The sequence below is a fragment of the Pseudomonas sp. TE36184 genome, from assembly GCF_054060055.1.
In genome coordinates this window covers 114,219-170,389 of the sequence record NZ_JBSSCU010000001.1, presented here as the reverse complement: position 1 = coordinate 170,389, position 56,171 = coordinate 114,219, and the positions used below count along the sequence as shown (strand labels likewise).

Sequence of the window (56,171 nt, the reverse complement as noted above, 5' to 3'; positions counted from 1 at the left end):
AGATTTTCGAGCGCTTCGTGGCCCAGGCCGCCGCCCTCGACCCTGGGGTGTATCAGCTGGGCGACACGCCGGCCGCCGTGCGCCGTGTGTTCATGGAACTGCTGCCCAGCGTGCGTACCGCGCTGCGTTCCAGCAACCGTTTCTACAGCGACCCCGCCGGCCTGATGGGCGCCCACGTGCTCAGTCGCTGGCTGCGGGACACTCCCGACGGCGACGACCTGGCGCTGGAAACGCGTGCCCGCGCGCACCGCTTCAGCCCCGACCCGGTGATCGAAGAGCGCGCCAAGTCGATGTTCAGCCTGCTACTGCAACGCGTGCGCGAACCCTTGCAGGCCAACGTGCCCAAGCCCGGGCCGTTGCGCATGTCGGCCGCCGACTCGGTCAAAACCGCGATCCTGTGCAATGACTCGACCTACTCCAACGAAGACCTCTGGCAGCAGAAAGAAACCGAATCGCTCGCCAAGTACCCGGTCGCCGGCAGCGCCCTCGAGGCGCGCCAATGCACCACCTGGCCACAAAAACACAGCCGGGGCTTGCCGTACAAGGAACTCGCCCGGCTCGACAGTCTGCTGATGGTCCAGGCCGAGTTCGACGACCAAACCCCGTCCACCGGCGCCGCCTGGGCCTTCGAGCGCACCTTCCCGGCGAGCCGCGTACAACTGAAGAACGCCTATGCCCACGGGGTTTCGTTCAGCGGCGTGAGTGCCTGTGTGAACCAGTGGGTGGGCGATTATCTGATGCATGGGAACAAACCGCCGCGCTCGACGGTGTGTACGGATGCCACTGTGCAATGAGTCTCCGTTTGCGACCTTTCCACACCAGAAACGACACCCTGCGTTGACGCTACGGCCCAATCGTTATTAAGTGCTATTTATCCGCATTAATACGATAAATAGACCCCATGCTCACTCGCCCGCTACGACGCAAACGCCAGAAGCTGTCCGACGTGATTGTCGAGTCGGTCAAGCGCTCCATCGTCACCGACGCCTTGAAGCCCGGCGACCGCCTGCCCACCGAGCGCGAGCTGATGGAAAGCTTCCAGTGCTCCAAGGGCTCGGCACGCGAAGCGCTCAAGGCCCTGGAAGTCGAAGGCCTGGTCAGCACGCGCACCGGCCCGAGTGGCGGAGCCTACCTGAACCAGGCCGGCACCGAACCGGCCAGCCGCGCACTGCGCAACTACCTGCACTTCCAGCACCTGGATGGCGAACAGGTGTACCAGTTGCGCAAGGTCATCGAAGTGGAACTGGCGGTGTCGGTGCTCGGGCGCCTGAGCGAAGACGACTACCAGGCGCTGCAGGCCAACGTGGATTTTTGCAGCGCGCCGGAAGACAGCGAGGCCGGCCAGCGCGAACAACGCCTGGCGGAACTGGAGTTCCACAACCTGCTCGCCAAGGCCTGCCCCAACCCGCTGCTGAGCTTTACGGCGCAATTTCTCAACGACCTGCTGCGCGACCTGGTGGTGCTGAAAAAAGCCTACAAGCCCAAGCGCAAGCAGTTCGACGCGGCCAACCTCGACTATCACAAGCAACTGTTGAGCGCCTTTCGCGCCGGCGATGAAAGCGCGGTGCGCAGCCTGATGCATGAACACATGTGCGACGCCGAACACCATATGACCGCGCTCGAAGGCCAGGTCAGCCCGCATTTTCTACTGGAGTTCGATCACTCTTAAGAACACCCCAGATCCAATGTGGGAGGGAGCTTGCTCCCGATGAGGCCGGCACAGTCACCGTTATATCGACTGACACACCGCTATCGGGAGCAAGTCAAATCGTCGCACCGCCCCTCCCACAGTTGACTGCATTCCAACCCGCACACTGCGTTACCCCAATAAAAAAATGCCTGCCCACAGGCCCTGCTCCACCGTATCGCCCTTGCCGCTCCTGCCAATAACTAAACCAGGGAGTCACCCCATGCAGCGTCGTACGTTATTGAAAGCCAGCCTCACCCTCGCCTCCGCCCTCAGCCTGCCGCTGAGCGTGCGCTCGGCATTCGCCGCCGAGCCTTTTACCTTTTACGGCCTCAAGTCCATGTCTGGCGCCTTTGCCAGTTATGGCAAGTTCGCCGACATGGGTTCGCGCCTGGCGGTGGCGCAGCACCCCGAGATTCTTGGGCGCCCGCTGAACTACAAGGTCATCGACACCGAAGGCAACGCGGGCAAGGCGGTGCGCAAGGTGCAGGAAGCGATTGCGCAGGACGGCGCGCGGTTCTTCCAGGGCTGCACCCTGTCGTCGTCGGCGCTGGCGGTGGCCAAGGAAGTCGACAAGGCCGGCGGCGTGTTCATGACCCCGGTGGGCGCCGATGAAGTCACCGGCAAAGACTGCAACCACGCGACCTTCCGCTGGTCGGTGCCGACCTACGGCGCGATCCGCGAAACCCTGGTGCCGCTGATCAAGCTGCTGCCGGACGCCAAGCGCTGGTACACCATCACCCCGCAATACGTGTTCGGCGAAGCCTTGCTCGAGGGCGCCAAAAACGTGCTCAAGGAACATGGCCTGGAACACGTCGGCAACAGCTACCACTCGCTGCAGGAGCAGGAATTCTCCGGCTACCTGACCAACGCCATCGCCACCAAGCCCGACGTGCTGGTGCTGCTCAACTTCGGCAGCCAGTCGTCCAACACCCTGCGCCAGGCGGTCAACTTCGGCATCAAGGAGCGCATGAAAGTGCTGCTGGTGTGGTCTGCCGGCCTCGACCAGTTCCAGGAACTGGGCAGCGATGTGCTCGAAGGCGTGTACCTCGGCGCGCAGTACTGGCACCAGGTCGACAGCCCGCTCAACCGCGAACTGGTCAAGCTGACCCAGGCCAAGTACGGCATCAACCCCACTTACCCGCTGGCCGCCGACTACATCAGCACCAAGGTCATGCTGGACACCATCATCGCCACCGGCAGCTTCGACGGGCCGACCGTGGCCAAGGCCATGCAGGGCCTGAGTTTCGAGGGCCCCACCGGCAAGGAGTCGATCCGTGCCGGCGACCACCAGGTGATCAAGGATTACTACCTGCTGATCGGCAAGGCCGCCGCCGACATGGCCGACAAGGACGACCTGGCCAAGGTGCTCAGCGCCGGCCAGTCATTCCCGCCGGTCGAGGCCACGGGCTGCACGCTCGGCTGACCCCCTGACTATTTGCACCGCAGGGCCGCGCGAGCGGCTTCCTGCCGAGGGTTCCTGCATGCTCAATCTTTACCTGTTCCAGATACTCAATGGCCTTGGCCTGGGGATGATCTACTTCCTGATCGCGGTCGGGCTGACGATCATTTTCGGCCTGCTCAACTTCGTCAACTTCGCCCACGGCGCGTTCTTCCTGCTGGGCGCCTACATCTGCTACACCGCCGTGAGCCTCACCGGCAGCTTCTGGCTGGCGCTGCTGCTGGCACCGCTGGTGGTGGCCGCGTTGGCGTGGGTGATCGAGCGCTTGCTGATCCAGCGGATTTATCACTTGCCGCACATGTTCCAGATCCTGGTGACGCTGGGGATCGCGCTGATCATCCAGGAAGCCAGCGTGATGATCTGGGGCCCGGTGGGCAAAAGCGTCGCCGTGCCGGAACTGCTGCGCGGGGTGCTGGTGCTGGGCGATTTCGTCTATCCCTATTACCGCCTGTTCCTCATCGTATTTTCCGGGCTGGTGGGCCTGGGCCTGTGGCTGCTACTGGAACGCACGCGCTTCGGCGCACTGGTGCGCGCCGGCAGCGAGAGCACCGAAACCGTGTCGCTGCTGGGCACGAATATCTTCCGCCTGTTCTCCATGACCTTTGCCCTCGGCGTCGGCCTGGCCGGCATGGCCGGCGTACTGTTCGCGCCGTTGCGCGGTGCCCAGCCCTTTGTCGGCCCGGAAATTCTCGGGATCGCCTTCGTGGTTGTCGTCATCGGCGGCATGGGCTCGTTCAGCGGCGCGCTGGTCGGCGGTTTGCTGGTGGGCGTGGTGCAAAGCCTGATGACCACACTCTGGCCCCAGGGTGCGAGCCTGATGATCTACGGCGCGATGGCCGTGGTGATTCTGGTCCGCCCCTACGGCCTGTTCGGGAGAGCCTGACATGAGCGAGAAAAATCCCCTGCCGTTCGCCAAGACCCAATCCAAAGCGATGTTGCTGTGGGTGCTGGCAGTGCTGATCGGCCTGCCGCTGGTCCTGCCCTCGGCGACCCTGGCCAGCGAGATCCTGATCTTTGCCATGGCCGCCCTGGCCTGCAACCTGTTGCTCGGCTACACCGGGCTGTTGTCGTTCGGCCAAGGCATCTTCTTCGGGGCCGGTGCGTACTGCGCGGCGCTGCTGATGATCCACCTGCAACTGGGTCTGTTCAGCGCACTGCTCGGCGCTGCCGTGGCCGGCGGCTTTCTGGCGCTGCTGGTGGGTGCCCTGGCGATCCGCCGCACCGGCATCTACTTCGTCATGCTGACGCTCGCGTTCAGCCAGATGGCGTATTTCGTCGCCTACACCCTGAGCGACTGGACCGGCGGCGACAACGGTCTGCTCAGCGTGCCGCGCCCGGAGATCCGCATCGGCGACAGCGTGTTGCTGTCGTTGGCCGACGCCCGCGCGTTCTACGGTTTTGTCGCGGTGCTGTTCCTGCTGATCTTTATCGGCGCACGCCGCGTCATCGCCTCGCCATTCGGCAGCACGCTGATGGCGATCCGCGAAAACGAAACCCGTGCCTCGGCCATCGGCTATGACACGCGCCACTTCAAGATCCTGGTGTTCGTGCTGTCCGGCGCGGTCACCGGGATTGCCGGGGCGCTGTACGCCATGTTGCTGCACTTTGTGCCGCTGTCGAATATCGACCTGGCGATGTCCGAGAACATCCTGATCATGACCATCGTCGGCGGCACCGGCTCGCTGTTCGGTTCGTTGCTGGGCGCCGGTTCCATCGTGCTGCTGGGGGATTTCCTCTCCGACCTGTGGCCGCGCTGGCTGATGCTGCTGGGGATGATCCTGATCCTGGTGGTGATCTTCATGCGCGGTGGTTTGTGGGGCGGCCTGGCGTCGCTGTTCGAGAAAGTGCGCGGCCGCCGCAAGGCCGTCGTCGTCGCCAAGGAGCAAGGGCTATGAGCATCCTGTTGGAAACCAAGAACCTGGAGCTGGCCTATGGCGCGTTCCATGCGGTCAACGGCGTCAACCTGAAGGTCGCGGCCGGCACCATCCACACCATCATCGGCCCCAACGGCGCGGGCAAGACCAGCCTGTTCCACTGCCTGACCGGCGAACGCCAGGCCACCGCCGGTGCGATCCATTTCGACGGCCAGCCACTGATGCGCAAACCGGCCCACGCCCGCGTCGGCCTCGGTATGGCGCGTTCGTTCCAGCTCACCAGCCTGTTCCAGAACCTCAGCGTGCGCGAAAACCTGCGCCTGGCCGCCCAAGGTCGCGACGGTGCGCGTGCCTTGAATTTCTGGCGTCGGGTCGAGAGCAAGCGCGAACACCTGGAGATGGCCGACCAGGTGCTCGAACGCCTGCAACTCACGGCCCGCGCCGCGACCCTGGCCGGCGAGTTGTCCCATGGCCAGCAACGGGTGCTGGAGGTGGGCATGTCGATCTGTTCCAAGCCGAAACTGTTGATGCTCGACGAGCCCACCTCGGGCATGGGCATCGATGACATCCCGATCATGACTCAACTGATCAGCGACCTGGGCCGCGACCACACGGTGCTGCTGATCGAACACAACATGAGCATCGTCATGTCCATCAGCCAGCGCATCACGGTGATGAGCCACGGCCAGATCCTGGTGGAAGGCACGCCGGAGTTCGTGCGCGCCGATGAACGTGTGCGAACGGCTTATCTTGGGGAGGCTGCCTGATGCTGATCGTCGAGAATATCCATTCCTACTATGACAAGAGCCACGTGCTCGAAGGCGTATCGCTGACCGTCAACCCCGGCGAACTGGTGACCCTGCTCGGCCGCAACGGCGCCGGCAAGACCACCACGCTGCGCAGCATCCTCGGCATCATCTGCCCGCGCCAGGGCCAGATCCACTTCAACGGCCAGGGGCTGGTGGGCCAGAAGATCTTTGAAATCGCACGCCAGGGGTTGGCGTTGGTACCGGAGAACCGCGGGATCTTCCGCCTGCTCACCGTCGAGGAAAACCTGCGCATCGCCGCACGCAAGAGCAGCCGCTGGCAACTCGAAGACGTCTACGGCATGTTCCCGCGCCTCAAGGAGCGACGCAAAAACGCCGGCCACGCGCTCTCCGGCGGTGAGCAACAGATGCTCGCCATCGCCCGCGCCCTGCTCAACGATCCCAAGCTGCTGATCCTCGACGAACCCACCGAAGGCCTGGCCCCGGTGATCGTCGACGAGTTGGTGAAGATCCTGCGCAAGGTCAAGGACGACGGCCTGCCGGTGCTGCTGGTGGAACAGAACCTGATGGTCTGCGACAAGCTCGCCGACCGCCATTACGTGCTCGAACAGGGCCGCGTGGTGTACGAGGGCAGCGCGCAAGCCTTCCGCGCCGACCCGACGATCAAGAACCGCTACCTGGCCCTGAGTGCCTGACCGGAGTTCGAAGATGAATAGCTTTGCACAACCGCTCCAGAGCAACGCCCCGCTGATCAACCGCGACCGCCTGTGGCAATCGCTGATGGACCTGGCCCGACTCGGCGCCACCGTCAAAGGCGGCGTGTGCCGTCTGGCCCTCACCGACCTCGACCGCCAGGCCCGCGACCTGTTCGTGCAGTGGTGCGAGGCGGCCGGGTGCAGCGTCAGCGTCGACGCCATCGGCAATATTTTTGCCCGGCGCCCAGGGCGCAATCCCGCCCTGCCGCCGGTGATGACCGGCAGCCACATCGACACCCAGCCCACCGGCGGCAAGTTCGACGGTTGCTTCGGGGTGATGGCCGGCCTGGAAGTGATCCGCACCCTCAATGATTTGAAGATCGAGACCGAAGCGCCGATCGAGGTGGTGGTATGGACCAATGAAGAAGGCTCGCGCTTCCCGCCGTGCATGATGGGGTCCGGGGTGTTCGCCGGGAAGTTCGACTTGCAGGACACCTTGGACAAGCAGGACGACCAGGGCCTGTCGGTGGGCGCGGAATTGCGGCGCATCGGTTATGCCGGTTCGCGTGCGGTGCTCGGCCATCCAGTCGGTGCGTATTTCGAGGCGCATATCGAACAAGGCCCGGTGCTGGAAGACCGCGCCACCACCATCGGCGTGGTGATGGGCTGCCTGGGCCAGAAGTGGTTCGACCTGACCCTCACCGGCGTCGAAGCCCACGCCGGCCCGACGCCGATGCACCTGCGCAAGGACGCCCTGGTCGGCGCCGCCGAGGTGGTCAGCGCGGTCAACCGCATCGCACATCAACAGCAACCCCACGCCTGCGGCACGGTCGGCTGCCTGAGCCTGCGCCCCGGCTCGCGCAATGTGATTCCGGGCCAGGTCCAGATGACCATCGACCTGCGCCATCTGCATGCCGACAAGCTGCAGGCCATGGTCGATGAAGTGCGCAGCGTGATCGAAGCCAGCGCCGCACGCCACGGCCTGACGTTCGAGTTGACCGCTACCGCCGACTTCCCGCCGCTGGACTTCCACCCGGCCTGCGTCAACGCCGTGCGCGACGCCGCCGACGCCTTGGGCCTGAGTCATATGGACATCGTCAGCGGCGCCGGGCACGACGCGATTTTCGTCGCCGAACTGGGCCCGGCCGGGATGATTTTTGTGCCATGCGAAGGCGGCATCAGCCACAACGAAATCGAGAACGCCGCACCAGATGATCTGGCGGCAGGTTGCGCGGTGTTGCTGCGCGCCATGGTCAATGCGGCACAGGGGGATCAGGCATGAGTGAGATCGGCCAACTGACGGCGGTGCAACTGCTGCAGCATTTTCGTGACAAGAGCTTGTCGCCGGTGGAAGTCACCGAAGACGCGCTGTTGCGCATCGAGCGCTATAACCCGCTGGTCAATGCCTATTGCCATGTCGATGCCGAGGGCGCACTCAACGCCGCACGCGCCTCGCAAGCGCGCTGGTTGAAAGGCGCACCCTGCGGTGCGCTGGATGGCGTACCGGCGTCGATCAAGGACCTCACGCTGACCCTCGGCATGCCCACGCGCAAGGGCTCGCGCACCTCTTCGGCCGAGGGCCCGTGGGACGTGGACGCGCCCTTCCCGGCGTTTATGCGCAAGGCCGGTGCGGTGCTGCTGGGCAAGACCACCACCCCGGAATTCGGCTGGAAAGGCGTCACCGACAACCCGCTGTACGGCATCACCCGCAACCCGTGGGACACGCGCATGACCACCGGCGGTTCCTCCGGCGGCGCGGGCGCGGCGGCTGCGCTGAACCTGGGGGTGTTGCACCAAGGCAGCGATGCCGGCGGCTCGATCCGCATTCCCTGTGCGTTTACCGGCACCTTCGGGATCAAGCCGACCTTCGGCTATGTGCCGCAGTGGCCGGCCAGTTCGATGACGATCCTGTCGCACCTGGGGCCGATGACCCGCACCGTGGAAGACAGCGTCTTGATGCTGCAAACCGTCGCACAACCGGATGCGCGAGACGGCTTGATTGGCGCGCCAAGGACCACGCCCTGGTTGTCGGAGACCGTGGATTTGAAGGGCCTGCGCATTGCCTACAGCCCCACCTTCGGCTACGTCGATGTCGACCCGCAGGTGGCCAAAGTGGTCGCCCGGGCTGTGGCCGACCTGGTGCAGTTGGGCGCCCATGTCGAACAGATCGACCCGGGTTTCAGCGACCCGCAGGAGGTGTTCAACACCTTGTGGGCGGCCGGCGCGGCCCGCCTGACCGGCCCGATGAGCGCGGCGCAAAAACAGCTGCTCGACCCCGGCCTGCTGCGTATCGCGCAACGCGGTGAGGGCCTGAGCCTGGACGATTTCAGCGCGGCCCTGGAAGCACGGGCAGCCCTGGTGGCGCGGATGGCGGCATTCCATGAACACTACGATGTGCTGGTGTCGCCGATGATGCCGATCACCGCGTTCGAGGCCGGACACAACGTGCCGCCAGGCTCCGGGATGCAGGAATGGATGGAGTGGACACCGTTCACCTACCCCTTCAACCTGACCCAGCAACCGGCAGCGTCGGTGCCGTGCGGGTTGGCGGCGAATGGCTTGCCGGTGGGGTTGCACGTGGTGGCGGCGCGGTTTGCCGATGAGACGGTGTTGCGGGTTTGCCAGGCATATGCAAAGGCATTCCCTACCGCCCCCCTGCCAGCCCCGATCACCGGAACAGCGTAGATCCAACCCAACGGTGCGAGGGGCTTGCTCCCGATTGCAGTGTGTCAGTTGACTGATCGGGTTCTGGCACACCCCCATCGGGAGCAAGCCCCCTCCCACAGTTCTTGAGCGCATTCCACTACAATAGGCCCCCAATCATCCCCGGGGGCTTCATGGACATCGAACTGGCACGCACTTTCCTCGAAATCACCCGCTGCGGCAGCCTGGCCGCGGCGGCCGAGAAACTGCACGTCACCCAAACCGCCATCACCGCACGCGTGAAGAACCTCGAAAGCCAGCTGGACAGCACGCTGTTTGTGCGCAACCGCGCCGGTGCGCGGCTGACCGCCGACGGCGAGGCCTTTGTGGTGTACGCCAACCAGTTGCTGCAAACCTGGGAAGCCGCGCGCCGCGACCTGCCATTGCCCGAGGGCTATCGCAATGTGCTGCATATCGGCGGTGAGGTCAGCCTGTGTAACCCGTTGATGCTCGGCTGGGCCCAGGCCTTGCGCGAACATATCCCAGGCTATGCGCTGCGCACGGAAATCCGTGAGGGCGAATACCTGCTGCGCCAATTGGAACTGGGTGTGCTCGACGCCGCGCTGGTGTTCCAGCCGCAGTACTGGCCGGGTTTGCAGGTGGAGCAGGTGCTGGAAGAAAAGCTGATCCTGGTGCAACTGGTGAGCAAGCCGGGCCCGTATGTGTATATCGACTGGGGCCCGGGGTTTCGCCAGCAGCATGACGCCGCGCTGCCCGACAAGGCCCGCGCCGCGCTGAGTTTCAACCTCGGGCCCTTGGCGCTGCAGTACATTCTGGAGAACGGCGGTGCCGGGTATTTCCGTACCCGAGTGGTGCAAAGCTACCTCGACAGCGGCGTGATGCAACGCGCGCCCAAGGCGCCGGAGTTCAGCTTCCCGACGTTCCTGGTGTACTCACGGGCGCGGGATTCGGCCGTGTTGCAGCAGGCGCTGGAGTTGCTGCGCGGTGTGGTCAAGGCGGAAAGCGACTGGTCGCAACGCTGGGACCCGCTGATTTGAATGTTCACGCCTGAGCCCGTCCTAGCGCGGGTTCGCCTATTGGAGCAAAAACTCGCACATTCGCCACCGCCCGAGAGCATGGCACGCGTGCCGTTGAAACTGGCGCTGACGCCATAATGCAAAAAGGGCATACAGGCGCTCGGCCTGTATGCCCTGGGTACTACCGGTTTACTGCATCAGCTCTTGGTGCTGCTGAGCAGCGTCTGTTTGCACAAGTGGCCGAAGCTGACGTACTCGACATTGTCACCACCGACACCGATGCCCGGATACTCCAGTACTTCCATGCGCCACACGCCGTAGTTAAAGTCGCTGCGCCAGGTGTTTTTGTAGCCCTGGGCATAATCGACAAAAGTGGTCTGGAAATCACCGGAGCACGTGCCCACGTTGATCGTGCCGCTGGCTTGACCCGAGCTGTCGGTGGCTGCCGAGTAGGCCTTGTAGACGATATTGCCGGTGTCCGGGTTGATATGCTGATCGAGATACACAATCGGATGCAGCCCTACCAGCGGCGCACCGGTGCTGTCCGACAGGCCCATGGTCCAAGTCAGATCGCGATAGGCTTGGGTGGTCATGTAGCCATAGCCCACATTGGAAGCGGAGAACGGGATGCGCAACACGTTCGCCTCGCCTTTTACATCAGGGCTGTTCACCCGCGGGCTGGAACCCAGCGACAGGTTGTATTTGCCCGTCGCGCTCCACGGTTCGTTCGGGTGCTGGTTCGGACGCACGCGCACCTTGACCACCCCTCCGACGCCAGGGCTCGGGATCGAGGTCGATAGCACATTCGCGCCCACGGTGACCCACTGCGCGCCATCGAAACGCTCCAGTATCCATTTGCCCCGCGCGCTGCCGCTGGCGGCGTCGGCAGTCAATGCGATCCCCACGCTCTGGCCACGTACTGCGGTGAAGTCGAAGTAATCAACGTCATCGAGACTGTCGGCATTGCCACTGATGTAGTTCAGCGTGTCAGGCAGTTTGAAGGCGGTGTCCGGCGTGTCATTGGGTTCGAAGGCGTCGAGGTTGGTATCGACCGCCACACCGAACTGAAAGCCCGACCCCTGGACCGCCGCGTTGGCTTCCATGAACCAGTAGTAATCACCGGCCGGCACCACGCCGCCAAGGCTCTCATCAGCGGTGCCCGGGTTATTGGAGGTGCCCAAGGGCAGCGGATTGCCCTGGCCGTCGTCCTGGAACAAGGTCAACGACATGTCGGTGCCCGCCGTCTGGCTGACCAGCAGAGCGTTGATCCGGGCCTTCTTCGGCAGGTTGAAGTGGTAGCACAGCAGGTCGCCGGTTTGCACGCCGGTGATCGTATAGAGCGCGTTGACATCCAGCGTGGTTTCACAGCCCTGAACCAGCGCCGCCTGCACTGCAGCAGCCTGTTTGGCAGTGGCTTTCTGTACTTGGGTGACGGGGGCCGGCGCGGTGTTGTCTTCCACCACCGAGTCGGCCTTGGCCTTCGCGGCGAATACCGCTTTCTTCGACTGAGCGCCTGCCCGCAGTTGCTGTTTCAGTGCCGTGGGAGCCTTGTTGGCGGCGATTTTTGCACCGGATTTCAACGCCTGTTTGACGTTGGGTTGAAGCGCTTGCGCAGCCAGGTGAGGGTATTGCTCGGCCAGGGCGAAGGCTGAAACGAAGCAGGAGGCCGCCATGGCTGCACCCAGCAGAAGGTTTTTTTTCGATTTCATTTTTTATCCATCCATAGTTAAAAACTGAAGGTCAGGTGACATCCGGTCACCTGGGATGGACTGTAGGATATTACTGTATGTATGCACAGTATTTTTTGAAAGAAATGCAGTGCCTTTCAGATGATGACGTTGCACCACCTGCGCCAAACCGACCAAACGACCGTTGCGATAGCCCAAATGAACGCAAGGTAATAGGGCCACAACACCCAACGTTTGAGCGCTAAAGGAATAGACGCCAGTTCGGCTTCGGTCACAAGACCGGCTTTCACATGGCGTTTAGAGTCTGCAAGGTATTCAAAAATCAGCATCATGCGATATTGTCTGTCGATCCACTGGTTTCGTCGCCAAAAGCGCTTGTTGTTGCGAACTTCTTCGTTTTCACTGAAGTAACTTTCCAACTCGTCGAGTTTTGTATATTCGGCAAATAGCAGCAGTCCCAAGACGACAGACATCCCAACAAACAACACAATGGAATAAACGAGAAAAAAATCCATGGTTAAGCCCCCTCTGGCTGGAATATCAAATCACCAATGAAGTTGGCGTCGAAATATAGGCAAGCGAATACTGTCCGGACACAAGCCCTAGGGGGCTCAATCACATTTAGGAAGTTGCCTACACAGAAGAAGATCGGCGCCTACAGAAAAGTGCTAATACCTGGTCATCTCCAGAGCCCCTTAAACCTCACCGGCCTTTCCAGTACGGAATACTCAGGTTCATCCAGGTGGCGGTGAGGACAGGTGAGCTACCATCGGTACCAAATTCCCCAAACGACTGATGCGATCAGCCAAATAAAAGAAAGACGATACGGCCAAAGTGCCCAACGCTTGAGGGATATCGGGATTGAAGCCAGTTCTGCCTCAGTCACATCGCCCCTCTTTACATGCAGTTTGGGCATTCCTAACAATTGATTGATCAGGAGCATGCGCTGAAACCTGTCGACCCGCATATTTCTTCCCCAAAAACGTTTGTTATCGCAAACCAGCTTGTTTTCACTGAAGTAGCTTTCCAACACTTCGAGCTTTTTGCACTCTGCGTATAACATAAGTCCCACGCCAACCAGAGCGCCTATAAACAGTAAAATACTAAAGACGAGAAAAAGATCCATAGTCAGGCCCCCTCGGGTTGAAAGATAAAAACACCATCGATCTCTATAATCTTGCCGCCCAGAAATGCACCGGTATCCCCCCCTGCATTTCCTCCTATATACCCTCCCCCGGCGCCGCCGATAATTCCACACGTCAGTGCTCCGGGGCCTTTAGTTGCAATACCCAAAAAAATCGTACAGGCGCGACGCGTAGCAACAGCACCCGCCGCAGTGAGCCAGGATGCTCCTGCCACCCCACCCGCCAACCTCCCCATCTCCACATACTTCGCCCGCCGACACTGCGCCTCCCGCCCCACTACACACGCCTCCTTGATCTCCAAACCCGCTGCGCCCACATCCAGCGCCAGCCCAACATAAGTGCCCTTGCCCAACCACTTCGATGTCTGCGAAATCGCCTTCAAGCGCTGTGCATACCCGGCGATCTCGCCTTTATTCAGATAGCTTTTGGTCGAAATCCCCAGCACCTTCTTCAGCGATTGATTGCCGCGCAATCCCGTGCCAAATCGTGCGGCACCGCGCAGTTGCGTGCCCAGCAGCGCCAGCAGCACTTGGCGCTGGCGGATAAACGCCTGGCGATCCAACCCGCCGGCTTTCAGGCGTTGATGCAGACGTTCGATTTCCTCCAACGTATTCACGACTTCATCCAGGTGTCGCGACCACGCCGATGTCGCACTGCCGATACCTATCGAGCCATACGTCAGAAGGCTCTGCAGCAGGTCGTAGTTATCGATCATCGTCTGTGCAGCCGCAGCGTCCAGCGCCAGGTTGCGATCAATTTCCTCGGCATAACGCACCCACCAGGATTCGTTCCAGGAGCAACTGACGCTCTCGGTGTCTGGAACAATCACCATCCGCCCCGGCGTCACCCACCCGCGGCGCAGGTGATGATTCAACACATCAAAATGGTCAGAGTGCTGGCGGCTCATGCCGTGGCCCATCAGCCAGGTTTTCAAACTGCTGTAGCTGATTGGCTTGTCGTTGATGTATCCCCGCGCCATGCCTTACATCCTTGATGCGATGAAGTTGGCGTCGAAATATAAGCAAGCAAACACCGCCCCGGCACAAGTCCGAGGGGGCTAAATCACATTTGGGAAGTCGCCTACGCAGAAGAGGATCAGCACCTACAGAAAAGTGCTAATACCCGGTCATCTCCAGATACCCAACCCCACCCTCAAACTGCACCGGTCCTTCCCAGTACGGAATATTCAGGTTCATCCAGGCCTTCGGGTTGACGGCATCGGTGGTGATATCCAGCTGCTTGCCGGGAATTTTCAGCGACCAGCGTGTGGGGATACGTCGCCCGTCGATGTCAGTGGTGGCCAGTGGCGTAAGCTGGATATCGGCGTTGTGCAGGGTTTGGGTATGGCCCTCGCGGTCGATCCAGGTGCCGGTGAGATAACCCGTGCCGTCCTTTTGCCTTACGCGAAACAGCATCAGCTGCTCGCCACGGTCCAGGTGCAGGGAAAACCAGTCCCAGCCGGTCTGGCCGGCGGCCAGGGGTTGGCTGCTCCACTCGCGGTCGAGCCAGGCCGGGCCCGTGACTTGGTAGACCTTGCCGTCGAGGCTGACGCTGCCGTTGGCGGTGAAAAACGGCTGGCTGTAGTAGTACGAGGCCTGGCCTTGGTCGGACTTGCGGCTGTAGCCGTTGTCACCTTGCAGCACCAACGGGCGACTGGACGTCAGTTGCAAGTCGTAGGCGAATTGCGGACCGCTGGCCTTGAGCTGCATGTCCGCCAAAGGGCCGGCGGCGCCTGGGCGGGTGGCGAAGCTCCAGTCGTCGATCCACGCACTGAACGGCGCGGCCTGGGCCCCGGCCTGGCCGACGCCGCCACGGGCGTAGCGCTCGGCGGCGTAGTGCCGGGTGGCCGAGGTGACGGCGGCGTGGCCGAGCCAGATCGTTGAGTCGTGCCAGCCCGGTTGCGTCGGCCCGGCCTTGAGGGCATTGCGAAACAAGGTCCATTGCACGCCGAACACATGGCCCTGGGCGTCTTGCAGGTTGGCGGTGACGTACCACCACTCGATGCGAAAACCGGCGTGAGGGCCGTGGTCCTCGGGAAAAGCGAAGACCTTGCCGGGCACCACCTGGGCAAAATCCGCCGCATCACTGCCCAGGCCGGCGAAACTTTCCTCGGGCGCGGGGGCTTTGTCACAGCCGCTCACCAGCACCAGAGCGAGGCACAGCAGCGCCTTAATCTTCATGGGCGAACGTCCTCAGCAAATCCGCCGGGCGACTGCGGTACAACTGCCACAGCGGCCATGCCGACGCCAGCAACGTGGCCAGCAACGCCAGCCCCAGCAGTTGCGCCAGCTGCCAGGGAAAAATATGCAACGGCAGGCGCCAGCCAAACGCCTGCACATTGATCACCGCATCCAGGCACCACGCCAACAGCAACCCCAAGGGCAACGCCAGCAGCAGCGTCAGCACCGCGAGCAGCCAGGTCTGTCCCAGGTTGAGCAGCATCAATTGCCGGCGCGTCACGCCCAATGCCCACAGCGGGGCGAGTTGGCCGAGGCGGCTTTGGCTCTGGGTCAGCAGGCTGATGAACAGCGCCACGCCCGCCACGCCCAGCGTCAGGCTGTTCAAGGCGGCGGTGGCGGCAAAGGTGCGTTCGAACACTTGGCTTGACCAGCCCTTGAGGGTCTGTTGGTCAACGATACGGCTGTCGTCCAGGGTGAACTCGCGCTGCACCTCATGCACCAGCGGCGCCACGTTTTGCGGCAGTACGCGCAGGTTGAAGCGCGCCGGCGACAGCGTCGGCCAATGCGCCAACAGGTGCTGTGCATTGACCAGCACGTGGCCCTTGGGGTTGCCATAGTCGGCGTAGATCCCCACCACCTGGGGCGACCACACACCGTCGGGCGTGGGGATGTTGACGGCGTCGCCCACTTGCACATTCAAGCGCCGCGCCAGTTGCTCGCTGAGCATCAGCGTGTCACTGCGCAGCAACTGGTCCCACGGCGCGCTCACGGCTTCGAGCAACGGCCAATGCTGGCGATAGGTCGGCGCGTCGACCACGCCAAACACATCCGCCGGCCAGCCCTGTAATTGCACGGCGACCTGCCAGGTGGGCAGCACCGCCTGCACCAGCGGTTGTTGCGTGAGCCAGGTATTCAACCGGTCGGCCTGGGCCGGGGTGCTTGGGTTGAGGTACAGCTCGGCGGTGAGGCGTTGTTCCAGCCAATTGCTGAAGGTCAGGCGAAAACCCGAGGTCATGGAACCCGCGCCGATGTTGGCCGCCAGCGCCAACAGCAACGCCATCAGCGCCAGGCTCAAGGCCGGCAACTGTTGGCGGCAGTCGGCGAGAAACCACTGCCCGAGCACCGAGCGGCTGCGTCCCAGCAGCGCTTTCAACAGCGCATTGAGCAGCACCGGCAGCCCCAACGCGGCACCGAGCAGCAAGGCCGCCATCAGCACAAATCCGGCAGCCAGACTGTTGCCCCACCATAGCGCCAACAGTGCGATCAGCAACGCCGCACTCGCCACCCGGCCCTGACGCCGCAACCAGCGCGCATGGGCCTCATGCCAGGCCTGGGGGTTGGCCAGCGCCAGCAACGGCAAGCGCGCCGCGCGCCACACACTGCCGGCCCCGGCGAGCAACGCCCCGAGCAGGCTCAGGCCCAACCCGGCGAGCCACCACCACGGGCTGAGGCTCAACTGCCCTGGCACTTCAGCGCCGTACAGGCCGCGCAGGCTGGCGGCCACATCCGGCAGCAAGACACTGGCGAGCACATAGCCGCTGGCGACACCGAGCACACCGCCAAGCAGGGCCAGGGCGCCCAGTTCCATGCCCAGGCCGAGGAGCAACATCCGCCCGCTGACCCCGCAAGCACGCAAGGTGCGCAGCAGTCCGCGCCGCTGTTCCAGGGCGAGGCCGATGGCGGCATGGACGATAAACAGCCCGACCACAAAGGATAAAAAACCCAGCGCATCCAAGTTCAGGTGAAAGCTTTCGGTGAGGCGCGCGAGGTTATTGTCCTGCGCCTGTTTGAGTTGCAGTCCGGCCGGCGGCGTGGGATGGGTGGCGGCGAACGATGTGTCGAGCAACAACCGCGACAGGCGCCCCGGCATGTCCAGCAACGGTTGGGCAAAACCGATGTCGGTCAGCAACAGGCCGGGGGCCATGTCCGCTTGAACCTGCAACGGCGGCAAGGCTTGCCCGCTGGCCGTCAGCGGCCGTTCACCGGCCTGCAACCCCAGTGCCTGCAAGGTGTGCGGGGCGATCCAGGTGCGCCCCGGCGGGTCGAAGAATGCGACCATTTGCGCCTGGCTCAAGCGCTGCCCCGCCACCGCGCCGCTGCCGGGCAGCGACACCGGATCGATGCCCATCAATTGCAGGCGCCGGTCCTCATGCCCCTTGAGCTGCACCCGCCCTTGCACCACCGGCGACACCGGCCAGCCGGCGCGGCGCAACTGGGCAAACAGCGCCTGGGGGAAGCTGGCACCGTCGGGCATGCTGAGGCTGGCCTGGGGTTCGCCGCCGATCAACTGGCTGGCTCGGGCGTAGCTGTCCCGCGCCTGGCTGTTGAGCACTTGCACCCCGGTCAGCAGCGCGGTGGCCAGCCACAGCCCGGTCAGCACACTGAAAAACTGCACGGGGTGGCGCCGCCAGTGGCTGAGCAACGCGCGTAAAGTCCAATAGAGCACCGCCATCTCAGCCGACGTCCGCAGGCAGGACGTGGCCGCGGTGCAACACCACCTGCCGGTCGAGCCGTGCGGCAATGCGCGGGCTGTGAGTGACCATCAACAAGCTGGTGGGGGTGTCGCGCAACAGGTCCAGCAGCAGTTGCAGCACTTCATCGCTGGTGGCCTCATCCAGATTGCCCGTCGGTTCGTCCGCCAGCAGCAAGCCGGGTCGAGACGCCAGCGCCCGCCCCACCGCCACCCGTTGCTGCTGGCCGCCGGAGAGTTGTTCCGGGTAGCGCTTGAGCAGATCCCCCAGGCCCAGACGCTCGACCAACTGCGCTTGCCAGTGCGGATCAAAGCGCCCCGCCAGGCGCGCCTGGAACGCCAGGTTGTCGTCGACGCGCAAGCTGCCGATCAGGTTGAACTGCTGGAACACCAGGCCGATCTCAGTGCGCCGCCAATCGGCCAACTGCCGCTCGCTCATCTGATCCAGACGCTGCTCACCCACGCGGATACTGCCGCCGTCGACACGATCCAAGCCGGCCACCAGGTGCAGCAGCGTGCTTTTCCCGCTGCCGGACTCGCCCATCAGCGCCAGGCTGCCACCCTGCGCCAAGTGCAGATCAACCCCGGCCAATACCGTCAGCGGGCCCTGCGCAGTGACGTAGCATTTATGGACACCTTGCACTTGCAACATGGGAACGCTCGCTCGCCAATGGACTGCAATCGAGGATAACGGCTGACCGCCCTCGCCACGCAAATTTTTCACATACATTTCACCGGTTACCTACCGACCACCGAATAAAGTGCCGAACAAGCGCCAATAACGCTCAACTTATTAGTTGTCGGCACACATAACTTTTAACGCTCCAGTTTTCAGCAAAAAGACAGCAACTGTATGACAGGCTCTTGCTCCACTACGGGCCCAGTCAAACGGTTGTGCCTGACTAATAAAAAGCTGCCTGACATCCCCACGGTGAATAGTGTGGTTAACCTGACCCTGACCAAACCGCGTTCGTATCAAGCTCGGGCAAAACGCCTGAAAAAACTCTGGCTGGGCACGACAGCACTCGCCCTGTTCGGCACATTGCTGACAGGCTTGCTGGCCTGGCCTGTATCGCCACCGGACCTGAGCACGGCCAATCGCCTGCTGACCTCAGGTCTGCTGGCCAATTGGCGCGATGGCAATCTGGTGGTGCTGGTCCGCCATGAAGAACGCTGTGACCGTTCCTCCAATCCTTGCTTCGGCCCCGCCGATGGCCTGACGATCAACGGCACCCAACAGGCCGTCGAAATCGGCAAAGCCTTTAAAATACTAGGCATGGAGGGTACAGACGTGTTCAGCAGCCCGACCACCCGCACCGCCCAGACCTCGCTGTTCATGTTTGGCAAGACCGAACTGTCGCCAAGCCCGCTATCGATCTGCGGCGATGCCATGGGTGAGGAAATTCTCAGCCACAAGCAACCCGGGCACAACTTTATGCTGATTACTCACAGCGCCTGCATCAGCGACATCGAACGGGACCTCGGCTACCCCCACGCCAAATCCACCGAATACGGCAGCGCGTTATTCGTCAAGGTGCTGGGCAACGGCAAGCTCAAGGCCGTGGGCATTATAAACAGCGGAGACTGGCCAGAGGCGCTCAAGCAACTTTAGACACTTTTACCTACACAAGAGGCAGATGTTCAGCCAAACGACAGCCAACTTCTGGCATGTTTAACTGCGCCTGTTAGTTAAGGACGTCATGAATACTTTCAGCCCATTAGTGAACACTGTGACATTTTATCGCACTTTTTCCTTACATCCTTTTCCTACACTTAAACGTCAAGGAGCGACGTTCGCATGACCCGATTCAAACCCCTTCCCTTACTGCTACTGGCCTTCGTCGCGTTTTATCTCCTGCCCCTGGGCCTGCACGGTCTATGGATACCCGACGAAACCCGCTACGCCCAGATCAGCCAGGAAATGCTCATGAGCGGCAATTGGACCGCACCGCATTTCATGGGCGTGCGTTATTTTGAAAAACCCGCCGCCGGCTACTGGCTGATCGCCCTCGGTCAGGCGGTGTTTGGCCAGAACCTGTTCGGTGTGCGGATCGCCTCCGCGTTGACCGGCGGCCTGAGCGTGCTGCTGGCCTACCTGATCGCCCGCCGCCTGTGGAACGACCCGCGCAAAAGCTTCGCCTGCGCCCTGCTCTACTTGAGCTTCGGCCTGGTGGCGGGGCAAGCCGGCTACTCCAATCTTGATCCGCAGTTCACCTTCTGGGTCAACCTCAGCCTGGTAGCGCTGTGGTTTGCCCTCGACAGCCGCACCCCGCGAGCCCGACTCGGCGCTTGGGCCGTGCTGGGGCTGGCCTGCGCGATGGGCTTCATGACCAAGGGCTTCCTCGCGTGGCTGCTGCCGGTGCTGATTGCCGTACCTTATATGCTCTGGCAGCGGCGCCTGGGTGAGTTGCTGCGGTACGGCCCGCTGGCGATCGTCGTGGCAGTCCTGGTGTGCCTGCCGTGGGTGTGGGCGGTCCATGTGCAGGAACCTGACTACTGGAATTTCTTCTTCTGGCACGAGCACATCCGCCGTTTTGCTTCGGGCACTGCACAACATGCGCGGCCGTGGTGGTTCTTCCTGCCGATCATGGTCGTCTCGTGCCTGCCCTGGGCGGGGTTGCTACCGACCACGCTGCACCAGACCTGGAAAGAAAAGCGCCAACCGGCGACGGCCTTTCTCGCCCTGTGGATGCTGCTGCCGCTGGGCTTCTTCAGCCTGAGCAGCGGCAAGCTGCCGACCTACATCATGCCGTGCCTGTTACCGCTGGCGTTGTTGATGGGGCATGCCTTGATCGATGTGATGCAGCAGGGCAAAACCCGCGCGATCTGCATCAACGGCCTGCTCAACTTCGTGCTTGGCATGGCCGCGATGGTGACGTTGATCTGTCTGCAGATCGGCGACCCGCTGTACGGCAACAGCCACGCCGAGATGTTCAGCCTGTCGTTGACCTTCATTGTGCTGCTGGGCTGGGTGCTGACCAACCTGCTGCAAGCCTTTCGCCCGCTGACACTCTGGGCGACGCCGGCCCTGGGCATCGGCTTGCTGGTACTACTCCTGCCAGCGGGCATGCCGGCGCGGATATCGAATAACGAAATGCCCGATCAGTTCGTGCTTGAACACCTGGATGAACTGCAGCAAACCCAAGCACTGCTGAGCAACGAGTTAGGCTCGGCATCAGCGCTGGCGTGGCGCCTGAACCGGTCGGATGTCGCGTTTTATGACACCGAAGGCGAGCTGCAATATGGCCTGCAATACCCAGATACCGTACAGCGCAAGGTCGGGCTGGATGACGTCCAGTCGTGGCTGGCCGAAGCCCGCCGCCAAGGCGCGGTCGGGGTGCTGATGCGCGTCAGGAGCACCAGCGAACACCTTGAGGAAGGGCAACTGCCACCCGGCGGCAAGCGCTATCGCAAGGGCGACCTGGTGCTCACTATTTATCCAAAACTCCCCTAGGAACCGTCCATGAGTGTCTGGAAAACCGAACGTGGCGCCCTGCTGCTATTGCTGGGCGTGTCGGCCCTGCTCCTGCTGCTGGGCCTGGGCAGTCGCGACCTATGGGGGCCCGAAACCCGTTGGGCGAACATCGTCGTGCAGATGCTGCAAAGCGGTGACTACTTCGATCCCTACCTCAAAGGCACGCCGTATTACGACAAGCCTTTGCCCTCCTACTGGCTGATCAGCGGGTTCGCCAACCTGATGGGCGGCCTGGGGCCGTGGTCGCTGCGCCTGTCGTCGGTGATTGCCGGATGGTTGAGCATCTGGCTGGTGTACCTGATCGGCGAGCGCCTGTTTCGCAAAGGCACCGGGCTGATTGCCGGGTGGATGCTCGCCACCACCTTCTACTTCCTGTTCTGGGCGCGCGTGGCCACGGCGGATGTGCTCACGGTGTGCGGTGTGCTGGCGGCGGTGTGGTGGTACTGGCGCGGGCCGGATGACACACGGCTGTGGCGCTACACGGTGTTTTTCCTGCTGTTGGCCGCGACCTCGCTGTTCAAGGGTTTGATCGGTTTTGTGCTGCCGGGCCTGGTGCTGCTGCCGCACCTGCTCAGCGAGCACCGCTACAAACGTCACCTCAACCTGCGCCTGGTGCTGGCCCTGTTGATTGCCGCCGGGTGCTATGCCATCCCCTTCGTGCTGTCGCACTTCTACGGAGCGCCGACCTACGGCGAAAGCGGCCTGGCCCTGGTATTCCGCGAAAACGTCGTGCGTTTCTTCGACCCCTTCGACCATATGGGGCCGATCTACACCTATCTGATCTACCTGCCCGCCTACACCCTGCCCTGGGCACCGTGCTGGTTGCTCGGCCTGTGGCTGGCCGTGCGGCATTGGCGCCAGACCCCGCCCAACGTGCGCTGGCTGGTATGGGGCCTGGGCCTGCTGTTCGTGTTCTTCACCGCCAGCGGCAGCCGCCGCAGTTACTACGTGCTGCCGCTGGTCCCGTTCGCCCAGTTGCTGGGAGCCTGGTGGCTGAGCGAACGGCTGGCGAAAAAAACCGCTAGCTGGCCGCGCTGGCAGAAAGGCTTTGGCATTGCCGCCGCACTGATGCTGCTGGTGCTCGGCGTGGTGTACCCGTGGACCAACGGCAACGGCGGCGTGACGCGTTTCGTCGAGGACGTGCAAGCTCAAGCCGAGAAGACCGCGCCATGGAACCAATGGCAAATGGTGCTGGTGGAAGTCGACAACAAACTGCCGATGTACCTGCAAAACGGCGGTCAGCCGTTCTACTACGTCGCCGAAACCCAGGACTTCCCCCGCCAGGGCGACAGCGCTGCGTTCATGACCTGGCTGGAACACACCAGCGGCCGCCGCTTCGATCCGCAACACACGATTATCATCGCGCAGTACTCCAAGGACGATCCCACGCCCTTGGCCTACCTGGGCGCGGATCATCAGGTGATCACCACCCAGCCTGACAATGGCGAGCGGCTGTTTCACCAGCGTGCGGGGGGGAGCGTGGCGTTTATCCCGATGTCGCGCTGACCTGCCCGCCCCTGGCGCTCGACGACAGCCAAAGCCACACGCTGTTGGCGCCGCAGGGGTTGCCGCTGCGGCGCCGAACATCCCTCACCGGCTCACTGATAGGGAATCAAGCGATCGCGGTCCAGGTCTCGCATCAGGTCGCCGAGCATTTCACTCTCGCTGCGCGGTTCGGTCATGGGGATGTACCAAGTCGTGGCCGTCCAGCCGCCACGCTTGTAGGCATAGGTTTTCAGCAGTTGACCGTCCTTGAACACCGAGCCATGCAATTGCCGCTCGTAGGTGTAGGGCACTGGCACGGTCAGCAGCGTCAGAGCGCCGAGTACTGCGGGGAGCACTCCGGCCCCTTTACCGCCACTCTGGTCGACCAACAGGCTGTAGCCGGTCTTGCTGAAACCACCGTCGAGAAAACTGAAGGCGCCTGTATCACGCAGCAACTGGATGACTTCGCGCTGCTTTTGCTGATCGAACCGGGATTCGGGCGGCGGCATGGTGACGCTCATCGGCACATAGGCGCGCTGGGCTTTGTAGTCCAGGGGTTTGAGGGCGGTGCCGCAGCCGCCGAGCAACAGCACGGCAGCCATTAAGGTGATCCTGATCATTGCGTGTGCTCCACAGGCAGTAGGCCATCACGTTGTACATCCTGGGCAAAGGCGCGGGTGATACGGTTTACGTTCTCTTGCTGCATCCCGCCGCTGCCATCGAGCAGCCAAGTGTATTTGTGGGTCACGTTGCGATAGCTGTATTGCTTCAACAGCTTTCCATTCTGTTGCAGGGAAAACTCGGTGGTGGTGTCGATACTCTGGGACAAGGGCAGCAGAAACAGCGTCGCCGTACTCAGCAGAATTACCGGGAAAGGTGGCAACTCGCGCTGGCTATTGAAGCGGATCAACACCGAATAATCCCCTTCCTTGCCTTGGCCGGTTTCGACACTGCGAAACACTCCGGTTTCGCGTAACTGGTTACGGATTTGCGCGGCATTCAGCGGGTCGTCGACCATGACATGGATCGGCTTGAGGTAGTCCTGACCGTCGGGCAACGCGCGCTCGGGCAGGGTATTGGTGGCCGCACAGCCAGTCAGCAGCGCCAGGACGCCCAGGGTAATAACGCGGTTCATGGACGCATCTCTTGAGGGGTGTTCTGGCCCGCAGCGGTAGACGGCGGCGCGATGATATGCGGGGCGGCGCTGCGATAATCCAGCGGTATCAACTCCAGCGCCGGCAAGCGCGGAACCGATTGTCGCGCGATCGGTTCATCGCGACCTTGCTGGTCGCGCCAACGGAAGGCGCACAGGGATGCCCCCAGGCACAGCGAGCGAAATTCACCGAGGTAATAGGCCTTGCCGGCTTGCAGGCGCATCGGCAGGTTGAACTTCTCCCGAGCCTGGACCGAGGTGTAAGTGGTGCCCAGGGTGGGTGAATAGGTGCTGGAGAAGAACTGGAAATCATAAAACTCATAATCTCCCGGTTTGAGCGGCAGCACGAACACACTGGCGACGCCGGTCTGGTCCTTCACATCCTGAGGCGTTTCCCGCCCGACACCGACCCATATACCCGCGGCCCCGAAGGCGGAGCCACGCTTGCGAAACAACAGGCGCTGGTTGGGTGCGGGAGACGCCTTGAGGTTCTGCGGGCCGATGGAGCCCACAAGATAAGCCACCGGTTCTTCGGGGCCGGGTTGCAGCGGCTGACTGACCAGCGACGCGGGCTGGGTACCGCAGCCCGCCAAGGCTGCAGCCATTAAGAGCAAGGCCAAAGGCCTGGAAAAGCAAAACATGTCGAATCCTGAACGCGGGCAAAAAGGGAGCTGCAGACGCCACAGGAAAGACATGCAATGAGCCATCCTGGCGCTGCGCCTCGCGTCACTGCGAGGGGGGCGAATGGTACGGGACGGATGAGGGTTTGACCACCCGCTCACCCCCCAGGCTTTCCAGCGCAGCCCTACCAACGCCCCGTCGCCAAGCTGTACGGCGAAAACTCCGCAAACCGCCACCTCAACGCCAACGCCGCCGGGCGGCGCACCACCTGCTCCACCGTGACCGTCCACAACCGCTGCGCGCCCTCGAACCGCGCCACCTCGGGGCCGTTGAGGATCAACGAAGTGTGCCCGGCCAGGTGCATCACGTCGCCCGATGCAAAGTCGATGAACAACAACCCCGCCACCGGGTTGGCGTGCAGGTTGCCCAGGGTGTTGAAGAACAGGTTGCCGGCAAAGTCGGGGATGGTCAGCACGTCGCCCTCCACGCGCACGAAGCCGCGGTTGCCGCCGCGATGGGAGACGTCCACCGAGCGTTCGCCGTCGATGTCCACATAGCTGGCGACGAAGAACGTGTCGGCGTTGCGGATCATTGCGCGCGCGGCGTCATCCAGGCGGCTGCTGCGCTCGGCCACGCCCCCGGGTTGGCGGGCGATCCCATCGACAGGGCGCAGTTGGATGTATTTGGGGCAATTGCCGAAGGTCTGGACCACATCGACCGCAAACCCCTCGGCATCCAGCGCGCCGACCCGGCCATTCAGGCGATTGCGGCGGCGCGTGTCGAGGTCGATGCCGAGCAAGCCGACGGCGGCCCCTGGCTGCAGGGCCGAGCGCGCCGGGTCGCCGCTGCCGGGCAGGCTGTCGATCTGCAAGGTGTGCGGGTCGGGTGAATGGGCAAACCCCGGCGCGCCTTCGATCATCGTCGCCCAGGGCATGCCGTGCGCGTCCACCATGCCGAGCATCAGGTACGGCAACAGCGGATAGAACCCTCGGTGTTGCTCGGGCAGATGATCGCGGATCACCTTGGCGCCAATCATGTCCATACGCTCTGCGGCGCCGGCGCTGGCTTGCATCTGCCGTTCGCCGGCGTGCCAGGGGGAGTGTTCGATCAGGTTCATGGCGATCACCTCGTGTCAGATAGCCAGATGCTGCGCCCCGCCACGCGGCGAGAGAATACCCACGTTCGGCAATCGAGCATTACGCCAACTGAAATGCCGGATGCTCGCGCAACGCCGCCACGCAGTGATCGACAAAACTGCGCACGCGCATCGGCGCCTGGCGGCCTTCGCGGTAGACCACGTTGACCGGCAACGGCGCCAGCTCGTGGGCGGGCAGGACGCGGCGCAATTGCGCGCTGACCAGGTGCTCGTGAACCGGGTAGCTCAGGCACCGGATGATCCCTGCGCCATGCACGGCCGCATTGATCGCACCTTGCACCGTTGTGCAGCGCAGGCGTGTACGCGCCTTGAGGTGGGTATGGGGGAAATCCCAGTGGACCTGATCGGCGCTGGCGATCAGGCGATGCTGCTTGAGGTCGTGCGGGTGCGCGGGTTCGCCGTGGGCCGCAAGGTAATCGGGGCTGGCGCAGAGGACCTGCCGCACCTGGCCGACTGGCCGCGCGATCAGCGACGAGTTGGGCAGCGCACCGACCAGGATCGCCACGTCCAGCCCCTCTTCGTGCAGATTCGGGTAATAGTCGTGGTAGCGGGCTGTCAGGTAAACATCGGGATGGCGATCCATATAACCGGCCAGGATCGGCGCCATCACATACCGGCTGAACAGAAACGGCAGGAACACCCGCAGATTGCCCTGGGCCTGCACATGCGAGCCGTTGGCCGAGGCTTCAGCGGCGTCCACGGCCGCCAGCAGGCGGACACAGTCGGCGAGGTAGGCACGGCCGGCTTCGGTGAGGCGGACGCCCCGCGTACTGCGTTGCAGCAACGCCACCTGCAGACGCGCTTCCAAGCGCGCCAACGCGCGCACCAGCGTCGCGCCGGACACCCGGGCGCTGCGCGCCGCCGCCGCCAGGCTCGGTTGCCCGGCCAGCGCCGCAAACAGCTGCATATCGCGATAGCGCTCCATCAGTTCGGCCGCTGCGACGCTGGGTTCAGGCCACGGTCCTGCGCGAAATGCTGGGTGAGGAAGTCGACGAAGGTCTGCACCTTCGCCGGTACGCGGGCGCCCTTCTGGAACACCACCTGGATCGGCAGCGGCGCGGGCTCGAACGCGTCGAGGACAATCTCCAGTTCACCGGCCGCCACCGCCGCCGCCACTTGATAGGACAGCACCCGGGTCATGCCCCAGCCGATGCGCGCCAGGTTGATCGCGGCGTTGTTCGCCGTGACCACCAGGCGCGGCTCGATGGGCACCGTCAGTTCCTGCTCGCCGTCGACGAATTGCCATGCGCTGATCAATTGGCTGGCCGACGACGTAGCGATTTTGGCCTCACGCAACTGCGTGGGATGTTGCGGCCGCCCGTGCCGGTCGAGATAGCCGGGCGACGCACACACCACCCGCCGCACTTCACCGACCTGGATCGCCTGTTGCCCCGGCTCCTGCAGATGGCCGATACGCACGGCCACGTCGACACCTTCGTCGATCATGTTCACCACGCGATCGACCAGCAAAGCGTTGATGTTCACCAGAGGAAAACGATCGAGGTACGCCCCCAGCAACGGCGCCACATACAGCTCGCCAAACAGCACCGGGGCGGTCACGGTCAGTTGGCCGCAGGGGATGGAATAACTGCCCGCCGCCGCTTCCTCGGCTTCATTCAGCTCGGCGAGGATGCGTCGACAATCTTCCAGGTAGCGCTGGCCGGCTTCGGTCAGGTGCAGGCTGCGAGTGGTGCGCGCCAGCAGTTGGGTGCCGATGCGCTGTTCCATCGCGGCAATCGCCCGGGTCACGCTGGGCGGCGAGGTTTTCAGGCGGCGTGCGGCGGCGGCGAAGCTCTCCTCCTCGGCCACCGCGAGGAACACCTGCATTTCATGAAAGCGGTCCATCGGTGTCCCTCTTGAAGGTTACTGTGATTGCAGGCCCACCGCCGTGCGTGGCATGCCGACAAACCCCGGCAAGGCTTCGATACTGGCCAGCCAGGCGCGTACTTGAGGGTAGTCGGCCAGCGACACATTGCCTTCCGGCGCGTGAGCCACGTAGGTGTAGAAAGCGATGTCGGCAATGCTCGGCTGCTCACCGACCAGGAAGCGGCTTCGGCCCAGCTGCTGCTCTACCAATTGCAACAAGGCGTGGGAGCGGCTGATGGCGGCGACGGTATCGACATCCGCGCCAAACACCACCGCCAGCCGCGCGGTCGCCGGCCCGGCGTGGAGCTGACCGGCGGCGGCCGACAGCCAGCGCTGCACACGCGCCTGCCCCAGCGGGTCGCTCGGCAGCCATTGGCCGTTGCCGTACTTGCTCGCCAGGTACAGCAGAATCGCGTTGGAATCGGCGAGTACGGTGCCGTTGTCATCGATCGCCGGCACCTGGCCGAACGGGTTGATCGTGTCGACGAATTCAGCGGTTTTGTGCGCGCCTTGCTTGAGGTCGACCAGGATGAATTCGCTGGGCAGACTCAACAGCGACAGCATCAGCTCGACCCGATGGGAATGGCCGGACAGGGGGAAACCATAGAGTTTGATCGCAGGCTGGGACATGAAAGGCTCCAAAGAAGTGGGGGTCTTGACGCCAGGCATGTTCCGCCGTGGCGCCTATCGATGGAATCACCAGGATTTACAATCGAGCATTTCACGCGGTGAAACAATCACCGACAGTCCATCGCCTGGCCGTCAGCGCTCTTGCAGCCGATCGCGCAAAAACCGATGGCTCCTGGAAAACAGGCGCCGGTAGGTGAGCAGCACCGCGCCGACCGTGCCCAACGCCGACGAAGCGGCGATCAGAAACATGATCACGATCTGGTAGCGCACCGCGTCCACCGGGCTCTCGCCCGCCAGCACCTGGCCGGTCATCATGCCCGGCAGGCTGACGATGCCGACCACGGCCATCTGGTTCAGCGTCGGGATCATCCCGGCGCGCACCGCCTGGCGGATCGCTTCCTGCGCCGCTTCCCAGCGTGAGCCGCCGAGGGCGAGGATCATCTCGATGGTGTTGCGGCCCGAGGTCAGTTCCTGGGTCATGCGCTCGATGCCCAGGGACACGCCGGTCAGGGTATTGCCGAGGATCATGCCGAGGATCGGGATCGCGTACTGCGGCTCGTACCATGGGTGGATGCGAATCACCGCAAACAAGCCCACCGCCGTGACCAGCCACGAACTACCCCACACCGACACGATGCTGTCGATCCGTTGCCCACGGTAAGTGCGCCGCCCGCGCCCCGCCGCCGACAGGCCGGCAATCAGGGTCATCGCGCACATCAGCGGCAGCACCACGTACCAATAGGCAAACGCGAACACCCAGCCCAGCAGGTAACCGATCGCCAGCAGTTGCACCACGGTACGCACGGCGGCCCACAGCAACTGGCGCTCCAGGCCCAGGCGCAACGCCAGCGACAGCGCGCCGTTGATCAGGATCAGCGCGGCGGCGATGGCCATGTCCAGCGCGGTCAGGTTCTGGTAGTTCATGCTTGGGTGGCTCCGCTCAGCACACCGGCGCTCATGTGCAGGTGGATGTCACTCATGCGTTGGGCCTGTTCCAGGTCGTGGGACACCCAGACATACGCGCGGGTCGGGTCATCGGCGAACCAGGCATCGATCAGCGCTTCGACATCACGCGAGGACGCGGGGTCGAGGGCGGCGGTGGGTTCATCCAGCAACAGCACCTCGGGGTTGAGCTGCAGGGTGCGGATCAACGCCACCACCTGGGACTCGCCGCCCGACAGGTCACTGGCATTTTTTGCCAGGAAGTCCGGCGACTTGCCGGCATGCTGCAGCAGCGCGGTGACGGTCGCCAGCTCGAAATGACGTTTACGCAGGCTCTTGAGGCTGAACGGGAAACGCAGGTTGTCCAGCACGGTGCCGTCGATCAGCGCCGGGCGTTGGGACAGGTAGCAGATGCGGCTGCGGTACTCGGGAATGTCTGCGTTAGCGATCGGCCGATGATTCCACAGGACCTGCCCCGATGTGGGCGCGTCCAGCAACGCCAGTGCGCGCAGGAACACGCTCTTGCCGGAACCGGACGCGCCGGTGATCGACACGCGGTCGGCGCGGTGCAGGGCGAAGTCAGTGGGCTGGAGCAAGACCACCTGGCGACGCTCATCCCGGCGCGCCAGGGCGCGGGTTTCGATCAGTGCGCTCATGGACGCGAGGCTCCTCATGTTTCGGTCAGGCGCAATGGTGAAGCAGGCGCGCAGGCTTTTCATAGCAAAAGTTCAAGCGATGGCGACCGGTCCCGTGGCGGGCGCCTTGCAATCACCCCCTGCCCTGCCTATATTTGCCGCCTGGCGCTATCTACGCCACCTTCCGCGGAAAGGGCTGCGCCCAAGACAGTGAAGCACTCAATCATTTCTACGACTCCCAACCTTAAAGCGGAAAAGGTGTGTGCAAGGAGCTCGTATGTCGCAACGCCGCGTATCCTCGACCACTGATGGCCGTCTCAACCTTGAGCAGCAGCGCAAGCGCGCCAAGGAACTGTTGCCGCGCCTGAAAAGCGAAAACCCCGACGCCACCTTGTCCCAGGCGCAATGGCAGATCGCCAAGCAGCTGGGTTTCAGCAGTTGGCCGCAGCTCAAGGCCCATGTCGACGCCATCGACTTCGCCGCCCGCCATCCCGATTTCGCCGCCAGCGATGAAGCCCGCACCAGCCATTGGCGCTGTGGCAACGACATTGCCCACAGCCTGCAACTGGCGGGGTTCAAGGGGCACTTCCAGATGCTCACCGACCCGCTGTGCATGGGCCCGGTTCGCGACCTGCCCCGCGAGGCATTCCGCGCCATGCGCAGCGCGTTCATCAGTCACGCCTTTGCCCTGGGCGAAGCGGATGTGGCGCGCCGTGTCGCCGACGAATACAACCAACTGGAAACCTTGGCCAGCGCCGAACACAGCGTGCTGTGGTGCGAGGCGGATGCGTATGACCAACTGTTCCTGATCCGCGCCCTGGCCGCTCTTGACCAGGCACCGCGCAAGCTGGAGCTGATCGAGGTGGACCGCATCCCGGGGGTAGAACGCTTTATTGGCATTGGCCAACTGGCCCCCGATGTACTGGCGTGGTTATGGCCGCAGCGGCGCCTGATCGATGACGAGGCGGTGCAGTTGGCCAAACAGGCGTGGTCGGCGTATTGCGCCAGTTCCCCCGTGCAGTGGGCGGAACTGGCCCACGGGACGCACACGGCGCTGCCCTTTCTTGCACGCGCTTTACTGCGCCAGTTGCAGGAGTTGCCCGGCAGTCAGGATGGTTTGTCACTGACCGAACGCCTGTCCCTGGCCTACATCGCCGAAGCCGGGCCGGTAGCGTTCGGGCGCGTGTATGCCGAGTTGATGGCCAAGCGCGAACCGCTGCCGTTCCTCGGCGACATGATGTTCCATGCACTGCTGCGGCCGTTGATCGACGGCGAGCATCCTTTGTTGACGGAAACCGAGGCCCATCTTGAATGGCCTCGGCGGATGCTGGCGCTGACAGCGCTGGGGCACACCGCGCTGGGCGGCGATGCTTATTGGCTGGACCACGCCAGCCATGAACGCTGGGTCGGCGGTGTTTGCCTGAGGCCCGGCCAATCGCATTGGGCCCTTGATGAACAGCTGTCGCCGGTATGGCGGCCTTGATTCGCGGAGGGGATTTCGTCCGGGCCGGACATAATATCTGTGAGGCCCAGTGCAAGGTGCTTTCAAGGTAATCACCACCGTCGATGACGACGAAGACTGGCGTCAAAAAGCGTTAAGGAAACTCTAAAAAAACTCCCAGATTTGGTGAAATACCCGCCTCGCACAAATCGAACGGTTGAGCCCCGATGAAACAGATGTCCTTCGCCGATGCCGGGTATGCCGACAAACGTAGGCAGACCCGCCATGAGCGCTTCCTGATCGAGATGGATCAGGTCGTGCCCTGGAAGGGCTTGATTGACCTGATCGAGCCGCATTATCCGAAAGGCGAAGGCGGTCGTCCGGCGTATCCGTTGCTGGCCATGTTACGGGTTCGCTTGATGCAGAACTAATGCGGACTGATCGCCCTGAAATACAGCGACCAGAGGAAAAAACCATGAATTAAAGACAGGAAAGGTCTGTTTTCGACCGACTCAGCATTTTTTGAACCTCAAGCAGCGAGAGCATCAAAAATCGATGAGTACTTCAGACCTTCCCTAAGGGCTGGAGGGCTTACGTTGATGACATTGCGCCTGATCATGGCCCTGCATTCGTAAAATGCCAGAGCATCGACCAATAGAGAAACTAATACCGAAGATAGCATTACTCCATTGCAGCCGATGCTGTCTTCCAATAAAAATTTGCGCTTGTTAAATCATCCTAAGGAGCAGGAAAACAAGTCTCTTGTTAGTACTGAGCGCATATGACAGACACACCCATTTACCCGCTGCTTATTGAACAAAACCACTCTGAAAATTACAGGGGAACACCAAAACTAGAGGCGACCCTCAAAAAGCATCTTATGAAGAAAACGCCTATCCGCACAGCACTCATATACTCTAACGCGGTACTTTTCATTTCGTTAGGAATCGCAGCGCTGCTCCTTGACGAAAACGGAACAGTGATTGCTGGAGAACAAACATTTGAAAATCCTATAGAAGCCATTATAACCAGCTCGCAAAAGTCGACCCTAAGTATAAATCAATCTTATAAAACTCACGATGCTTTAAAGGAGCTCTCTGATCATGGCATAGCTTTTGATATGTTACACAGCGACTCAGAAAGTCATTCCATTTGCTGCATTGATCAATGCGATAAATCTCTAGCAGAAAATATCTTAGAAAGATCGCAGCTACTTAGGCGCGAAAGATCCGCACTATCAGACAACGACCTCATGAGGGTAAGCACTATAGGAAACCCAACTCCTGCCCACCTCGACTCGATTGTAGAGATGATTATGTGTCATAGCGAGCTGCACAAATCCAAAGTATCCCACAGCGAGATCCGCAGAAGCGGCGTGTCTGTTACTGTTGAGGCAGAATATGCAAACATTTTGGCGCAGATGTTGCACGACAACCTCCAGAAGCGACCTGTGCATTCTATGCAGACCCGCACGGAGACTGTGGGGTGCGCGTTTTCTTGATGTCATCGCGAGCAGACTGCCGCGATTTAGCCAGTAGAGGGTAGAGTTTGGGTCGTCGCTTGATGGCCCGTGGCTCTATGCGGTTTGGGTGATTTCGACTTTCTGATCTTGGCGTTGTGGCCAAAGTAACCGTCCGGCCACACCCCAAGGCTTAGGGTTACGCACGTAGGGATCTGGCGGGGGGCAAGTAACTGCCATCCGTACCGGGACCTGTCCAAAGATTCAAACCCAAACTCTATTTTCGAAACCCGAAGATATAGATCATACCGCCGCTGGCCAGCACCATCCCGGCGACTTCGATCAGACTGGGTACTTCCGATAGCACGAAGATAGCCAGCACGGACGCTATGCAAGGGACCAGACCGCCAAAGATGGAGCCACGGGTTGCACCAAGCACTGTCACAGCCTTCGTATAGAACAGCAGGGCCAGAATCGCCGCAAATACGCCCTGGAATAGGGATTGGAAAACTATTTCAGAAACGGGTGCGGAGAGGATACCTGGGGTTCCCCAAATGAAATATAGAGGTAGGTAGAGCAACATGGAAATGACGGATACCAAAGCTGTGGCCTGGAACGCATCCACGTCCCATGCACGCGAGGCAATGGTATAGATCCCCCATAATGCTCCGGCAGCAATGAATAGCAGGTCTCCCAGCCAGGCCTGTCCACCGCTTTCCGACATGCTTTGCCACCCCGAAAGAGTCGCCCCTACCATGATGACAAAAATCCCGATCAGTACCGCTTTTTCCGGCCTGTCACGAAGGAAGAACCAGCCCCCAATTGTGGAAACCGCAATCATCGCACTGGGGATGAGAACGCCGGCATGTCCGGCGGGGGCATATGCCAATCCGAGGATTCCCAGAAGTACGTGCGGAATACCCTGCCCCACTGTAAGGACCAGGGTTTTCGGCAGACCAAGCATGCCTGTCCCTTTCTTTAGAACAAAGGGCAGCAAAATCAATCCGGCCACCATAAAGCGTAAGGCCGCGATGTCATAGGGAGACAGCGTTTTTTGAACCCCAAAACGGGAAAGAACAGGCCAGGCTCCCCAGATAAGAGCAGATAAAAACCCAAAGAACACTGCTACAGATAGTGCTTTTCTGTCTATCAGAGTTGCGCTTGTCATGGCCTGTCTTTCTCTACTCATGCTAATTTTAAGGTACGGTCGTGCACTGTATTCTTGACGGTATCAAGAGCGTTCGCGGAATTTGAGAAAAGATATGGGTTCATGGGGTCATCACATCCCGCTTCAATCAGGATCCGCTGACCAAGCCCTAGTCTCTCCGCCTGATCGATCAAGACCTCGGTCATTATCTGATCTTCCAATGAAATACCGGTGCTATCAAAGATGGTCTGTTTCATCTGATATTGGATATAGGCTTGCGGCTCTTTCACTATTTTGTGCAGCTCAGGGCCGATATAGCCGTATTCGTCTTTACTCAATTGCTGGCATTCACCTTCGTTAATGGCCTGTTCCAGATAATCCGTGACAAGGAACGAGCTTTTGAGCAGCTCTGTTGATAATTCATATTTGCGCGGCGTGTCGGCACCAATAGCATTGATGTGTACATGTGGTTTCATCCCGCCAGCGTGGAGAACCGGGCCTTCATCAAGGCCAATGGAGGTGGCAACACAGATGATGTCGGACTCTGCCAGTACCCTGTCTTTGGAAGCGATGATCGGTGTAATTCCCAGGGCGGATACCCGCTTGGCGAAAGTTTTTTCCACTGCGGGGTCAATATCGTGGATCAAGACTGCGTCAAAATCATAAATTCGACTGAGGGCATGGGCCTGGGTCACTGCCATGGCGCCAGCTCCGATCAGCCCAAGGGTTTTGCTTTCAGGATGAGCCAGCAACTTCGAAGCCACAGCGGATGCTGCGCCCGTTCGTACTGCTGTTGCAAATACTCCATCGATCACCGCAATAAGGTGGCCGTCCCTTACGTCATATAGGGAGTTAGTGGCCATGACCGTCGGCATGCCCCGGTTAAACGGATTTCCCGGATGGTAGCCAACAACTTTTAACGCGACATTTTTATCCCGGCGGTAAGCCGGCATAAACTCTATCAGCCCCATTTCCGGAGTTTCATAGACAAAACCGGTGCGCGGTTGTATTTCAACCTGGCCATCACCAAACACGTTGAGGGCATCACGTAGTTTTGCAATCGTTTCATCCATTAAAGTGTCGAGCCCGACGGCTGCGACAATTTCACCAATGTTTTCCTCAGAGAGGATAATAGTTGCTCGCTGTGCCACTTTGTCGCTCCTATATGTTCACATGATAATTGGTTTCAGTCTTATTCTGATGCTTGGTGCTGCGTACTTCGATTCGGCGGTATGCTGCGTTGAACGATCGAACCTCACCGGAAATTATCTTGGAATAGAAAGATCAATAGGATGACTCTATTACTTACATCTGATGTCTTCAGGCACGATGACCACTCATGGGGTGCCGACCATCGCGCGGAGGTATGGAGATGCAGCTTATGAACCATGCTGCCCGCGAGCCAGGTGGCTTCGATTGACGAGTATTACGCTCACATTGCGGCTTAGAAAATACGAGACTCTCAGGTTAGAGTCGATGGAGTAATTCTTCGATAGGCATTAGTTTTTCTAAATAGATGACATCGCCAACCTATCCAGCAACATCGCACAGCAGAAGACTTTATTCGCCTTGTCGTACCTGTGGACGGTGCAAAAATGGTTGTTGAATGCGGGAGAAGTGCGTCTCTAATGCGGACTGATCGCCCTGAAATATAGCGATCAGAGGAAAAAACCATGAATTAAAGACAGGAAAGGTCTGTTTTCGATCGACTTAGCATTTTTTGAACCTCAGGCAGTGAGGGCATCAAAAATCGGTGGGTACTTCAGACCTTCCTTAGCGAACAGGCCAAGGAACTCATTAGCCAATCTTCGAATTTTTCCAAAGCCACCATTTTCTGCGTGTACTCAGGCTTAAAAAAAGTGTAACAGTTATCCTCCGGAAAACTAGTATCCAGCACCCTTACCAGTTGACCACTTTGTAATTCGTGATCGACTAGAATTGACTCTGTTAGAGCCAGCCCATGACCATGAATGGCTGCGGTCAAAGCCAGGTGCCCTTCTGTAAAAACGATACTCGCCTTACCAAGGTCCAGGGACAAGCCTAAATCAGCAAAGACATTTTTCCAGCTTTTATGAAGTTTTCTATGACTTTCAATTTTCGTTTCATAACTGATCAATTTATGTTCACAAAGGTCGGCATACGTTTCAATTTTAGGTGTTTTTTTAATATATGCGGGACTTGCGACTATGATAACTTCTGAGCAGCCAAGCACTTTGCTATTTGATGGAAGATTTTCTCCCTTGCCAAATCTTATTGACGCGTCAATACCATGACTGCGAAAGCTTCTAACGTCACAAGACGCATCAATAACAACATTAAGATCCAAGTGTTTTTCGTAAAATTTATCCAGATTTGGAATAAGCCACTTTACGGCAAATGAAGGTGGGGCAGAAATAGAAAGTGTTGTTCTTTGCGTCCCGATGATCTCTTCCGCGACAGCGGCCAGTTCCCCTAGTGCTTTCTGAGCTACGCTGGCGAGCCGCTGGCCAGCCTCGGTTAGCGTTAGCCCTTTGGCATCCCTTATGAAAAGCGAGCAGTTCATGTAGTTTTCAAGAATCTTGATCTGCTGGCTGGTGGCTCCCTGAGTCACGCATAGCTCAGATGCAGCCCTGGTTACACTGAGATGCCTGGACACGGCCTCAAACGCTTTCACAGCATTGAGTGGCGGGGTTTTCATGGCTCAATCCTTAAGAATGTCTCGTATCCATCGAACAATCACGCCATCGACTCTAATCTAAGACTCCCCTGTTTCCTAGGCACTGTACGAAAAGTATTGCCGCAGACACCGCATGGCACAGGCCAACGAGACCATCGCCGCAAAATTTTTCGCGAGCTTCTGAAAGCGCGTAAAAAGATGTTGCGCTGCCGGTATTTAGGGGGACCTGCAGGATGGTTTGTCACTGACCGAACGCCTGTCCCTGGCCTACATCGCCAAAGCCGGGCCGGTAGCGTTCGGGCGCGTGTATGCCGAGTTGATGGGCAAGCGCGAACCACTGCCGTTCCTCGGGGACATGATGTTCCATGCACTGCTGCGGCCGTTGATAGACGACGAGCATCCTTTGTTGACGAAAACCGAGGCTCATCTTGAATGGCCTCGGCGGGTGCTGGCGCCCGGATGCGCAAAGACCCGCTATCCGGGCACAAGGTGCGGCTTCAGGCTTTAACGTTCTGCCGGATATTCCAGCCGAACTTCACTGGCCCACCGTCCTTGGCGCCGTCGGCCTTCTGCGGCTGGTAGCTGACGTCGACGCTGGCGAAGTTCAAGGCGATGCTGTCGTAGAGCGCCTCATCCTTACTTTCAGCAGCGGTGCCGTAGGACACCACCATGACTTCCTTCAGGGTGATCACCAGATACTCCACCGGGCTGGAACCGCCCGCCTTGCGCACTACCTGTCTTGCTTCGGGATAATGCTTGCCGGTCGCGCAGGCCATCATCAGCAGGCATCTTTATTGAAAACCATTGGGAATTCATCAAGCGGTACATGCCAGTAATCGGAGCAGACATTCTTGTCGCATGCACCTCAATAGGATTGACGGCGATCCTGACAATGCTCACCTATCTCTCGACGTACCCCATTGGTTTTGCTACCAAGACATCATTTTTCGGCGCTACGGGGCTTGGTGCAGTATTTGCCCTTGCCAAATACGAAGTGTTATACGGACGCATCCACTGGGTCTGGCTGAACATGGCGATATACCTCATCTGCCTGCTGGTATCACTTCCCGCAATCGCCTACCGCCCCAACGCTTATCTCTACTCCATGGCCCTCCTCAGCCCCCTGATCGGCCTCCTGATCCTCAACAGCAAGCGCTGCCGCGAACTGCGCCACACGATGCTAGAAATCCGCCACAAGCGCGAAGCCATCATCGCCACCCTGAAAAAACAAGGCCGCTGGAAATGGTGGTAACCCGCGCGGTTGCTGACACCACCGACTTTCGGCCGCACCAACCCGATAACCGAAGCAACCTACATCCGGCTCGGAAGCATCTGACTTCTCGCCCTCGCCTGCCGTGCCTAGCCTGCTGGTCCCTGCTAACAAAAGGACACGGCTGGCATGCGGCGCTATTTCATTACCCGAGGAGCCAAGACCACCGCTGGCGGGACCGTCGTCGGCGGTTTGACGGGCTTTCGCATCACCCAAGTGGACATCGCCCTTGAAGGTCATGAGGTGCTTTGCCCGGTGTGCAAAACCACCGGAGTCATAGTCTGTGTTGGCCCGCGCCTGGAGCAGTGGGCACTAGGGCGACGGGTGGCGCTCTCGGATGATCTCTGCCGCTGTAAATGCGACCCGCCCCCTCGCCTGCTGGCCGACCAGTTCGAGCGGTTTCAGACCCTTACCGCCGAAGACTCCGCGGCACACCGCCGAAGCGCGACCGCATCGGAAGCGCCAGCGCCAACACCCGCGAGAAATCCTACCCTGAGCTCAGCACCTTCCGCTTTCAGCGAAATACTCGAGTCAGCCTGCGAGCGCAATTGGCGCTTCTACCAGAAGCAGGCAGAAGACGTGATCGCCCCCGGCGGCAAGCTGATCGCCGACCCCAGGTTGCGCAACCGGCTCATCAACTCGGCGTATGCCCAGCTCTGGCGCCTCGACAACCGTTTTCAGTGGGCGGGCCTTGCGGCGTTTGCCTCCAAGCAAGTGGGGTGCGGTTTGCTGCACGCGGCAGAATCCATCGAGAAAATTCAGGCGGAATTTGAAGCGGCGGAGCAATTGCGAAGGAGTGCCCGGAAAGGGGTTTGGGGGTTGTTCAGCGCCGAGGAGCGTGAACGGCAGGCAAAGCTGCGGGAGTACGAGCGGCGCCTGCGGGAGTATGAACAGGCCAGCCGTAATAACCCGGTGCCGAATATTGACTGGCGGCAAGAGGGGGAGCCATTTTCAAGCGTGCAACAGATTTACCTGTATGTGTATGAAAGTTTGGCGATGGGCAATACCACGCTGTTTTTGGATGTGTTTCCGTTGCATGCCTTTTACAAGGAGCGGGGGTTGGCATTGTTGGAGAGATGTTTGCCGTTGCGCAAAAAAATTTATGGGTCAGGTCAACAATCAGTTATATGGCCTGTCGAACCGGAGATACTCGAGTTCGGTGATGATCACCAAGAAATCCTGCTCGCTTTCGAAGCCATAGACGCTGGCAATATCGCCAAAGGTGTTGAATATCTCGCAGCCCACGAGCAGCAGAATATCCTTCAACCGACCCTCTATAACGATACGAAACTGGTTGCCCTGCTGAGAAGTAACCACTTTTCCTACATTACCGACATACCGTCCGGAGCAGCCCAGGCAATCGAACTGACGCTTACCAGCCAATGCCATCCTGTCAATGACGGTCGCACAATTGCCTTTAGTAACAACCCATTCGCCAACCTATCCGATATCAATCAGCGTATGGCGTTTGTCCTCAAGGCCGCCGCGCAGTTTGACGACCTGCTAAATAGCACCGAAAGAAATCGCATAGAACAGGCGATTGAAGACGTCGCCGAAGGTCGGGGTATTCGATGAGCGGGCTCTCAAAAATGAGCTGGCGGCGTGCTGCTCTTGTACTGTTCGCCACTGTCCTGCTAACGGGAATAGCACGATTTTTCATCAGCGAACCAGAAATTGCACTGATGCTTGGCGAACCCTGGGAAGACATGCGTCAACGCTCCAGCGCATCCATCGACCCCGCCATTCCCGGGCACTATTGGTTCAGGCTCCCAAAATCTGAGGCTCGCCTTCGCTTTATCGATCCTGAATATGGATTCGTGACCCCCCAGGCTCGCTTCTTCACAGTGAGCTTCGAGAGTAATGGAAGGGTCAGCAGTGTCCGCATTTCCCCTCAGGTCGAACCGCTTTTGCTCGATGACACGCTTGAAGTCGTACTGGATTTACAAGAGCAATTGAGCAGGGGCGGTTGGCTACCCATCCGGATCAAGGACAATCCACCATTCGCAGACACGCCGCAATGGCGTGCCCAGTTGCGGGACGTGAACAAGGGGGGAACGTCGTACTGGCACGCTGGAACAAAGTACCAAGTCAGAATGGCGGTTCATCGTTTCAGGGACGACCGGCATCCGAATGAAGAGCGTTACCTGATCAAACTGCAACTGGCCACGCCATGGACACAGCCATGAAGCGGCATTCTGACCGCGCGCCTTCAGTTCGCTGGCCGCAGCAGCTGCATCTGCTGGCGATAGTCATCCGTCACCTGCCGCGCCTGGCTGCTGCTGGTGATCACCTTCGGCGTAATCAGCACAATCAGCTCAGTGCGGTCCTTGGATTTGCTGGTGTTGCCGAACAACCAGCGCAGGCCGGGGATTTTCCCCAGGTACGGCACGGCACTGACGCTCTCGCTGTTGTCCTGTTTGATCAACCCGCCGAGCAATACGGTCTGCCCGCTCTGCACGGCGACTTGCGTCGAGACTGAACGCGTGGAGATACGCGGATTCACCGGCGTGTCGCTGCTGCCGGTCTGGTTCTCGGCATCGCTGACCTGCTGCTGGATATCCATGTACACCAGGCCGCCCGGATTGATGCGCGGCACCACGTCCAGAATCACCCCGGTCTGCACGTATTCGACGCTGCTCAGGGTGGTGTCGGCATTGCCGGTGTTCACCGTGGTCTGGCTGATAGGAATGTTGTCGCCCACCTGGATCTGCGCCGGCTGGTTGTTCATCACCACCAGCGACGGCGCCGACAGCACCTGGGTGCGGCCGTTGGTTTCCAGGGCATGCAAGGCCACTTGCAGGTTGGAACTGACGAAGGAATAGAACAACGAATCCGACGCCCCCAACCCTGCCCCGCCACCGCCCAACGCGCCCTGGCTGCCGGAGGCGTTGGCGACTGTGGTGCTGGTGGAATTGCCGGCCAGGCGACCGAGGTACCACTGCACGCCAAGGTCCAGTTCACCGGTGAGTTTGACTTCGAGGATGCGCGTCTCGATCTGCACTTGCAGCGGCGGATTGTCGAGGCGTTTGATCGCGGTTTCGATCTCTTTCCATTGCGCCGGGCGGGTACGCACCAGCAGTTGGTTACTGCTTTTTTGCGCGGTGATGCGGGTGCCGGCTTCGAGGCTTTTATCCGGTGCCGGTTCGGACGCTTCGGCGACGGGCTCGGGCTCGTCGGCAGGCGGCGGCGTGTTCTGCAGGCCACCGGTATTGTTGTTGAGCGATGACAACGTGGTGGTGCGCAACCCCGGCGCGACCTTGGCCGGCGTATCGTCCTTGATCGCGCCGTTGCCGTAGATCTGGCGCAGGTACTTGGCCAGGTCCGAGGCCTTCATATTGCGCACGTCGTACACGTACATCTGCGGTTCGTTGCCGCCGCCTTCGTCGATGGTGCGAATCCAGTCACCCACCTCGCTGAGGTACTGCGGCTGGGAAGAAATCGCCACCACCGAGTTGGTCCGCTCGATCGGCAGAAAGCGCAGCATGCCCGCCAGCGGCATGCCGCTGTCCGGGCCGAACATGGCTTGCAGCTCGGGCATCAGCTCGGCCACCGACGCGCGTTGCAAGCCGAATACGCCCACCGACATGCCCTTGAGCCAGTCCACATCGAAGGTGTCGATGGTGGCCTGGTAGTTGGCCAGTTCTTCCGGGGTGCCGGCCAGACTCAGCACATTGCGCGCCGGGTCCACCAGCAGAAAAGCGTTTTCGCGGGCGAACGGCTTGAGCAGTTTCTGCATCTCGGTGACGGAGATATAGCGCAACGGAAACAGCCGCGCCGACAGGCCGCTGGACGGTGGCGCCAGGTTCATCTGCGGCACCAGCTTGCCCGCCACCGCCTGGTTGGCCGGCAGGATCACGTAGCGGTTGCCCTGTTTGATCATGGCGTTGTCGGTCCAGGACAACAGGGTTTCCAGGATCGACAGCGCCTGCTGTTTGTCCACCGGCTTGGAGGTGGAAAAGCTGACATTGCCTTTCACGCCTTGGGCGATGCTGTAGTTCTCGTGCAACAGGTCGCCCATCACGCTGTTGATCACCGCTTCGATCGGCTGGTCGGCGAAGTTGAACACGATATCGCCGCCCTGCTCTTTCGCCGGCAGGCTGGCGCTGGGTGGGCGCACGAATTGCTGGCTGCCCCGCCTCATCTGGCGTTGGGGCGCTACCTTCGCCGCGGGCTGCGGGCTTTGCGCGGCGGGCACCTCACTCGGCGGGCGTTGCGCGCCGGTGCCTTGCATGGCTTCGTGGAGTAACGCGTCGTCCGCGTCGAGGCGGTCGGGCAGTGAGCCACAGCCGCCCAGGGAGACGGCGGTAGTCAGGCAAAACAACGAGGTGCGCAGATCGATCAAGGGAAGGGCTCGCGAGGCAGGGAAATCGGTGGCCGGGTCGACGGCGGCGGCAAACGCTTGGCGTACAGGTTCAAGGTTTGCGTGCGGCCGTCCAGGGTGAAACGGGCGGATTGCGGCGTGAGGTGGTCCAGGCGCCAGCCGTTGGGCAGCACCTGGCCCAGGCGTACCGTCAGCGGGCGGCCGTCGGCCTGCTTGAGCATCGCCATTTGCAGATTGCCGGTGATCAGGATGCCGCTCAGGGTCAGGTTGGCCAGGCTGCTGGCCTGGGTGTTGCCGACGGCGCGATCGGGGCTGCGATCCGCGCTGAACAGCGGGGTTTGCCAGGTGCCGGCGAGGCTGTCCAACGTCACGCTGGGGGCGACTTGCACCCGCGCAGAGGAATGCCCGCGCACCGCCGGTGCGGGCAGCCACTGCGGCTCGTCGCCGATGCTGCTCAGGATGAACGCCATCAACAGGCCCAATGCCCCGACCAGGCCGAGCAAGCCCCATTCCAAGGGGCGCAAGACACCGATCATCGGGCCACCTGCGGTTGCAGGTAACCGCGCACCAGCACCTGCACCAGCAACTGCCCCGCCCCGCCGCTGGCCGGCGCCTGTTTGCCACGGCGGATGCGCAGCTCATCGACGAACAGAAACGGCGGCTGGTATTCCAGCTCATGCAGGATCGCGGTCAGCGGTTCGATGGCGCAATCGAGGGTCAGGCTGACCTGCACCTGTCGATACGGTTCGCCGTCGTCCTGCTCCGGGGTAATGGGTTTGCGCTGGGTCAGGCTGCAGCCGCCGCCGAGGTTGGCGTGGCGGCTGATCAGATCGGCGAGGCGTTGCATCAGGTCGGCGGCGACCCCATCCGGGTCATCCCCCGGCAGCAGGCTGGTTTGGCTGGCCGGGTCCTGGTGAGCCTGCTCCAGTTGCTCGCGCAGCGCATCGCCCTGGCGCAACACGCCGGCATAGCGTTGCTGCTGTTCGCGCAGTTGTTCGGCCTGTTCGCCCATGGCACGCAAGGGCCCGGCGAACCAGCTGTCGATCAGCAGCCAGTACGCCGCGCCGAGCACCACGGCCAGGATCAGCAACGCCGTGCCACGGCGTTCACGGGGTGTGAGGGGTCGGCGCATCGGCGGCCTCCGGGCGAAGGTGGGCACGCAAGGCAAACTGATCCTTGCCGCTGCGCGCATCGGGTTGAATCACGCCTTCGAACTGCGCATTGTCCAGGCGGTGACAGCCTTTGATCCGGGTGATCAGGGCGCTGGCCTTGGCGCTTTGGCCGGAGAAGGCAATCTCGCTGCCCTTGATGTCCAACTGGTCGAGCCAGGTGTCGGCGGGCAGGCATCGGGTGAGGTCGTCGAGCAGCGCCACCAGCGGCGGCTGGGCCACCTTGCGCCGGGTCAGGTACTGCACCGCGCCGCGGGTGGCGAGCAGTTGCTGACGCAGCGCATGCACCTCGGCGACCTGGGCCTTTTGCTGCTGGACGCTGTCGTACATGGTGTCGAGCACGCGCTGGCGGTCGTTGAGCCACAGCAACATCGCCGCGATCAGCAACGCGCCACACAGCCACGGCAAGCTGCGTTGCAAACCCTTGCCCGGCGGACGCGGACGCGGGCGCAAAGGCGCGGGCAGCAAGTCGATGCCCAGGTCGCCGACATCCACGCGATGCGGCTGCAGGCCGAGGGCGGCGCAGTCGCTGAGGATCTGATCGAGGCGCTCGCGCAGGATCGCCACCAGCGTCACCTGCAGTTGGGTCGGCGTGCGCCGTTCCTGGCGTGCGACGAAGTACAGCCGATCGGCCTCGAACGGCGTGTAGCGATCCAGTTCATAGCCGACCACGGCGCTAAGGTTGCGCGCAGCGGCTACGGGCAAGTGGATGGTTTGCAGCAGCACCGCGTCGGCCGCGAGCACCAACACATGCCGCGCATTGCCCGGCGCCGACGCGACCGGCTCGCTCAACGGCCAGTGCCAGCGCTGCTCGGGCGGCTCGCGCAACGCCAGCCACGCCGGCACACACGCGCGCAGCTCCGTGAGCCACAGGCGCCAACCTTGTTGCAGCAGGCTGCCACGCCAATAACGGGCGATGGGTTCCAGTCGATTCATTCTTGCCAACGCAACACCCGGTAGGGTTGTGCGCCGTCCTCCGTTGGGCTCAATAAAACCGTGACTTGCAGGCGTGCTTCATAGCCGCCGGGGCGTTGTGCGCGGCTGTCGACCACCAGCACCTCGCCAGGGTCGGCGCCCTGTGCGCTCTGCTGCGGCAGGTTGAGGGCCTGGCGCATCAGCGCGCTGGCGAACGCCGGAGCGGGCCGATCCAGGTCGCTCCACAAGGTGAGCTCGGGCAGCAATTGGCGGTACAGCGCCTGGCTCATGCCGGGCAATTGGCGCACTTCTTCGAGCACGCGAAACGGCGCCAGCCCCTGCTTGCGCCGTGCGTCCAAGGCCTTGGCCACTTGCGCGGCCTGGGCCGGGCTGGCGCCGCAGGCCAGGGCCAGACGCGTGAGGTCGTGCGCCTCGGCGTTGACCAGGTACAGCTTGCCGCGCTCGCTGCGCAGGCTGACGTGCAACTGCGCGTCATCGAAGGTCAGGAGCCTTGCACGGCCGTCGGCGATCCAGTGCCGATCGGCCATCGCCAGGGCGACGCCGGCTTGCGCTGCGAGCTCCGTCTGGGTGTGCTGGCGATGCCACAGCGCCTGGCGACTTTCCAGCTGCACCCAACCGGCCAATCCACCCAGCAACACACTGAGCAAGGCCAGCACCCACAGCACCAGCAGCAGCGCCGCCCCGCGTTGCCGCCTCATTCGCCCGACGCTCCGCTGGCCAGGTTCAAGCGCAAGGCAATCACCTGAGTGACCCACGGCACCGGCCCGTCGACATGCGCGGCGATCCGCACCGCAGAGGGCAAGCGCCGGGGCCACGGCCACTGGTCGATCCATCCGGTGGGTTGGCCCAGGGGCGATACGCCGCGATAACTGAAGCGCAGCGCCGCAAGGTTCGTCAGCAGCACTTGCGGCGCATCGCGGGAAGCATCGGCCTGCCGTTCCAACCGCGAGAACCCCACCTGCAGATCCTCGGCGACCCGTTGCAGGGTGAAGCGCTGAATCCCGCCGCCGAGCACACCGGGCAAGGTCGCGACAAACTGCAGACGCTCGGGCTCCCCTAAGAAAAACCCGGCGCTCTGGCGGTCGTCTTCGCTGACATCCAGCGGCAACGCCTCACTGATCGCGGTGCGCAGGAACTGCTGGGCGGCGCGCATTTCGTCCAGGCTCACGGTGTACTGTTGGGCCTTGGCCACCGCACGATTGGCGCCGAGCAACGCACCGCTGAGCAGCACCAGCAGCACCGCGAGCAAGCTCAGCACCACGAGGATTTCCAGCAGAGTGAAGCCCTGCTCGCGACGCCTCACTGGCGCACCTTCAGAGTGCTGAACCGGGCCTGGCGCGACCCCTCGCTGACGATCAGGTCGAGACGATACAGATGGGCCTGCTGACGCACGCAGGTCAGTTGCCAGTGGATGCCGTCCAGCGCGCCCTGGCTGACACCCTCGACCAGGCGCCCCGCCGCTTCCTGGTCCAGCACACTCAGGGCGGCATGGGTCAGGCGGTCGCTGTGAGCCGCTTGCGCCAACGAGCGCGCGCTCTGGCCGAAGGCGACCAGCAGCACCGTGCTGCACACCGCCATCAACGTCAGGGCGGCGAGCATTTCCAGTAACGTGAAACCGGCCTGGCGCTTCATGGCAGCGCCTTGGACTGCACGCTGCCGGTCAGCCAGCCAATGTCGATGCGCCAACGCCGGCTACCGTTGGCCAGCAGCAGATGGCCGCCGGTGGAACTGCCGTCGGGATAGAACTCCACGGCGGCGCCGACCCGTTCGGCGGTATGCACGGTGACCTGCAGCTGCGGCGGCCAGGCGTGCGGGGCGCGGCCCGGGGCCTGGAAGGTCAGGCGCTGCAGATCGAATTCGGTCCTGGCCACACGCGCCTCGACTATCGCCGCGGCCCGCGTGGCGCGCAGGGCGTCGACCATCTGCCCGACCACGCGGCGCTCGTTCGCCGCCTGCACGGCCTGGCGCACACCGAGCCCCAACAAGCCGACAGCGAGGCTGATCAACAGGATGACCACCAGCATCTCCAGCAAGGTAAAGCCGCGTTGGGGCATCGGCGGGTTATTCCCAGTTACCCAGGTCGGCGCTGTAGCCGTCGCCACCCGGTTGGCCGTCCTGGCCGTAGAAGATCAGGTCGAAGGCGCCGTGTTCGCCCGGGAAGCGATAGCCGAATGCATGGCCGAACGGGTCTTTCAGCTCCGACAGCTTGGCATACGGCCCGGCCCAACTGCTGGCGTTGCCGGGCTTGTCCACCAATTGCTGCAGGCTGTTGGGCGGTGAGCCGACATCCAGGGCGTAGCTGTCGATTTTCATGCTCAGGCTGGCCAGTTGCGCCTTGCCCGCGCCGTACTTGCCCTTGTCCACATTGCCACCGACCTGGCGCACCACGATGGTCGCGACAATGCCCAGCAGCACGATTACCGCGAGCATTTCCAGCAGGGTGAAACCGCTTTGACGGCGTTGAGTTCTCATCGATCGGGTTCCTTGAAGGTTCATATATGGCTGGTCAGGCTCATCAGCGGCAGCATGATCGCCAGCATGATCACGGCCACCAGCAGCGCCATGACCACGGTGAGGGACGGCACCAGCGCGGCGAGCAGGCGCTCGATGCCACGCCTGGCTTCGATGTCGAAGATGTCGGCGACCTTGAGCAGCATGCTGTCCAGCTCACCGGCCTGTTCGCCGACGTCAATCATTTGCAGGGCCAGGTCGGGCAGCAGCGGTTGCGCACCGAACGCACTGGCCAGGGTGCCGCCGCCTTTCACCGACTCGGCGGCCTCGGCCACTTGGGCCTGCAACGCGCGGTTGGTGCAGACCTGTCGGGCGATGACCAACGCAGGCAACAAGGCCACGCCGTTGCTCAGCAAGGTGCCCAGGGTGCGTGTCAGGCGCGCCGCTTCGACCCGCTGCAACAGCGGGCCGAGCACGCGCAGACCGAGCAGGCGGCGGTCGTAGCGTTCGCGGCGCCGGGGGTCGCGCAGGCGTGCCGCCAGGGTGCCCAGCGCGACGCTCGACCCGGCCAACAGCAGCAGGCCGTAGGCGCCGAGGAATTGGCCGAGGGCCAGAATCACTTCGGTGATCAGCGGAATCGGCACGTCCAGGTCCTGGAAGATCGGCACGAACTGCGGCACCACATACGCCAGCAACAACGCCAGGGAGCCGAGCACGCCGACCACCAGGAACGCCGGATAGATCAGCGCATTGATCACCTCGCCGCGCAGCCGCTGGCTGCGTTCGAGGTAGTCGCTGAGTTGGCGCAGGGTGCTTTCCAGCGCGCCGCCGGCTTCACCGGCACGCACCATGCTCAGGTACAGCGGGGAAAAGGTGCTGCCCTCTTCTTCCAGCGCGGCGGATAACGGTTTACCCGCCTTGACGTGGTCACGGATACGCTCGATCAGTACACGCACTTGAGGCTGGCCGGGCTGCTTGAGCAGCAAGCCCAGGGAACGTTCCAGCGGCTGACCGGCGCCGAGCAACGTCGCCAACTGCTGGGTGAAACTCACCAACGCCGCGCCCGTCAACGGCCCCCGCCGCAAGGCATGGCGCAGGCCCTGGCGGCCGGCGGCGTCGATCTGCAACAGCAGCCAGCCGCGCTTGTGCAGGATCGCAATGGCGGCGCTCTGATCCTTGGCTTGCAGCGTGCCGCGCTGGGTCACGCCCTGGCTGTCGAGGGCACGGAAGGTGAACAGACTCACGCGCCCTCACCACGGGTGACGCGCAGCACTTCTTCCAGCGAGGTGACGCCCGCCACTGCCTGGCGCAGGCCTTCTTCATGCAAGGTGCGCAGGCCCGCACGTCGGGCGGCCTGCTCCAGCGTCGCGGCATCGGCGTGGCGCATCAGCAGGCCGCGCAGTTCGTCGTTCATCACCAGCAATTCAGTGATCGCGCTGCGGCCGTGGTAGCCGCCTTCGGCGCCGGGGCGATAGAGCAAGATCGGGCGCTCATCGGTGAAACGTTGCAGGCCATGTTCCTCGATCAACTCCGGCGGCGCTTCGAAGGCGACGCGGGTCGCCGGGTCCAGGCGCCGCACCAGGCGCTGCGCGAGGATGCCGCTGACGGTCGAGGCGATCAGGTAACTTTCCACGCCCATGTCCAGCAGGCGCGTGATGCTCGCGGCGGCGCTGTTGGTGTGCAGGGTGGAGAGCACGAGATGGCCGGTGAGCGACGACTGGATCGCGATGCGGCAGGTTTCCAGGTCGCGGATCTCGCCGATCATGATCACGTCCGGGTCCTGGCGCACGATGGAGCGCAGCGCACCGGCGAAGTCCAGGCCGATGGCCGGCTTGACCTGGATCTGGTTGATGCCTTCGAGCTGGTATTCCACCGGATCTTCGACGGTGATGATCTTGCGCTCGGCGCTGTTGAGCCGCGCCAGCGCGGTGTAGAGCGTAGTGGTCTTGCCGGAGCCGGTGGGCCCGGTGACCAGCAGGATGCCGTGGGGCCGTTCGAGCACGTCGAGGAAGGCGGCCAGGCGCTCGCCGTCGAAGCCCAGGCTGGGGAAGTCGAACTGCACGGTTTGCCGGTCGAGCAGGCGCATGACCACCGACTCGCCGAAGCTGGTCGGCACCGTGGACACCCGCAAGTCCAGCGCCTTGCCCTGGATGCGCAGCATGATCCGCCCGTCCTGGGGCAAGCGCCGCTCGGCGATGTCCAGGCGCGCCATGATCTTCACCCGCGAGATCACCGCCGCCGACGAACTGGCCGGCGGCGCTTCGGCGTCGTGCAGCACGCCGTCGATGCGGTAGCGCACCTTGAGTTGGTTTTCGAAGGGTTCGATATGGATGTCCGACGCACGCTGCTCCACCGCCCGCTGCAGGATCAGGTTGACCAGGCGGATCACCGGCGCTTCGGAAGCCATGTCCTTGAGGTGTTCGATATCTTCCAGCGCGCCGCCCTGCTCATCGAGGTTCTCGATCAGGGTGCCCATGGCGGAACGGCCCTGACCGTAATAGCGCTCGATCAGCGTCTCGACTTCAGTGCGCGGGCCGATGGCCAGCCACACCGGCACATCACAGGCGTAGGCCAGGGCCTGGAAGGGATAATGCTGCGCCGGGTTGGCCGCGAGCACGCGCAGCCCGCCGTGGACCCAGCCCATGGGCACCACCTGGTAATGGCGCATGAAGCGCTCGGTGAGCGTGGGCAACGGGTCGAGCAACGGCGGCGCGGCATCGGCGAGCAACAGCGGCGCGCCGAGCAACTCGGCCCAGGCGCGCGCCAGTTCGACTTCGGACACCAGCCCCAGGCGCGTGAGCAGGCCGAGCAGGTCACTGCCGTCCAGGGACAAGCGCCGGGCGCGCTCCAGGTCGACGGTTTTCAGCCCGGCGTGCTGCATCAGCCACACGCACACGCGGTCGGTGTGCGGTATCTGCGTATGGCAGGCATCGATGGGCATTGACGACATAGTTGGGGGTCTAGTTGCGAGAAAGTATGGCTATTTGGAACTACTGGATATAAAAATAAAATGCCATTAGTTCGCCACGCCGCAGTCGGAGTTAACTGGGTTAATCGACTGGAAGTTCCAGCGCTAGTTCCTGAAGCGGGGAAACAAACTGAAAAGAATAGCCTGCGACCGCCTTGAAACAGCCGCGAAAGCCTTGATTTAAAGCCTCCAAGCCGACACCCAAGGATTCAGCTAATTGCAATTAGCCACTTCGCTAATCAGAGCCAGGCGCCGAAGTTTTTCCTCGACGCGCATCAAGCTCCAACTTTCAAACAACCTTGTTGTTGATCTTCATTGCCGCTGAGCGCTGGGTTTGCCGCGTGGTAGCAAACACAGACGATCGGCCAGTCAGAAGTCGACCGTCGCCGACAACAGGTAAGTCCGCGGCGTCGACAAGGTCAGCCCCGGTTCGCTGTCGTCCGACGCGCCCGCCGAGCTCCAGTAGCGTTTATCGGCGACGTTTTCCACATTCGCGCGCAGAGTGATGTGTTTGTCATCGACCTTGAACGCATACCGCGCGCCCACGTCGATGCGGTTCCAGGCGTCGATTTCCTTGGCGTTGGCCTGGTCCAGGTATTGCGAGCTGGAGTAGATGCCGCGCGTGGTCAGGGTCAGGCCTTCGAGGCGCGGCACGTCCCATTCCGCGCCGAGGTTGACGTTGTACTTGGGCGTGGCCGGGGCGCGGTTGCCGTCGAACGTGCCGTTGGTGGTGTGGGTCAATTCGCTGTCGATGTACATCACGCCGCCCAGCAGGCGCAGGCCCTTGAGCGGTTCGCCGAACAGGCTGAGTTCCACGCCGTCGTTCTGGCGCTTGCCGTTGGGGCCGAACACCCGCGAGGTGGCGTTGGTTTCATAGGCCGGTTGCTTGATGCGGAACACCGCGGCGGTCACGGCGAACGCACCGGCGTCGTATTTGGCGCCGACTTCCACCTGGCGGCTGATGAACGGCGGGAAGATTTCATCTTCGTTGACCGAGGTGGAAGGCGCGACCTTGCCCTGGCTCAGGCCTTCCAGGTAGTTGGCGTACAGCGACAGCGCGTCGGTGGCCTTGAACAGGATGCCGCCGGACGGCGAGATTTTTTCTTCGTCGTAGGCGGTGTCGCCTTTGACGTTGTTGGTCCAGTCATCCACCTTCACCCGCTGCCAGCGTGCGCCGAGGGTCAGCAGCAGGCGATCGTCGAAAAAGCCCAGGGTGTCGGACAACGCCACGCCGCTGAATTTATTCTCGGTGTATACCTGCGCATCCTGGCGGATGGCGGTGGACGGCGTCGGTGTTTGCACCGGGTTGTAAAGATTGCTCGGCGCCGCCGCATAGCGTGCGCCGCCGTTGGTGAAGTCCATGTAGAAGTAGCTGGCCGCCAGGTTGACCTCGTGGCTCACCGGCCCGGTATGGAACCCGCTGCGCACGCCTGCCGTGGCGGTACGCACATTTTCATCGCGGCTGAAGTCGCGCGGCTGCACGCTGAAATCCCCTGCACTGTTGCTGACGGAAACGGCGTGACGCAGAAAGTCGTGGTTGCTTTTGCGCGCGCCGACACCGCCGTAGAGCATCAGGTTATCGCTGAGGTCGAACTCGGCATTGAGCGTGCCGAACGTGTCGTTGGTGCTGGCCTTGCTCCACGACTGCGCGTAGTTGCGGCGCACCTCGTTGGCGCTTGGCACCGGGGCCGCGGCGGCCACCTGCACGCGTTCCTGCGGGGCGTTGGTGTCGCGCTCGGTGTGGCCGATATCGCTGGAAAGGCGCAGGCGCTCACCGCGAAAATCCAGGCCCAGCACGGCCATTTCACGGTCGACACGCTGGTGGTCCCACTCGGTGTCGCCGGCCTGTTTCACGCCGTTGAAGCGCAGGCCGAACTTGTTGTCCTCGCCGAAACGCCGGCCCACGTCCACCGCGCCGCCAGCCTGGCTATCGGAGGCCCAGGTGCCGGTGAACGAGTTGATGTCCTTGTCGGTGGCGCGCTTGGGCACCACGTTGATCCCGCCGCCCACACTGCCGCGCGGCGAGATGCCGTTGATCAATTGGCTGGGGCCTTTGACGATGTCGACACGGTCGGCCATTTCCATGTCGATGGTGTAGGTCGGCAACACGCCGTACAGGCCGTTGTAGGCCACATCACTGTTGAACAGGCTGAACCCGCGAATGGTGAACTGTTCATAGCGCCCACCGGCCGGGTTGGTGGCGCGCACCGACGGGTCGCTGGCGATCAGGTCGCCGAGGGTCCGCGCCTGCTGGTTCTTCACCGCCTCCTGGGTGTAGGTGGTCATGCTGAAGGGCGTGTCCATGAAGTCCCGCGAGCCCAGCAGGCCCTGCGAACCGCGTCGCGCCACTTGCCCACCGGCGTAGATATCGCCGTCGGCTTCGCTGCGGGTCCCGAGGATGGCGGTCGGCGCCAGTTGCAGGCTGCTGCCCTGTGGCACCGGCACCAGCATGTAGGCCTGCTCCCCCATCGGCTGCAGTTGCAGGCCGGAACCTTGCAGCAGGCGGGCAAAACCTTCTTCCACCGCGTACTCGCCGGATAAACCACTGCTACCGCGGCCACTGACCAGCGCCGGGTCCACCGCCAGGTTGACCCCCGACAACCCGGCGAAACGGGTCAACGCGGCACCCAGGCTACCGGCCGGCACTTGGTAGCTGCGGCGGGTGGCGGTGTCTTCGGCATAGCTGATCGGGGTAAACAGTGGGCTGGCGCTGAGGCTCAGCATCAGGCTCAGTTTGAGCAAGGGGCGGACGGCGGGCATGGGCGGAAGCTCTCGATTTTGTTCACTTACCTGGAATGACAGGCGAGGTGAAAAAAAGGGACAGGCTTCCGCGCTTTTTCTAGCAAATAACCACTAAGGCTCAATCAACCGACAGGTTGACTCGACGATCCCGGCGCCGCGCAGTACCGCCACGGTGGCGTCGGGATCGTCCGTTTTCAGTGCAGGAACTTCAACCAGCCAGCCAGTGCCAGCGCGGCAAAGCAGGTCCAGCCCGAGAACAGCCAGCGCCACACGCGCGCACGCGGCACGAACCCCACGCCCCGCACAAAGGCCACACTCATCGCCGCGAACAAGGCCATTGCCAGCCCATGATCAGCTTTGCCGTCCGGGGTGGCCATCAGGGGCGGATAGAGCGTACACACCAGCATGATCGCGATCGCGATAAGCAGGCTCAGCGGGTGAATGCGTGAGGGCGCCGGAGCCTCGGCGACACGCGGCATCATGGCCGCGGCTCCTCACGGTCGCTCAGGGCACGCCCCGCTTCGTTCTCGCCCCACATCGCATTCAATATGGCCAGCAACAAGGCGAAACCGACTCCCAGCATCCAGGCGAAATACCACATAGTCTTTGCTCCTCTGATGGCGTTAGTAGGCCGAATGTTCGTTGGCTTTGATCTGTGCCACGGTGACCTTGCCGCGCATGACGCGATAGGCCCACGAGGTGTAGATCACGATCAGTGGCATGAAGATCAACGTGGCCCAGAACATGATCGCCAGGCTCAGATGACTGGACACGCTGTCCCACACGGTCAGGCTGGCCGCAGGCACGGTCGACGACGGCATGACGAACGGGAACATCGACACGCCGGCCGTGCTGATCACCCCGATCACCGCGAGCGACGAGGCGACAAACGCGGCCAGTGTGCGGCGCATCATCATCAACAACGCAGCACCAGCTGCGCCGCCCAAGCCCAGCGCGGGCAGCAGCCACAGCAGAGGGTAATGACCATAGTTGGCCATCCAGGCGCCCGCTTCGCGTACCACGGTTTTGTTGAGAATGTCCGGCAGCCCGGCGGTATCCACCACCGAGGTGATGCGATAGCCGTCGATCGATTGCAACCACACACCGGCAATGACGAATGTACACAGCAGCACCAGCGCCGCGCCCACCCCGCCCTTGATGGCACGGGCCTGGATCACGCCTTCAGTGCGGTGCGCCAGATAGGTACCGCCTTGCAGGGTGATCATTGCACTGCTCACCACACCGGTCAGCAGCGCAAAGGGGTTCAGCAGTTGCCAGAAACTCCCGGTGTAAGTCGATACCAGCATGTTGTTGAAGTGGAACGGTACGCCTTGCAACAGGTTGCCGAACGCGATGCCGAACACCAGCGGCGGCACGGCCCCACCGACAAACAGCCCCCAGTCCCAGGTGCTGCGCCATTTGGCGTTGTGAATCTTGCTGCGATAGTCAAACCCCACCGGGCGGAAGAACAGCGCCCACAGGACCAGAATCATCGCCCAATAAAACCCGCTGAACGCGGTGGCATACACCACCGGCCACGCCGCGAACAGCGCGCCGCCCGCGGTGATGAACCATACTTGGTTGCCGTCCCAGTGCGGCCCTACGGTGTTGATCGCGACGCGGCGTTCCACGTCCGAGCGGCCCACGAAGGGCAGCAAGGTGCCGACGCCCATGTCGTGGCCGTCCATGATGGCGAAGCCGATCAGCAGTACGCCGACCAGTGCCCACCAGATAAGTTTCAGGGTGAAGTAATCAAGCATGATGGAGTTCCTTCATGTTGGCATCGTGGGCATAACGGCCGGTTCCGAGGCTGCCCGGCCCTTGGCGGGCGAACTTGACCATCAGGAACATTTCAACCACCAGCAGCACGGTGTAGAAAGCGACGAAGCCTGCCAGCGAGCCATAGAGGTTATTGACGCTAAGGGTGGAGACACTCATGTGAGTGGGCAGCACGCCGTAGATGGTCCAGGGTTGACGGCCGTATTCAGCGACGAACCAGCCCAGCTCGCAGGCCAGCCAAGGCGCCGGCAGCATGCAGAGCGCCCAACGCAACAGCCAGCGACGGCGTGTGCAGACCGACTTCAAGGTGCTCCAGAAGGCCAGCCCGAACAGCAACAGCATGGCGAAACCCAGCGCGACCATGACCCGGAACGCCCAGAACATCGGGGTCACGTGCGGTACGGTGTCGTTCATCGCCTTGTCGATGATCTCCGGCGTGGCCTGGTTGACGTCTTCAACGTACTTTTTCAGCAGCAGGCCAAAGCCGAGGTCCGCTTTGTACTCTTCGAAGGTATCGAACGCCGCCTTATCAGTGCGATCGGCCCGCAGGGCTTCAAGCGCATTGACGGCGGTAATGCCACGCAGGATGCGCGCGCGGTTTTTCGCTTTGATGTCATGAATGCCCGGGATCTGCTTGCTCACCGAGCGCGTGCCGATCAAGCCCATCACCCACGGCACATCGACTTCCCAATTATTCTTGGACTCGGCTTCGTTGATGCTGGCCAGCAAGGTCAGGCCGGCTGGCGCGGGTTTGGTTTCCCACATGGCTTCCATGGCCGCCAGCTTGGTTTGCTGCGCCTCACCCACGGTGTAACCCGACTCATCCCCCAGCACGATGACGCTCAGCACCGAGGCCAGGCCGAACGCCGCCGCCACCCGGAAACTGCGCTTGGCGAACTCGACATCGCGATTTTTGAGCAAGTACCAGCTGGAAATCGACAACACAAACATCGAACCGGTGACATAACCGGCAGACACCGTGTGTACAAACTTGGCCTGAGCCACCGGGTTGAATACCACGGCCCAGAAATCAACCATCTCCATACGCATGGTGATGTAGCTGAATTCCGAGCCGACCGGGTTCTGCATCCAGCCATTGGCGATCAGAATCCACAGCGCCGACAGGTTGGTACCGATGGCCATCAGCAACGTGACCAGCAAGTGGTGCTCTTTCTTCAGGCGATCCCAGCCAAAAAAGAACAGACCGATCATGGTCGATTCGAGAAAGAACGCCATCAAGCCCTCGATGGCCAGCGGGGCACCGAAGATGTCGCCCACGTAGTGCGAGTAGTACGCCCAGTTGGTGCCGAACTGAAATTCCAGGGTGATACCGGTTGTCACCCCCAGGGCGAAGTTGATGCCGAATAACTTGCCCCAAAAGCGCGTCATGTCCTTCCAGATGACGTTCCCGGTCATCACATAGACGCTTTCCATGATGACCAGTAGCCACACCATGCCAACCGTCAGCGGTACGAATAGAAAGTGGTAAAGCGCAGTGGCTGCGAACTGCAGCCGTGACAAATCCACCAGTTGTTCTGAGATCACTTGCTTGCCCCTTGAGTCGAGGTGGGTACACCGAAACGGTTGCCGACGATGTTCGGGTCGACACTGACGTGCGAATCCCGGATGAACAGCCACCACAGCACGCTCAGCAGCACGAGCTTGATCAGCACCGCGGTGAGTAGATGGCGTAGTAGGCGTTTGTCGGAAATAGTCATGTCTATGCACTAAGCACAGGGCATGCCAAAGCCAGATCTTCTATTTTTATCGTTATAAAACAATTGGTTATGAGTTTTTTAGCGGTAGCCCTGGCGCACCGCTGCTGGTCAATGCGCTGCCAGTCTGGCAGCTTGGCAGTCACTGGCAGTCGTAGAGGGTTAGGCCAGGCCTTGTTCCTTCAGGCGCCGGTACAAGGTCCGGTCGCTGATCCCCAGGTGCTTGGCCAGTTCGCTGCGGGTGCCTTTGAATGTGGCCAGGGCCTGCGCCAGCGTGCTGCCGTCGAACGGCGTCGAAGCCGCAGGCGCAGCCTGAGGTGGCGGCGCCACGGAGGCCTGGGGTAAATGGATGGCGCGGATGACCCCATCGTCAGCGAACAGGCTTGCTCTTTCCAGGACGTTGCGTAACTCACGCACATTGCCTGGCCATGAGTACTGCTGCAGGGCTGCCAGGGCTTCGGCATCGATGGTCAGTCGACGTTTGCCGGCACCACGCCGTTGCAGGA

General features: G+C 61.8%; 55 protein-coding genes and 4 pseudogenes (2 of these 59 cut by a window edge). 20 read left to right on the top strand and 39 right to left on the bottom strand.

Annotated elements, in window-relative coordinates; translation table 11 throughout:
- From ACVWZP_RS00875 to ACVWZP_RS00830, 10 genes are all read left to right on the top strand, one after another.
- On the top strand, positions 1–794 hold the 3' end of the coding sequence (locus ACVWZP_RS00875; RefSeq protein WP_177029502.1) for an alpha/beta fold hydrolase. The gene continues 826 nt to the left of window position 1, outside the view; only the last 794 of its 1,620 coding nucleotides appear in the window; its start codon lies off the left edge, out of view; the stop codon is at positions 792–794.
- 107 nt (positions 795–901) lie between these two features.
- Positions 902–1,669, top strand: a complete 768-nt coding sequence (locus ACVWZP_RS00870) for a FadR/GntR family transcriptional regulator (protein WP_046382795.1) — start codon at positions 902–904, stop codon at positions 1,667–1,669.
- A gap of 241 nt (positions 1,670–1,910) precedes the next feature.
- Positions 1,911–3,113 carry an ABC transporter substrate-binding protein gene (locus tag ACVWZP_RS00865; RefSeq protein ID WP_046382794.1) on the top strand — a complete coding sequence of 401 codons (1,203 nt, stop codon included), beginning with the start codon at positions 1,911–1,913 and terminating at the stop codon, positions 3,111–3,113.
- A gap of 58 nt (positions 3,114–3,171) precedes the next feature.
- On the top strand, positions 3,172–4,032 hold the full coding sequence (locus ACVWZP_RS00860; protein WP_046382793.1) for a branched-chain amino acid ABC transporter permease: 861 nt from the start codon (positions 3,172–3,174) through the stop codon (positions 4,030–4,032).
- A 1-nt stretch (position 4,033) separates the two neighbouring features.
- On the top strand, positions 4,034–5,044 hold the full coding sequence (locus tag ACVWZP_RS00855; RefSeq protein ID WP_017847517.1) for a branched-chain amino acid ABC transporter permease: 1,011 nt from the start codon (positions 4,034–4,036) through the stop codon (positions 5,042–5,044).
- Positions 5,041–5,790, top strand: coding sequence for an ABC transporter ATP-binding protein (locus ACVWZP_RS00850; protein WP_017847518.1), 750 nt, complete (start codon positions 5,041–5,043; stop codon positions 5,788–5,790). The genes ACVWZP_RS00855 and ACVWZP_RS00850 overlap by 4 nt, the downstream gene beginning before the upstream one ends.
- Positions 5,790–6,485: an ABC transporter ATP-binding protein gene (locus ACVWZP_RS00845; protein ID WP_457369289.1), complete on the top strand. Its 696-nt coding sequence runs from the start codon at positions 5,790–5,792 to the stop codon at positions 6,483–6,485. The genes ACVWZP_RS00850 and ACVWZP_RS00845 overlap by 1 nt, the downstream gene beginning before the upstream one ends.
- Before the next feature lie 13 nt (positions 6,486–6,498).
- Entirely contained in the window at positions 6,499–7,767 is a 1,269-nt protein-coding gene (locus tag ACVWZP_RS00840; RefSeq protein WP_046382790.1) for a Zn-dependent hydrolase, read from the top strand.
- On the top strand, positions 7,764–9,170 hold the full coding sequence (locus tag ACVWZP_RS00835) for an amidase (RefSeq protein ID WP_457369288.1): 1,407 nt from the start codon (positions 7,764–7,766) through the stop codon (positions 9,168–9,170). Before ACVWZP_RS00840 ends, ACVWZP_RS00835 begins: the two co-directional genes overlap by 4 nt.
- A 152-nt stretch (positions 9,171–9,322) precedes the next feature.
- Positions 9,323–10,186, top strand: coding sequence for a LysR family transcriptional regulator (locus tag ACVWZP_RS00830; protein WP_017847522.1), 864 nt, complete (start codon positions 9,323–9,325; stop codon positions 10,184–10,186).
- A gap of 176 nt (positions 10,187–10,362) precedes the next feature.
- On the opposite strand, the gene ACVWZP_RS00825 is transcribed toward ACVWZP_RS00830, so the two are convergent.
- The 7 genes from ACVWZP_RS00825 to ACVWZP_RS00795 all read right to left on the bottom strand — a co-directional run bounded on the left by ACVWZP_RS00825 (position 10,363) and on the right by ACVWZP_RS00795 (position 18,300).
- A complete protein-coding gene (locus ACVWZP_RS00825; protein WP_457369287.1) occupies positions 10,363–11,874 on the bottom strand; it encodes a hypothetical protein in 1,512 nt (503 codons plus the stop codon).
- 116 nt (positions 11,875–11,990) lie between these two features.
- Positions 11,991–12,368, bottom strand: coding sequence for a hypothetical protein (locus ACVWZP_RS00820; RefSeq protein WP_017847524.1), 378 nt, complete (start codon positions 12,366–12,368; stop codon positions 11,991–11,993).
- Between the two features lie 248 nt (positions 12,369–12,616).
- A complete protein-coding gene (locus ACVWZP_RS00815; RefSeq protein ID WP_046382786.1) occupies positions 12,617–12,979 on the bottom strand; it encodes a hypothetical protein in 363 nt (120 codons plus the stop codon).
- 2 nt (positions 12,980–12,981) lie between these two features.
- A complete protein-coding gene (locus ACVWZP_RS00810) occupies positions 12,982–13,977 on the bottom strand; it encodes a hypothetical protein (RefSeq protein ID WP_457369286.1) in 996 nt (331 codons plus the stop codon).
- A gap of 136 nt (positions 13,978–14,113) precedes the next feature.
- Positions 14,114–15,178, bottom strand: coding sequence for a lipocalin-like domain-containing protein (locus tag ACVWZP_RS00805; RefSeq protein ID WP_457369285.1), 1,065 nt, complete (start codon positions 15,176–15,178; stop codon positions 14,114–14,116).
- Positions 15,168–17,630: an FtsX-like permease family protein gene (locus tag ACVWZP_RS00800; protein ID WP_457369284.1), complete on the bottom strand. Its 2,463-nt coding sequence runs from the start codon at positions 17,628–17,630 to the stop codon at positions 15,168–15,170. Before ACVWZP_RS00800 ends, ACVWZP_RS00805 begins: the two co-directional genes overlap by 11 nt.
- Position 17,631: 1 nt before the next feature.
- Entirely contained in the window at positions 17,632–18,300 is a 669-nt protein-coding gene (locus tag ACVWZP_RS00795; RefSeq protein ID WP_017847533.1) for an ABC transporter ATP-binding protein, read from the bottom strand.
- Positions 18,301–18,579: 279 nt separating this feature from the next.
- Between ACVWZP_RS00795 and pmrG the strand changes: the two genes are divergently transcribed.
- From pmrG to ACVWZP_RS00780, 3 genes are all read left to right on the top strand, one after another.
- The gene (gene pmrG / locus ACVWZP_RS00790) at positions 18,580–19,260 is read left to right on the top strand and encodes a lipopolysaccharide core heptose(II)-phosphate phosphatase PmrG (protein ID WP_046382778.1); all 681 of its coding nucleotides are present in this window, start codon (positions 18,580–18,582) and stop codon (positions 19,258–19,260) included.
- 186 nt (positions 19,261–19,446) lie between these two features.
- The gene (gene arnT, locus ACVWZP_RS00785) at positions 19,447–21,102 is read left to right on the top strand and encodes a lipid IV(A) 4-amino-4-deoxy-L-arabinosyltransferase (protein ID WP_457369283.1); all 1,656 of its coding nucleotides are present in this window, start codon (positions 19,447–19,449) and stop codon (positions 21,100–21,102) included.
- A 9-nt stretch (positions 21,103–21,111) separates the two neighbouring features.
- On the top strand, positions 21,112–22,629 hold the full coding sequence (locus ACVWZP_RS00780; RefSeq protein WP_079444283.1) for an ArnT family glycosyltransferase: 1,518 nt from the start codon (positions 21,112–21,114) through the stop codon (positions 22,627–22,629).
- Between the two features lie 92 nt (positions 22,630–22,721).
- Here the strand turns inward: ACVWZP_RS00780 and ACVWZP_RS00775 are convergent, their stop codons facing one another.
- The 9 genes from ACVWZP_RS00775 to ACVWZP_RS00735 all read right to left on the bottom strand — a co-directional run bounded on the left by ACVWZP_RS00775 (position 22,722) and on the right by ACVWZP_RS00735 (position 29,632).
- Complete coding sequence (locus ACVWZP_RS00775) at positions 22,722–23,228, bottom strand: hypothetical protein (RefSeq protein WP_079444284.1); 507 nt, start codon at positions 23,226–23,228, stop codon at positions 22,722–22,724.
- Positions 23,225–23,743, bottom strand: coding sequence for a hypothetical protein (locus ACVWZP_RS00770; protein WP_104902808.1), 519 nt, complete (start codon positions 23,741–23,743; stop codon positions 23,225–23,227). Before ACVWZP_RS00770 ends, ACVWZP_RS00775 begins: the two co-directional genes overlap by 4 nt.
- On the bottom strand, positions 23,740–24,366 hold the full coding sequence (locus tag ACVWZP_RS00765; protein ID WP_227778682.1) for a hypothetical protein: 627 nt from the start codon (positions 24,364–24,366) through the stop codon (positions 23,740–23,742). The genes ACVWZP_RS00770 and ACVWZP_RS00765 overlap by 4 nt, the downstream gene beginning before the upstream one ends.
- A gap of 200 nt (positions 24,367–24,566) precedes the next feature.
- Positions 24,567–25,499 carry a flavin-nucleotide-binding protein gene (locus ACVWZP_RS00760; protein WP_457369282.1) on the bottom strand — a complete coding sequence of 311 codons (933 nt, stop codon included), beginning with the start codon at positions 25,497–25,499 and terminating at the stop codon, positions 24,567–24,569.
- A gap of 79 nt (positions 25,500–25,578) precedes the next feature.
- Positions 25,579–26,463 (bottom strand): LysR substrate-binding domain-containing protein, encoded by an 885-nt coding sequence (locus ACVWZP_RS00755; RefSeq protein ID WP_017847546.1) that lies wholly within the window; start codon positions 26,461–26,463, stop codon positions 25,579–25,581.
- Positions 26,463–27,383, bottom strand: a complete 921-nt coding sequence (locus ACVWZP_RS00750; RefSeq protein ID WP_108524989.1) for a LysR family transcriptional regulator — start codon at positions 27,381–27,383, stop codon at positions 26,463–26,465. The genes ACVWZP_RS00755 and ACVWZP_RS00750 overlap by 1 nt, the downstream gene beginning before the upstream one ends.
- An 18-nt stretch (positions 27,384–27,401) precedes the next feature.
- A complete protein-coding gene (locus ACVWZP_RS00745) occupies positions 27,402–28,034 on the bottom strand; it encodes a glutathione S-transferase family protein (RefSeq protein ID WP_046382771.1) in 633 nt (210 codons plus the stop codon).
- Between the two features lie 132 nt (positions 28,035–28,166).
- Entirely contained in the window at positions 28,167–28,958 is a 792-nt protein-coding gene (locus ACVWZP_RS00740) for an ABC transporter permease (protein WP_017847549.1), read from the bottom strand.
- Entirely contained in the window at positions 28,955–29,632 is a 678-nt protein-coding gene (locus ACVWZP_RS00735; protein WP_457369281.1) for an ABC transporter ATP-binding protein, read from the bottom strand. Before ACVWZP_RS00735 ends, ACVWZP_RS00740 begins: the two co-directional genes overlap by 4 nt.
- Before the next feature lie 256 nt (positions 29,633–29,888).
- Here ACVWZP_RS00735 and ACVWZP_RS00730 point away from each other — a divergent pair, with 256 nt between their 5' ends.
- The 3 genes and pseudogenes from ACVWZP_RS00730 to ACVWZP_RS00720 all read left to right on the top strand — a co-directional run bounded on the left by ACVWZP_RS00730 (position 29,889) and on the right by ACVWZP_RS00720 (position 32,553).
- Positions 29,889–31,094, top strand: coding sequence for a DUF1835 domain-containing protein (locus ACVWZP_RS00730; RefSeq protein ID WP_457369280.1), 1,206 nt, complete (start codon positions 29,889–29,891; stop codon positions 31,092–31,094).
- A gap of 185 nt (positions 31,095–31,279) precedes the next feature.
- Positions 31,280–31,480: pseudogene (locus tag ACVWZP_RS00725) on the top strand (IS5/IS1182 family transposase); the annotation flags it as partial.
- A gap of 353 nt (positions 31,481–31,833) precedes the next feature.
- Positions 31,834–32,553: a hypothetical protein gene (locus ACVWZP_RS00720; RefSeq protein WP_457369279.1), complete on the top strand. Its 720-nt coding sequence runs from the start codon at positions 31,834–31,836 to the stop codon at positions 32,551–32,553.
- Positions 32,554–32,788: 235 nt separating this feature from the next.
- Here the strand turns inward: ACVWZP_RS00720 and ACVWZP_RS00715 are convergent, their stop codons facing one another.
- The 4 genes and pseudogenes from ACVWZP_RS00715 to ACVWZP_RS00700 all read right to left on the bottom strand — a co-directional run.
- Positions 32,789–33,679: a DMT family transporter gene (locus ACVWZP_RS00715; RefSeq protein ID WP_457369278.1), complete on the bottom strand. Its 891-nt coding sequence runs from the start codon at positions 33,677–33,679 to the stop codon at positions 32,789–32,791.
- A 17-nt stretch (positions 33,680–33,696) separates the two neighbouring features.
- Positions 33,697–34,809 (bottom strand): ornithine cyclodeaminase family protein, encoded by a 1,113-nt coding sequence (locus ACVWZP_RS00710; protein WP_457369277.1) that lies wholly within the window; start codon positions 34,807–34,809, stop codon positions 33,697–33,699.
- Between the two features lie 611 nt (positions 34,810–35,420).
- Positions 35,421–36,335 carry a LysR substrate-binding domain-containing protein gene (locus tag ACVWZP_RS00705; RefSeq protein WP_046490617.1) on the bottom strand — a complete coding sequence of 305 codons (915 nt, stop codon included), beginning with the start codon at positions 36,333–36,335 and terminating at the stop codon, positions 35,421–35,423.
- Positions 36,336–36,410: 75 nt separating this feature from the next.
- Positions 36,411–36,506 (bottom strand): annotated as a pseudogene (locus ACVWZP_RS00700) (IS5/IS1182 family transposase); the annotation flags it as partial.
- Between the two features lie 34 nt (positions 36,507–36,540).
- Between ACVWZP_RS00700 and ACVWZP_RS00695 the strand changes: the two are divergent.
- A pseudogene (locus ACVWZP_RS00695) lies at positions 36,541–36,768 on the top strand (DUF1835 domain-containing protein); the annotation flags it as partial.
- A gap of 43 nt (positions 36,769–36,811) precedes the next feature.
- On the opposite strand, the pseudogene ACVWZP_RS00690 reads toward ACVWZP_RS00695, so the two are convergent.
- Positions 36,812–37,096 (bottom strand): annotated as a pseudogene (locus ACVWZP_RS00690) (Hcp family type VI secretion system effector); the annotation flags it as partial.
- 110 nt (positions 37,097–37,206) lie between these two features.
- On the opposite strand from ACVWZP_RS00690, the gene ACVWZP_RS00685 reads away from it, so the two are divergent.
- The 3 genes from ACVWZP_RS00685 (at position 37,207) to ACVWZP_RS00675 (ending at position 39,770) form a co-directional block, all read left to right on the top strand.
- Positions 37,207–37,566, top strand: a complete 360-nt coding sequence (locus tag ACVWZP_RS00685; protein ID WP_227778686.1) for a hypothetical protein — start codon at positions 37,207–37,209, stop codon at positions 37,564–37,566.
- A gap of 147 nt (positions 37,567–37,713) precedes the next feature.
- Positions 37,714–39,159, top strand: coding sequence for a PAAR domain-containing protein (locus ACVWZP_RS00680; RefSeq protein WP_457369276.1), 1,446 nt, complete (start codon positions 37,714–37,716; stop codon positions 39,157–39,159).
- On the top strand, positions 39,156–39,770 hold the full coding sequence (locus ACVWZP_RS00675; RefSeq protein ID WP_046382761.1) for a hypothetical protein: 615 nt from the start codon (positions 39,156–39,158) through the stop codon (positions 39,768–39,770). Before ACVWZP_RS00680 ends, ACVWZP_RS00675 begins: the two co-directional genes overlap by 4 nt.
- A 23-nt stretch (positions 39,771–39,793) precedes the next feature.
- Here ACVWZP_RS00675 and gspD read toward each other — a convergent pair whose 3' ends face one another.
- The 18 genes from gspD to ACVWZP_RS00585 all read right to left on the bottom strand — a co-directional run.
- A complete protein-coding gene (gene gspD, locus ACVWZP_RS00670) occupies positions 39,794–41,917 on the bottom strand; it encodes a type II secretion system secretin GspD (protein ID WP_457370381.1) in 2,124 nt (707 codons plus the stop codon).
- 5 nt (positions 41,918–41,922) lie between these two features.
- Positions 41,923–42,441: a general secretion pathway protein GspN gene (locus ACVWZP_RS00665; protein ID WP_108526243.1), complete on the bottom strand. Its 519-nt coding sequence runs from the start codon at positions 42,439–42,441 to the stop codon at positions 41,923–41,925.
- Positions 42,438–43,037 (bottom strand): type II secretion system protein GspM, encoded by a 600-nt coding sequence (gene gspM / locus ACVWZP_RS00660; RefSeq protein ID WP_457369275.1) that lies wholly within the window; start codon positions 43,035–43,037, stop codon positions 42,438–42,440. Before gspM ends, ACVWZP_RS00665 begins: the two co-directional genes overlap by 4 nt.
- The gene (locus ACVWZP_RS00655; protein ID WP_201021219.1) at positions 43,012–44,010 is read right to left on the bottom strand and encodes a type II secretion system protein GspL; all 999 of its coding nucleotides are present in this window, start codon (positions 44,008–44,010) and stop codon (positions 43,012–43,014) included. The genes gspM and ACVWZP_RS00655 overlap by 26 nt, the downstream gene beginning before the upstream one ends.
- Complete coding sequence (locus ACVWZP_RS00650; RefSeq protein WP_046382758.1) at positions 44,007–44,708, bottom strand: hypothetical protein; 702 nt, start codon at positions 44,706–44,708, stop codon at positions 44,007–44,009. The genes ACVWZP_RS00655 and ACVWZP_RS00650 overlap by 4 nt, the downstream gene beginning before the upstream one ends.
- Positions 44,705–45,313, bottom strand: a complete 609-nt coding sequence (locus tag ACVWZP_RS00645) for a prepilin-type N-terminal cleavage/methylation domain-containing protein (RefSeq protein ID WP_424801345.1) — start codon at positions 45,311–45,313, stop codon at positions 44,705–44,707. Before ACVWZP_RS00645 ends, ACVWZP_RS00650 begins: the two co-directional genes overlap by 4 nt.
- On the bottom strand, positions 45,310–45,642 hold the full coding sequence (locus ACVWZP_RS00640; protein ID WP_128192410.1) for a type II secretion system protein: 333 nt from the start codon (positions 45,640–45,642) through the stop codon (positions 45,310–45,312). The genes ACVWZP_RS00645 and ACVWZP_RS00640 overlap by 4 nt, the downstream gene beginning before the upstream one ends.
- Entirely contained in the window at positions 45,639–46,064 is a 426-nt protein-coding gene (locus ACVWZP_RS00635) for a type II secretion system protein (protein WP_372813214.1), read from the bottom strand. The genes ACVWZP_RS00640 and ACVWZP_RS00635 overlap by 4 nt, the downstream gene beginning before the upstream one ends.
- A 7-nt stretch (positions 46,065–46,071) precedes the next feature.
- Complete coding sequence (gene gspG / locus ACVWZP_RS00630; protein WP_156422917.1) at positions 46,072–46,482, bottom strand: type II secretion system major pseudopilin GspG; 411 nt, start codon at positions 46,480–46,482, stop codon at positions 46,072–46,074.
- A gap of 20 nt (positions 46,483–46,502) precedes the next feature.
- Complete coding sequence (gene gspF / locus ACVWZP_RS00625; RefSeq protein ID WP_108526249.1) at positions 46,503–47,705, bottom strand: type II secretion system inner membrane protein GspF; 1,203 nt, start codon at positions 47,703–47,705, stop codon at positions 46,503–46,505.
- Positions 47,702–49,411: a type II secretion system ATPase GspE gene (gene gspE, locus ACVWZP_RS00620; protein ID WP_301556426.1), complete on the bottom strand. Its 1,710-nt coding sequence runs from the start codon at positions 49,409–49,411 to the stop codon at positions 47,702–47,704. Before gspE ends, gspF begins: the two co-directional genes overlap by 4 nt.
- A 387-nt stretch (positions 49,412–49,798) precedes the next feature.
- On the bottom strand, positions 49,799–52,189 hold the full coding sequence (locus tag ACVWZP_RS00615) for a TonB-dependent siderophore receptor (protein WP_457369274.1): 2,391 nt from the start codon (positions 52,187–52,189) through the stop codon (positions 49,799–49,801).
- Positions 52,190–52,365: 176 nt separating this feature from the next.
- Positions 52,366–52,653: a cyd operon YbgE family protein gene (locus tag ACVWZP_RS00610; protein ID WP_017847574.1), complete on the bottom strand. Its 288-nt coding sequence runs from the start codon at positions 52,651–52,653 to the stop codon at positions 52,366–52,368.
- Entirely contained in the window at positions 52,650–52,772 is a 123-nt protein-coding gene (gene cydX / locus ACVWZP_RS00605) for a cytochrome bd-I oxidase subunit CydX (protein WP_017847575.1), read from the bottom strand. Before cydX ends, ACVWZP_RS00610 begins: the two co-directional genes overlap by 4 nt.
- Positions 52,773–52,794: 22 nt before the next feature.
- Positions 52,795–53,931 carry a cytochrome d ubiquinol oxidase subunit II gene (cydB, locus tag ACVWZP_RS00600; protein ID WP_082107726.1) on the bottom strand — a complete coding sequence of 379 codons (1,137 nt, stop codon included), beginning with the start codon at positions 53,929–53,931 and terminating at the stop codon, positions 52,795–52,797.
- Positions 53,924–55,495, bottom strand: a complete 1,572-nt coding sequence (locus tag ACVWZP_RS00595) for a cytochrome ubiquinol oxidase subunit I (protein ID WP_046382749.1) — start codon at positions 55,493–55,495, stop codon at positions 53,924–53,926. The genes cydB and ACVWZP_RS00595 overlap by 8 nt, the downstream gene beginning before the upstream one ends.
- Positions 55,492–55,668, bottom strand: coding sequence for a cytochrome oxidase putative small subunit CydP (gene cydP, locus ACVWZP_RS00590; protein WP_017847578.1), 177 nt, complete (start codon positions 55,666–55,668; stop codon positions 55,492–55,494). Before cydP ends, ACVWZP_RS00595 begins: the two co-directional genes overlap by 4 nt.
- 159 nt (positions 55,669–55,827) lie before the next feature.
- Positions 55,828–56,171 carry the final stretch of a sigma-54 interaction domain-containing protein gene (locus ACVWZP_RS00585; RefSeq protein WP_057005704.1) on the bottom strand. 988 nt of this gene lie beyond the right edge of the window, so 344 of the gene's 1,332 nt are visible here — the last part of the coding sequence; its start codon lies off the right edge, out of view; it ends in the stop codon at positions 55,828–55,830.

Coding starts and splice junctions, on each gene's coding strand:
- gspE (WP_301556426.1), bottom strand. CDS start 49,411: ATGTCGTCAATGCCCATCGATGCCTGCCATACGCAGATACCGCACACC.
- ACVWZP_RS00760 (WP_457369282.1), bottom strand. CDS start 25,499: ATGAACCTGATCGAACACTCCCCCTGGCACGCCGGCGAACGGCAGATG.
- ACVWZP_RS00615 (WP_457369274.1), bottom strand. CDS start 52,189: ATGCCCGCCGTCCGCCCCTTGCTCAAACTGAGCCTGATGCTGAGCCTC.
- cydP (WP_017847578.1), bottom strand. CDS start 55,668: ATGACTATTTCCGACAAACGCCTACTACGCCATCTACTCACCGCGGTG.
- ACVWZP_RS00770 (WP_104902808.1), bottom strand. CDS start 23,743: ATGAACCGCGTTATTACCCTGGGCGTCCTGGCGCTGCTGACTGGCTGT.
- ACVWZP_RS00665 (WP_108526243.1), bottom strand. CDS start 42,441: ATGATCGGTGTCTTGCGCCCCTTGGAATGGGGCTTGCTCGGCCTGGTC.
- ACVWZP_RS00800 (WP_457369284.1), bottom strand. CDS start 17,630: ATGGCGGTGCTCTATTGGACTTTACGCGCGTTGCTCAGCCACTGGCGG.
- ACVWZP_RS00860 (WP_046382793.1), top strand. CDS start 3,172: ATGCTCAATCTTTACCTGTTCCAGATACTCAATGGCCTTGGCCTGGGG.
- ACVWZP_RS00855 (WP_017847517.1), top strand. CDS start 4,034: ATGAGCGAGAAAAATCCCCTGCCGTTCGCCAAGACCCAATCCAAAGCG.
- ACVWZP_RS00775 (WP_079444284.1), bottom strand. CDS start 23,228: ATGATCAGGATCACCTTAATGGCTGCCGTGCTGTTGCTCGGCGGCTGC.
- ACVWZP_RS00650 (WP_046382758.1), bottom strand. CDS start 44,708: ATGAGGCGGCAACGCGGGGCGGCGCTGCTGCTGGTGCTGTGGGTGCTG.
- gspG (WP_156422917.1), bottom strand. CDS start 46,482: ATGAGAACTCAACGCCGTCAAAGCGGTTTCACCCTGCTGGAAATGCTC.
- ACVWZP_RS00740 (WP_017847549.1), bottom strand. CDS start 28,958: ATGAACTACCAGAACCTGACCGCGCTGGACATGGCCATCGCCGCCGCG.
- ACVWZP_RS00610 (WP_017847574.1), bottom strand. CDS start 52,653: ATGATGCCGCGTGTCGCCGAGGCTCCGGCGCCCTCACGCATTCACCCG.
- gspM (WP_457369275.1), bottom strand. CDS start 43,037: ATGCGCCGACCCCTCACACCCCGTGAACGCCGTGGCACGGCGTTGCTG.
- ACVWZP_RS00720 (WP_457369279.1), top strand. CDS start 31,834: ATGACAGACACACCCATTTACCCGCTGCTTATTGAACAAAACCACTCT.
- ACVWZP_RS00675 (WP_046382761.1), top strand. CDS start 39,156: ATGAGCGGGCTCTCAAAAATGAGCTGGCGGCGTGCTGCTCTTGTACTG.
- cydX (WP_017847575.1), bottom strand. CDS start 52,772: ATGTGGTATTTCGCCTGGATGCTGGGAGTCGGTTTCGCCTTGTTGCTG.
- ACVWZP_RS00810 (WP_457369286.1), bottom strand. CDS start 13,977: ATGGCGCGGGGATACATCAACGACAAGCCAATCAGCTACAGCAGTTTG.
- ACVWZP_RS00685 (WP_227778686.1), top strand. CDS start 37,207: ATGCTCACCTATCTCTCGACGTACCCCATTGGTTTTGCTACCAAGACA.
- arnT (WP_457369283.1), top strand. CDS start 19,447: ATGACCCGATTCAAACCCCTTCCCTTACTGCTACTGGCCTTCGTCGCG.
- cydB (WP_082107726.1), bottom strand. CDS start 53,931: ATGCTTGATTACTTCACCCTGAAACTTATCTGGTGGGCACTGGTCGGC.
- ACVWZP_RS00745 (WP_046382771.1), bottom strand. CDS start 28,034: ATGTCCCAGCCTGCGATCAAACTCTATGGTTTCCCCCTGTCCGGCCAT.
- ACVWZP_RS00730 (WP_457369280.1), top strand. CDS start 29,889: ATGTCGCAACGCCGCGTATCCTCGACCACTGATGGCCGTCTCAACCTT.
- ACVWZP_RS00765 (WP_227778682.1), bottom strand. CDS start 24,366: ATGGCTGCAGCCTTGGCGGGCTGCGGTACCCAGCCCGCGTCGCTGGTC.
- ACVWZP_RS00795 (WP_017847533.1), bottom strand. CDS start 18,300: ATGTTGCAAGTGCAAGGTGTCCATAAATGCTACGTCACTGCGCAGGGC.
- ACVWZP_RS00845 (WP_457369289.1), top strand. CDS start 5,790: ATGCTGATCGTCGAGAATATCCATTCCTACTATGACAAGAGCCACGTG.
- ACVWZP_RS00815 (WP_046382786.1), bottom strand. CDS start 12,979: ATGGATCTTTTTCTCGTCTTTAGTATTTTACTGTTTATAGGCGCTCTG.
- ACVWZP_RS00830 (WP_017847522.1), top strand. CDS start 9,323: ATGGACATCGAACTGGCACGCACTTTCCTCGAAATCACCCGCTGCGGC.
- ACVWZP_RS00850 (WP_017847518.1), top strand. CDS start 5,041: ATGAGCATCCTGTTGGAAACCAAGAACCTGGAGCTGGCCTATGGCGCG.
- ACVWZP_RS00820 (WP_017847524.1), bottom strand. CDS start 12,368: ATGGATTTTTTTCTCGTTTATTCCATTGTGTTGTTTGTTGGGATGTCT.
- ACVWZP_RS00755 (WP_017847546.1), bottom strand. CDS start 26,463: ATGGAGCGCTATCGCGATATGCAGCTGTTTGCGGCGCTGGCCGGGCAA.
- ACVWZP_RS00825 (WP_457369287.1), bottom strand. CDS start 11,874: ATGAAATCGAAAAAAAACCTTCTGCTGGGTGCAGCCATGGCGGCCTCC.
- ACVWZP_RS00640 (WP_128192410.1), bottom strand. CDS start 45,642: ATGAAGCGCCAGGCCGGTTTCACGTTACTGGAAATGCTCGCCGCCCTG.
- ACVWZP_RS00715 (WP_457369278.1), bottom strand. CDS start 33,679: ATGACAAGCGCAACTCTGATAGACAGAAAAGCACTATCTGTAGCAGTG.
- ACVWZP_RS00750 (WP_108524989.1), bottom strand. CDS start 27,383: ATGGACCGCTTTCATGAAATGCAGGTGTTCCTCGCGGTGGCCGAGGAG.
- ACVWZP_RS00870 (WP_046382795.1), top strand. CDS start 902: ATGCTCACTCGCCCGCTACGACGCAAACGCCAGAAGCTGTCCGACGTG.
- ACVWZP_RS00680 (WP_457369276.1), top strand. CDS start 37,714: ATGCGGCGCTATTTCATTACCCGAGGAGCCAAGACCACCGCTGGCGGG.
- ACVWZP_RS00735 (WP_457369281.1), bottom strand. CDS start 29,632: ATGAGCGCACTGATCGAAACCCGCGCCCTGGCGCGCCGGGATGAGCGT.
- ACVWZP_RS00840 (WP_046382790.1), top strand. CDS start 6,499: ATGAATAGCTTTGCACAACCGCTCCAGAGCAACGCCCCGCTGATCAAC.
- ACVWZP_RS00835 (WP_457369288.1), top strand. CDS start 7,764: ATGAGTGAGATCGGCCAACTGACGGCGGTGCAACTGCTGCAGCATTTT.
- ACVWZP_RS00780 (WP_079444283.1), top strand. CDS start 21,112: ATGAGTGTCTGGAAAACCGAACGTGGCGCCCTGCTGCTATTGCTGGGC.
- ACVWZP_RS00865 (WP_046382794.1), top strand. CDS start 1,911: ATGCAGCGTCGTACGTTATTGAAAGCCAGCCTCACCCTCGCCTCCGCC.
- ACVWZP_RS00655 (WP_201021219.1), bottom strand. CDS start 44,010: ATGAATCGACTGGAACCCATCGCCCGTTATTGGCGTGGCAGCCTGCTG.
- ACVWZP_RS00705 (WP_046490617.1), bottom strand. CDS start 36,335: ATGAAAACCCCGCCACTCAATGCTGTGAAAGCGTTTGAGGCCGTGTCC.
- ACVWZP_RS00805 (WP_457369285.1), bottom strand. CDS start 15,178: ATGAAGATTAAGGCGCTGCTGTGCCTCGCTCTGGTGCTGGTGAGCGGC.
- ACVWZP_RS00635 (WP_372813214.1), bottom strand. CDS start 46,064: ATGCCCCAACGCGGCTTTACCTTGCTGGAGATGCTGGTGGTCATCCTG.